The organism is Pelomonas sp. Root1217 (assembly GCF_001425705.1).
Taxonomy (GTDB): domain Bacteria; phylum Pseudomonadota; class Gammaproteobacteria; order Burkholderiales; family Burkholderiaceae_C; genus Pelomonas.
This window is the reverse complement of the sequence record NZ_LMDC01000027.1, coordinates 457,070-514,740: the sequence shown is the minus strand read 5'-3', so window position 1 is coordinate 514,740 and position 57,671 is coordinate 457,070. Positions and strand designations below refer to the sequence as shown.

38 protein-coding genes and 4 pseudogenes (1 of these 42 cut by a window edge) are annotated in these 57,671 nt (G+C 66.1%); 19 read left to right on the top strand and 23 right to left on the bottom strand.

Going from position 1 to position 57,671, the window contains the following annotated elements; all coding sequences use genetic code 11:
• A protein-coding gene (locus ASC95_RS19955; RefSeq protein ID WP_235537981.1) for a DUF4124 domain-containing protein crosses the window boundary here: on the top strand, positions 1-594 show its 3' portion. Its footprint begins 12 nt before the window's first position; 594 of the gene's 606 nt are visible here — the last part of the coding sequence; its start codon lies beyond the left edge, outside the window; its stop codon occupies positions 592-594.
• Between the two features lie 19 nt (positions 595-613).
• Here the strand turns inward: ASC95_RS19955 and ASC95_RS30115 are convergent, their stop codons facing one another.
• Complete coding sequence (locus tag ASC95_RS30115) at positions 614-853, bottom strand: DUF1272 domain-containing protein (RefSeq protein WP_082567949.1); 240 nt, start codon at positions 851-853, stop codon at positions 614-616.
• 254 nt (positions 854-1,107) lie between these two features.
• Between ASC95_RS30115 and ASC95_RS19950 the strand changes: the two genes are divergently transcribed.
• From ASC95_RS19950 to ASC95_RS19935, 4 genes and pseudogenes are all read left to right on the top strand, one after another.
• The gene (locus ASC95_RS19950) at positions 1,108-1,602 is read left to right on the top strand and encodes a RidA family protein (RefSeq protein WP_235537980.1); all 495 of its coding nucleotides are present in this window, start codon (positions 1,108-1,110) and stop codon (positions 1,600-1,602) included.
• 49 nt (positions 1,603-1,651) lie between these two features.
• Positions 1,652-2,506, top strand: a complete 855-nt coding sequence (locus ASC95_RS19945) for a PhzF family phenazine biosynthesis protein (protein WP_057299434.1) — start codon at positions 1,652-1,654, stop codon at positions 2,504-2,506.
• 217 nt (positions 2,507-2,723) lie between these two features.
• Positions 2,724-4,419, top strand: a pseudogene (locus ASC95_RS30110) (putative bifunctional diguanylate cyclase/phosphodiesterase); the annotation flags it as partial.
• A 1-nt stretch (position 4,420) separates the two neighbouring features.
• A partial coding sequence (locus tag ASC95_RS19935; protein ID WP_157256426.1) for an EAL domain-containing protein occupies positions 4,421-5,128 on the top strand: 708 nt, incomplete at its 5' end.
• A gap of 137 nt (positions 5,129-5,265) precedes the next feature.
• On the opposite strand, the gene ASC95_RS32570 is transcribed toward ASC95_RS19935, so the two are convergent.
• Complete coding sequence (locus tag ASC95_RS32570; protein WP_369820625.1) at positions 5,266-5,544, bottom strand: response regulator; 279 nt, start codon at positions 5,542-5,544, stop codon at positions 5,266-5,268.
• Between the two features lie 178 nt (positions 5,545-5,722).
• The gene (locus ASC95_RS19925) at positions 5,723-7,867 is read right to left on the bottom strand and encodes a hybrid sensor histidine kinase/response regulator (RefSeq protein WP_057299431.1); all 2,145 of its coding nucleotides are present in this window, start codon (positions 7,865-7,867) and stop codon (positions 5,723-5,725) included.
• Positions 7,868-8,201: 334 nt separating this feature from the next.
• Between ASC95_RS19925 and ASC95_RS19915 the strand changes: the two genes are divergently transcribed.
• The 6 genes from ASC95_RS19915 to ASC95_RS19890 all read left to right on the top strand — a co-directional run bounded on the left by ASC95_RS19915 (position 8,202) and on the right by ASC95_RS19890 (position 17,421).
• Positions 8,202-8,756, top strand: coding sequence for a YfiR family protein (locus tag ASC95_RS19915; RefSeq protein ID WP_057299429.1), 555 nt, complete (start codon positions 8,202-8,204; stop codon positions 8,754-8,756).
• Positions 8,753-10,615, top strand: coding sequence for an ATP-binding protein (locus ASC95_RS19910; protein WP_057299428.1), 1,863 nt, complete (start codon positions 8,753-8,755; stop codon positions 10,613-10,615). The genes ASC95_RS19915 and ASC95_RS19910 overlap by 4 nt, the downstream gene beginning before the upstream one ends.
• Positions 10,612-12,495 carry a TonB-dependent siderophore receptor gene (locus ASC95_RS19905; RefSeq protein ID WP_082567945.1) on the top strand — a complete coding sequence of 628 codons (1,884 nt, stop codon included), beginning with the start codon at positions 10,612-10,614 and terminating at the stop codon, positions 12,493-12,495. The genes ASC95_RS19910 and ASC95_RS19905 overlap by 4 nt, the downstream gene beginning before the upstream one ends.
• A gap of 498 nt (positions 12,496-12,993) precedes the next feature.
• Positions 12,994-13,647 (top strand): MEDS domain-containing protein, encoded by a 654-nt coding sequence (locus ASC95_RS19900; protein ID WP_082567944.1) that lies wholly within the window; start codon positions 12,994-12,996, stop codon positions 13,645-13,647.
• A complete protein-coding gene (locus ASC95_RS19895) occupies positions 13,644-16,976 on the top strand; it encodes a PAS domain S-box protein (protein ID WP_057299425.1) in 3,333 nt (1,110 codons plus the stop codon). The genes ASC95_RS19900 and ASC95_RS19895 overlap by 4 nt, the downstream gene beginning before the upstream one ends.
• 100 nt (positions 16,977-17,076) lie before the next feature.
• A complete protein-coding gene (locus ASC95_RS19890; protein WP_057299424.1) occupies positions 17,077-17,421 on the top strand; it encodes a PilZ domain-containing protein in 345 nt (114 codons plus the stop codon).
• Positions 17,422-18,011: 590 nt separating this feature from the next.
• On the opposite strand, the gene ASC95_RS19885 is transcribed toward ASC95_RS19890, so the two are convergent.
• From ASC95_RS19885 to ASC95_RS19840, 11 genes are all read right to left on the bottom strand, one after another.
• Positions 18,012-22,277 carry an OmpA family protein gene (locus ASC95_RS19885; protein WP_162250815.1) on the bottom strand — a complete coding sequence of 1,422 codons (4,266 nt, stop codon included), beginning with the start codon at positions 22,275-22,277 and terminating at the stop codon, positions 18,012-18,014.
• Positions 22,278-22,291: 14 nt separating this feature from the next.
• Complete coding sequence (locus tag ASC95_RS32565; RefSeq protein WP_369820627.1) at positions 22,292-25,195, bottom strand: SdrD B-like domain-containing protein; 2,904 nt, start codon at positions 25,193-25,195, stop codon at positions 22,292-22,294.
• Between the two features lie 207 nt (positions 25,196-25,402).
• Positions 25,403-26,575: SdrD B-like domain-containing protein (locus ASC95_RS32020; RefSeq protein WP_255355273.1), on the bottom strand; the 1,173-nt coding region annotated here is incomplete at its 3' end.
• Positions 26,576-26,686: 111 nt separating this feature from the next.
• Positions 26,687-31,305 (bottom strand): beta strand repeat-containing protein (locus ASC95_RS32560; protein ID WP_369820626.1); only part of this gene is annotated, 4,619 nt, incomplete at its 3' end.
• 488 nt (positions 31,306-31,793) lie between these two features.
• A complete protein-coding gene (gene aqpZ, locus ASC95_RS19870) occupies positions 31,794-32,498 on the bottom strand; it encodes an aquaporin Z (RefSeq protein WP_057299420.1) in 705 nt (234 codons plus the stop codon).
• 129 nt (positions 32,499-32,627) lie between these two features.
• Positions 32,628-33,167, bottom strand: a complete 540-nt coding sequence (locus ASC95_RS19865; protein WP_057299419.1) for a sensor histidine kinase KdpD — start codon at positions 33,165-33,167, stop codon at positions 32,628-32,630.
• 76 nt (positions 33,168-33,243) lie between these two features.
• On the bottom strand, positions 33,244-33,963 hold the full coding sequence (locus ASC95_RS19860) for a PEP-CTERM sorting domain-containing protein (RefSeq protein ID WP_057299418.1): 720 nt from the start codon (positions 33,961-33,963) through the stop codon (positions 33,244-33,246).
• Positions 33,964-34,364: 401 nt separating this feature from the next.
• Positions 34,365-35,108, bottom strand: coding sequence for a PEP-CTERM sorting domain-containing protein (locus ASC95_RS19855; RefSeq protein ID WP_057299417.1), 744 nt, complete (start codon positions 35,106-35,108; stop codon positions 34,365-34,367).
• 245 nt (positions 35,109-35,353) lie between these two features.
• Positions 35,354-37,231, bottom strand: coding sequence for a CHASE2 domain-containing protein (locus ASC95_RS19850; RefSeq protein ID WP_057299416.1), 1,878 nt, complete (start codon positions 37,229-37,231; stop codon positions 35,354-35,356).
• 38 nt (positions 37,232-37,269) lie between these two features.
• Positions 37,270-38,895, bottom strand: a complete 1,626-nt coding sequence (locus ASC95_RS19845; protein WP_057299415.1) for a FecR domain-containing protein — start codon at positions 38,893-38,895, stop codon at positions 37,270-37,272.
• Positions 38,892-39,593 (bottom strand): response regulator transcription factor, encoded by a 702-nt coding sequence (locus ASC95_RS19840; RefSeq protein WP_057299414.1) that lies wholly within the window; start codon positions 39,591-39,593, stop codon positions 38,892-38,894. The genes ASC95_RS19845 and ASC95_RS19840 overlap by 4 nt, the downstream gene beginning before the upstream one ends.
• 281 nt (positions 39,594-39,874) lie before the next feature.
• On the opposite strand from ASC95_RS19840, the gene ASC95_RS32555 reads away from it, so the two are divergent.
• The 3 genes and pseudogenes from ASC95_RS32555 to ASC95_RS19830 all read left to right on the top strand — a co-directional run.
• Positions 39,875-40,303 (top strand): PAS domain S-box protein, encoded by a 429-nt coding sequence (locus ASC95_RS32555; protein WP_057299413.1) that lies wholly within the window; start codon positions 39,875-39,877, stop codon positions 40,301-40,303.
• A pseudogene (locus ASC95_RS32015) lies at positions 40,291-40,487 on the top strand (EAL domain-containing protein); the annotation flags it as partial. The gene ASC95_RS32555 and the pseudogene ASC95_RS32015, both read left to right, overlap by 13 nt.
• 1 nt (position 40,488) lies before the next feature.
• A pseudogene (locus ASC95_RS19830) lies at positions 40,489-41,131 on the top strand (EAL domain-containing protein); the annotation flags it as partial.
• Positions 41,132-41,265: 134 nt separating this feature from the next.
• Here the strand turns inward: ASC95_RS19830 and ASC95_RS19825 are convergent.
• A complete protein-coding gene (locus tag ASC95_RS19825; RefSeq protein ID WP_082567940.1) occupies positions 41,266-43,497 on the bottom strand; it encodes an ATP-binding protein in 2,232 nt (743 codons plus the stop codon).
• Between the two features lie 442 nt (positions 43,498-43,939).
• Between ASC95_RS19825 and ASC95_RS19820 the strand changes: the two genes are divergently transcribed.
• The 3 genes from ASC95_RS19820 (at position 43,940) to ASC95_RS19810 (ending at position 46,898) form a co-directional block, all read left to right on the top strand.
• Positions 43,940-44,917, top strand: coding sequence for an NADPH:quinone reductase (locus tag ASC95_RS19820; protein WP_057299411.1), 978 nt, complete (start codon positions 43,940-43,942; stop codon positions 44,915-44,917).
• A 173-nt stretch (positions 44,918-45,090) separates the two neighbouring features.
• The gene (locus ASC95_RS19815; protein ID WP_057299410.1) at positions 45,091-46,206 is read left to right on the top strand and encodes an alpha/beta fold hydrolase; all 1,116 of its coding nucleotides are present in this window, start codon (positions 45,091-45,093) and stop codon (positions 46,204-46,206) included.
• 47 nt (positions 46,207-46,253) lie between these two features.
• Positions 46,254-46,898, top strand: coding sequence for a hypothetical protein (locus ASC95_RS19810; protein ID WP_057299409.1), 645 nt, complete (start codon positions 46,254-46,256; stop codon positions 46,896-46,898).
• Positions 46,899-47,348: 450 nt separating this feature from the next.
• Here ASC95_RS19810 and ASC95_RS19805 read toward each other — a convergent pair whose 3' ends face one another.
• From ASC95_RS19805 to ASC95_RS19780, 7 genes and pseudogenes are all read right to left on the bottom strand, one after another.
• Entirely contained in the window at positions 47,349-48,914 is a 1,566-nt protein-coding gene (locus tag ASC95_RS19805; RefSeq protein ID WP_057299408.1) for a methyl-accepting chemotaxis protein, read from the bottom strand.
• Between the two features lie 539 nt (positions 48,915-49,453).
• Positions 49,454-50,551 (bottom strand): ThuA domain-containing protein, encoded by a 1,098-nt coding sequence (locus tag ASC95_RS19800; protein ID WP_082567939.1) that lies wholly within the window; start codon positions 50,549-50,551, stop codon positions 49,454-49,456.
• Positions 50,552-50,929: 378 nt separating this feature from the next.
• Positions 50,930-51,007 (bottom strand): annotated as a pseudogene (locus ASC95_RS32010) (integrase); the annotation flags it as partial.
• A gap of 108 nt (positions 51,008-51,115) precedes the next feature.
• Complete coding sequence (locus tag ASC95_RS19795; protein WP_057299406.1) at positions 51,116-52,114, bottom strand: site-specific integrase; 999 nt, start codon at positions 52,112-52,114, stop codon at positions 51,116-51,118.
• Positions 52,111-53,052, bottom strand: a complete 942-nt coding sequence (locus ASC95_RS19790; protein WP_057299405.1) for a tyrosine-type recombinase/integrase — start codon at positions 53,050-53,052, stop codon at positions 52,111-52,113. Before ASC95_RS19790 ends, ASC95_RS19795 begins: the two co-directional genes overlap by 4 nt.
• On the bottom strand, positions 53,049-54,299 hold the full coding sequence (locus tag ASC95_RS19785) for a tyrosine-type recombinase/integrase (RefSeq protein WP_157256408.1): 1,251 nt from the start codon (positions 54,297-54,299) through the stop codon (positions 53,049-53,051). The genes ASC95_RS19790 and ASC95_RS19785 overlap by 4 nt, the downstream gene beginning before the upstream one ends.
• A 42-nt stretch (positions 54,300-54,341) precedes the next feature.
• Positions 54,342-54,977 (bottom strand): tyrosine-type recombinase/integrase, encoded by a 636-nt coding sequence (locus tag ASC95_RS19780; protein ID WP_082567938.1) that lies wholly within the window; start codon positions 54,975-54,977, stop codon positions 54,342-54,344.
• 230 nt (positions 54,978-55,207) lie between these two features.
• Between ASC95_RS19780 and ASC95_RS19775 the strand changes: the two genes are divergently transcribed.
• Entirely contained in the window at positions 55,208-55,438 is a 231-nt protein-coding gene (locus ASC95_RS19775; RefSeq protein WP_057299403.1) for a hypothetical protein, read from the top strand.
• A 298-nt stretch (positions 55,439-55,736) separates the two neighbouring features.
• Here the strand turns inward: ASC95_RS19775 and ASC95_RS19770 are convergent, their stop codons facing one another.
• Positions 55,737-55,919 (bottom strand): hypothetical protein, encoded by a 183-nt coding sequence (locus ASC95_RS19770; RefSeq protein ID WP_157256407.1) that lies wholly within the window; start codon positions 55,917-55,919, stop codon positions 55,737-55,739.
• Between the two features lie 358 nt (positions 55,920-56,277).
• On the opposite strand from ASC95_RS19770, the gene ASC95_RS19765 reads away from it, so the two are divergent.
• Entirely contained in the window at positions 56,278-57,579 is a 1,302-nt protein-coding gene (locus ASC95_RS19765; protein ID WP_157256406.1) for a hypothetical protein, read from the top strand.
• The last annotated feature ends 92 nt before the right edge of the window (positions 57,580-57,671 follow it).

The window sequence follows — 57,671 nt, the reverse complement described above, 5'->3', positions numbered from 1 at the left end:
GTTTGCCTGGGCCTGTGGCTGTCGCAGGGCAGCGCCTGGGGTCAACAGGTCTGGAAGTGCGATGAGGCCGGACAGGTGCGCTACGCCGATCGACCCTGTTCAGGGGCCAGCGAACCTTTGTCGGCGCGAAGTCTGCAGCCGAACGTGGCCGACGGATTGCGGCCCGGCGCAGCTCGCGCGGCGGTGGCGCCTGCCATCGAGCCGGCCTCGGCCCCCGTGGGTCGAGCTGCCAATGTCTGTCCCGGCGACAGCGAGATCCGCGCCATGGAAACTCGCGGCAACTCGACAACCTTCGGTGACGAGGAGCGTCAGTTCATGCAGGATGAAGTGCGCCGCGCCCGACAGTGCCGCACGGGCCGTGGACGCTATACGGAGGCCGACTGGGCGATTAGTCGTGAGGCGCAGGCCGCCCAGACCCGCCTCAGTGCCCGGGAGCGCCGCGAGGCCAGGTCGCGCGCCGAGGCGATGCATGCGGCGGCCGATGCCGACGAGGAGGACCGCATCGCCCGTCAACAAATGGCCGAGGACCGCCTGCGGCTCGCCCGTCAGAACCTGCGCCGGAACCAGCGAGCCGCTGAGGCACCATCCAAGTAGCGCCGAAGAGCTCTGCGGCTCAATCGCAACCCGACGGCTTGCTGACGCGCTCGGTGGAGGCCGGGTGGCGCCCCAGGGCGGCACCGACGCGTGTGGGCCGGGGCGCCAAGTCGCCACCGCAATTGGGACAGCGGAGCCCCAGCCGTTGTGTCGCACAGCCCGTGCAGAAGGTGCATTCGAAGCTGCAGATCACGGCGTCTTTGCTTTCAGCGGGGAGGTCGCGGTCACAGCACTCGCAATTGGGTCGAAGCTTGAGCATGGTGATGTCGGGATCAAGGGTTGTGGTGCAGCGTCCACGATGCTCGTCAAACCGAGCATCTAGACGACAACTGCATTCGATCAGGCGAGCCGCCGCAGTCGATGTCAAACACCGTCGGACTCGTTTCAGTTGCAATCCGCACCCCCTGGGCGCGCGCAGTGATCGATTCCATGATGGGCAACACAGGACCTCCAACCGACGTTGCGACGAGATGACACCTCACGGACAGAGACATCGAATTCGCCCGCGCTGCGGTGTCACTGAGGTTTCCCAACGGCGGCGAACTCAAGATCGGCGGCAACTATGTTCCCGTCGTCCGCCACGGCGAGGCGATCTACGTGAGCGGCGAGATTCCCCGGGTCGGCGACACGATCGCGGTGACCGGCCGCGCGGGGTCAGACGTCACGGTGGCTCAGGCGCAGTGGGCGGCGAAGATCTGCATCCTCAGGGCGCTCTCGCTGCTGAAGGCCTCGCTGGGATCTCTGAGCCAGGTCCAGTCCGTGATGCGGATGACCGTGATCATCCAATGCGCCCAGGACTTCACGCAGCACAGCGAGGTCGCCGACGGTGCCTCCGAGCTGCTGTACGCCGTGATGGGGCCGGTTGGCGTCCAAACACGGACCTCCCTCGGTGCTTACAGACTGCCCAAGAACGCCACCGTCGAGGTTGATCTCGTTGCGGCGTCGATCGTTCCGGTTGGCGCCCGCGATAGCCAGGCGCAGCCCGGAAACCGGCCAAACGACGCGTAATCGCACACGCTGACGCATCTCCCGAATCACTCAACGTCGCTGGTCCCCCATGAAGACAACGCGCTATTTCCATGTCGATGTTTTCGCCACCGCGCCCCTGACCGGGAACAGCCTGACCGTGTTCCTGGAAACTGAGCGATGGAGCGCCGACCGCATGCTCGAACTCACACGGGAGATGAAGCACTTCGAGTCCATCTTCCTGTCCGAGGTCACGCCAGTCGGCGCCCGCGCCCGCGTGTTCACCGTGGAGGAGGAGTTGCCCTTCGCCGGACATCCCGTGCTCGGCGCTGCCGCCGTGCTGCATCGCGTTCATGCACCAACACAGAACTCGGCATCTTGGACCTTGAGGCTGCCATCTGGCGATGTCCCTGTCCGCACGGAACAGCGTGATGGCCACTTCCTCGCGGAGATGAACCAGGGGCGGGCCGAAATCCGGGATGAACCGGATCCGGAGTTGCTGCGACCGATTCTTGCGGCGCTCGGCTTGTCATCACGAGATCTGACTCCAGCGCTTGGTGCGCGTGTGATCTCCACAGGGCTCGCGTACCTGGTGCTCCCAGTCACGCGCGAAGCCCTAGCTCGCGCGTCGGTTTTGGGCACCGAGCTCGAGGCTCTGCTAGCTGCCGTGGGCGCCAAGTTCGTCCTCGTGCTCGATGTCGACCGCCCTGAGATCCGAACATGGGACAACCTGGGCCGCGTGGAGGACGTGGCGACAGGCAGTGCCGCAGGTCCTGCCGCCGCCTTCCTATTCCACCGGCGCCTAGTCGACCCCCTGCTGCCGCTGGAGATCGCACAGGGGCGCTTCGCCAATCGACCCAGCAGACTCCACGTACGCCTGGACGGCACCGGCGCACTCCACGTCAGCGGCGAAGTCTGGCCGGTTGCACAAGGCTGGCTCGAATAGTGGGTCGGCCGGAGCCGTGTGATTTTCACGCCAAGCTGGCTTAGGTCCATGAGCACACCAAAGAAAATCTGAACCGCCTCTCCCCACAATCTGACCGACATGCGTCTGCGGATGCCGGTGCAGTTCATGGCCGAGCGGAGTAGAGTCAGCGGCAGTCGAGAGCCTGGTGGACTCTCTGGTCAGTTCAGTGTCTAGGTTCGGGAGCCGACACTTCGCCATGCGATACCTGCCCTCAAGCTACGCACCTTGGGTCGTTGCAGCTTCGTTGCTGATCGCTAGCTTTGCGTCCTACGTCGCACTCGATCTGGCCAAACGCGTTCGCACGCGCGACCGCGGCGTTGCGATGAGTTGGTGGCTCGGAGGCTCCCTGGCAATGGGCACCGGCATCTGGTGCATGCACTTCGTCGGCATGCTTGCCTTTTCTCTGCCAATCGCACTGGGCTACACCGCGGGGCTGACTGTGGCATCGTGGGTCGCCGGAGTGGCCGTTTCAGCCATGGCGCTGTACGTCGCAAGCCAAGGCGAGCTCACCTGGCCCCGCCTGGGCGGAGGTGCCGCCGCAATGGGGTTGGGCATCTGCGCGATGCACTACACCGGCATGGCCGCGCTCGACATGGTGCCCGGCATCATCTGGAATCCGCTGTTGGTAGCGGCATCGGCGCTGATCGCCGTTGGCGCATCGGCGGCAGCGTTGCTGATCTTCTTCTGGCTGCGCAAGCTGGAGGAGCGGCGTGGCATGATTTTTCAGCCCCTCGCGGCGCTCGTGATGGGCATCGCGATATGCGGCATGCACTACACGGGCATGGCCGCGGCGAACTTCCCGGCCGGCACGGTCTGCCTGAGCGCGGACGCGCTGGCGGGCCCCCAGTTGGGAATGATGGTGTCGCTGTCGTCCATCGCCCTGCTGGCGATGACCTTGTTCACGTCGACGCTCGACGCCCGCATGCGCAGCTCGCTGAAGGTCGCGAACGTGAAGCTGGAGACGGCCAACGAGGAGTTGCGGCGACGAGCGTTCCAGGACGCGCTCACCGGCCTGCCCAACCGCATGCTGTTCGAGGACCGTCTGGCGCATGCGCTTCAGCGTCATGCGCGCGCCGGGGAACAGATCTCGGAGCGCAATGCCGGCAAGGTGGCCGTGCTGTTCGTCGACCTTGACGGCTTCAAGCCGGTCAACGACTCGCTCGGCCATGCTGCCGGCGACGCGGTGCTCAAAGAGGTCGCCGCGCGTCTGAGGGTCGCGGCGCGCGACGCCGACACCGTGGCTCGCATTGGCGGCGACGAGTTCGTGCTGCTGATGGAGGACGTCAGCAGCCTGGCGGACTGCGTCAGCCTGGCCGGCCGCCTGATCGCGGCGCTGTCGGTCCCTCTTGAGGTCGGTGGCCGGCGGGTTGTCCTGTCCGGATCGGTCGGCATCGCCGCCTACCCCGACCACGGCGACGGGGACAAGCTGGTCATGCACGCCGACGCCGCGATGTACACCGCCAAACGCGCCGGCGGCGGCACCTATGCGCTGTACGAGACGCATATGGACGAAGGCGCGCAAGAGCAGCTCAACCTGCTGATCGACCTGCGCCTGGCCATCGAGCAAGGGCAACTGCAACTCCACTACCAACCCAAGATCGATGGCCTGCATGGGCAGATCCGCGGCGTCGAGGCCCTGATCCGCTGGAACCATCCCGAGCGCGGCCTGCTGAGTCCGGGCCTGTTCATCCCCATCGCCGAGCGCTTCGGCCTCATCAACAGCCTCGGCAACTGGGTCATCGACGAGGCCTGCCGGCAGATGCACGCCTGGGCGGAGATCGGCCTGCACATGCGCGTGGCGATCAACCTGTCCGTGCATCAGCTGCGTGAAGAGGATCTGGCGGCACGGATCGGGCTCGGCGATCTCATGCTCAAGCGTCTGCAGCATGCCGNCGGCGGGCTGGTCAGCTGGGCCTGTACCACTGGCAGAGCGGGTGCGCCATCAACAGCCTCGGCAACTGGGTCATCGACGAGGCCTGCCGGCAGATGCACGCCTGGGCGGAGATCGGCCTGCACATGCGCGTGGCGATCAACCTGTCCGTGCATCAGCTGCGTGAAGAGGATCTGGCGGCACGGATCGGGGCGGCTTTGTCCAGGAACCTGCTCGACCCTTCCCAACTGCTCTGCGAGATCACCGAATCCATCGCAATGGAAGACCTCAAGAGCACCCAGCGTGCCTTCTCCGAGTTGGCCCAGATCGGCGTATTTCTCTCCATCGACGATTTCGGCACTGGCTATTCCAGCCTCAGCTATTTGCGTCAGCTGCCCGCCCGCCAACTCAAAATTGATCGCAGCTTCGTCGCCGACATCGAGGCCAGTACCGACGCCAGGGCGATCGTCAGCGCAGTCATCCAGCTCGCCCATGAACTGGGGCTTCGCGTCGTCGCCGAAGGCGTGGAAACCCAGGGGCAGCGCGACATCCTGCTCGCACTGCACTGCGACGAACTGCAGGGATATTTCCTGGCCCGACCCATGGCTGCCGAGACGCTCCTGGCCTGGACCGAAGGACGCAAGCCTGCCGGCGCGGCCGACTTCTCCCCTTCGGTCTTGGGTGACCATTTGCTAACGGATGGTGGTGCAGTAGGTGCGCCCAGCGCGTAGAGCAAAGCTGAGACGCGGCTTCTGCGGCTCCCCATGACGACCGCTTCGTCTGGAGCGTCAGTTAGAAACTTGAAGTTGTCTACCGCATGCAGGCGATTCACTGACCATAGACGCTGCCCAGGACTCGGCGGGATTCCTCACTTGCCCAGTGCTTCTTCGATCTTGGTAGCCAGGTCTTCGAAGGTGAACGGCTTGGTGATCAATCGAACGCCGGGATCCAACCGCCCTTGGTGGACGATGGCGTTGCGTGCATAACCTGTGGTGAACAAGACCCTGATATCCGTGTATAGCTCCTTGGCCTTCGCCGCCAAATCTTCACCCGTCATGCCGCCAGGCAAGACGACGTCGGTGAACAGCAGATCGACACGCATGAGGCTGAGGACATCGAGCGCGGATCGACCATCGCCCGCCTCGATNCCGTCATGCCGCCAGGCAAGACGACGTCGGTGAACAGCAGATCGACACGCATGAGGCTGAGGACATCGAGCGCGGATCGACCATCGCCCGCCTCGATGGTCCTTGGAAGGTGAGGCTGACCTCCTACACGCGCGGCCTCGCGACTTCCGTCTCGTTAGCGCCGGCGATCCCCACGCGTTAAGAACTCGCAGGTCTTCCAGCGATGGCCTTCCTAATGACCGAAGCAAGCACCTCGGGAGCGCAAGGTTTCGGCACGACGTCCAATCCAAACTTCGCGGCATCGGCAGCGGACTCGGAGTAGCCGCTCATCAGAACCACGGGTAGGTCAGGAAAAGCAGCACGAACATGTCGCGCGAGTGCAAGGCCGTCCATATCACCTGGCATCACGATGTCGCTCAGAAGCAGGTCGTACCGCTCTTCACGCACCTCGAGAAACTGCTTAGCTTGGTCACCGCTCCCGGCGTGTCGAACCTGACATCCCATCATTTCAAGCACTGCGACGGTGGCGCCGGCCACGTCTGCGTTGTCCTCTGCCAGAAGCACGCGAAGCTCCAGGCGCTCCGACGCCGGGGCTGCGGCAACATCGGCAGCAGGCGCCGTTTGACTGCGAGCCGGCAGGTAGAGGTGCACTTGCGTCCCCATACCCACACGGCTCTCTATGCGGGCCGTGCCGCCCGCCCGCTGACAGAAGCCATATACCTGGCTGAGACCAAGCCCGGTGCCATGACCAGGCGGCTTCGTCGTAAAGAAGGGCTCGAACACGCGCGTCAGATGCTCAGCGTCGATGCCTTGTCCACCGTCGCTGACAGTGACTCTGACAATTGCTCCGGAGACGTCGGAGGGCACTTCGGCTGGCAACGCATTGCCGGCGTCGATGTTCAGCTTGCCGCCGCCCGGCATGGCGTCCTTAGCATTGATGGCGAGGTTCAGAAGGGCGAGCTCAAACTCTGCCGTGTCCACCTCGATGGTCGCCGTGTTCGGCGCGGTTTGTCCGGTCACCGCGATCGACGAGCCTACCGCGGGGCGGATGAGGTCAAGAACCTGTGGCAGCGTCTCTTGGAGGCGGATGCTTTCCGGCCTGAAAGGCTGCCGTCGCGAAAACGACAAGAGCTGGCGCGTCAATTTCGCGCCAGAGGCCACCGCCCGCTCCATCGCGGTCAATGCACGGCTGCCCTGAAGGTGTGGGTTCTGTCGTGCGACGAGGAAGAGGTTGTTGCTGACGATCATGAGCAGGTTGTTGAAATCGTGTGCGACGCCACCAGTAAGCCGTCCCATCGCTTCCAGCTTCTGTGCCTGTCTGAGGGTCTCCTCTACCTGCTGACGCTGCCGTACCTCAGCTCTGAGTTCCTCCGCAGCCTCCAGGGACCGTCTCGTCTTCGAGAGTGCGATTCCCGCGCTGAACACCAAGCCGACAGTCACGGGCACCATCAGCACCGTCAGAAGCGCCGATTGCTTCAACCAGGTAGCCTGGATCGCTTCGTTATCCATCCACGCCGCGACATACATCGGGAAACCATCCAATGAGCGTGATGCGAGCAGGCCATGCTGTCCGTCAGGAAGCTGAGCCCTGACCGCGCGCGCGACCGCATCAGCGCCTGGCTCGATGCGAACGCGCGACGCTGATGCTCCGGGTGCGTCAGCAGGTTTGGGCAGGACAGGCCAACGCGCGAGGACCGCGCCGTCGGCTCGCACCAAAGCGATCTTCAGATGCGGATCGTTTCCGCTCAGCTCGCGGTAGAACTCAGCGAAGTAGCTGGGCAGAAGACTGGCAGAGAGGGTGCCGCCAAAGCCTCCATCGGCTCTTGCTCTGCGCACACTCATGTCAAAGAAGGGCTCACCGGTGGTTCGGCTGGTCAGCAACTCGCTGATGTACGGTTGGGGACCATCGTCCCGGTGATGCGAGAAGCTCGGGCGGTCACTGAAGTCGATGTCACGCGGCGCAGGGAACCGCCGATCCGTCGCAAGCATCCGCCCCGTTGAGTCAATGACGAAGACGCCCTGCATCTGCGGCAGACCTTTGGTCATGCGCCGAAGATGCGCATGAAGAACTGCTTCTCGTTCGCGAAGTTTTTCGTTTGAGTCGTCCCCCAGCAGATCGGAGACGCGGCTGAGGATGGCTCCGTTGGTCTCGAAGACCTTCAGGGCATGTTCCTCGCTGACCCGCGCCGCCCGTTCGATGAGCGAGGCAGCGTTGGAGTTCGCCTGGCCGCGCAGGTAGTACACGCCGCCAAAGAAGACCAACAGTGGGAGGACCGCCGAGCCAATGACGACGGCCTTCAGCCACTTAAGGGTCTCAACGCGCGACTGGCTGAACTGAGGCACTTGGCTTCCCGTTTTCACATTGCATCAACACCGGCAGGCATAGCGAATATCTGGCGTCGCGGCCGATGGCAGCAGCTATTCCCGAGCGCTGATGTTGACCGCGACCCTGGCGCTCCCGCAGCGCGGACGGAAGTCTAGTCGCGGCGCGATGAGACCGCGGAGTCCCTAAAAATCCGGCCGTTCTTAACGTAGTCGAGGCTGACATCGTCCAGAATGCCGGACGCCGGACACGCGCGAAACAGCGTGCGGTTGGGGCGAAACTGTGCCGTCGCCAACCGCTGCTGACAGCAAGGAGAAGCGAGCGTTGCAAGCCTGTAGAACGTCTCCCACATGGTTGCATGCGGCCTTCGGCTGCCTGCGCCAGGGCTGTGCCGTTTTACTGCTGTGCTGTGTATGTCTTGGGGCACCGGCGCAGAACATCAAGGCCACGTCGGCAGACCTGAAAGCCGTCTACTTGCTGAAGCTTCCGAGCTTCGTGGAATGGCCCGCCTCGGCAGCTCAGGAGGCCACCTTCGTCATCGTGGTGGTTGAAGCTGACGATGTCCTGCATGCGCTCGAAGAACTGAGCAGGAGCGCAAAGATCATGGGGCGGCCAGTGAGGGTGTTGCGTGGTTCTAAAGACGAAGCGGTCGGCGCCGCCCAGCTCGTGTTCTTCGGAGCTGCGGTCAGGGGGCTGCCAGCTGCGGTTGGCCGAGTGCGCACGGACGGAACGCTCATCGTCTCCGAGCAACCATCGGGGCTTGCGGAGGGTGCCGCCCTCCGGTTCGTCGAGTCGGGCGGACGTATCCGCTTTGAGGCTGCTCCCGATAACGCCGCACGGCATGGCGTGAAGCTGAGCGCGCGTCTGCTCGCCGTAGCGGCGCGGGTAGAAGGGGCAAGTGCACCATGAGCCTCCCTTCACTTCAGTCCCGCCTCAACCGAACGGTATTTGCGACCACCTTGTGCGCGTTGCTGCTCAGCGCCGCGTCACTGCTTGCGTTCGAGGGGCTGACCGTTCGCAACGCCTTGGTGGAGGACCTGTCGACACAAGCGGAGCTTGTGGCCAGGTCCGTGGCGGCGGCACTTTCGTTCGATGATCCTCGTACTGCTCAGGAAAACGTTGAGTTGCTGCGGCAGCGCCCACGCGTCTTGGCGGCAGAAGTGCTGAGGGCCGACGGTCAGCGTTTTGCTGGGTTCGGCCCCGCTCCCGACGCGCAGTTGCTGCGCGGGGACGAGCCAAAGCACCGGTTCGCAGGCTCGCACCTGATCATGGTGTATCCGGTGATGCAGGACGGCACGAGCCTCGGCTGGGTCGTAGCTGAAGCCGAGCATGACTTGTGGGGCCGACTGCTGCACTATGCCGCAATCGAGGCCATCGTGACGGTCATTGCGCTGTCGGCAGCCTTCGTGGTGTTTCGTCGCCTGCAGAAGTCCATCACGGGTCCCCTTCTTCGTGTGGGCGAAGTCGCGGCGCAGGCGACATCCCAGCGCGATTGGTCGCTGCGGGTGACTGAGCAAGCGGACAACGCCGACGCTTTCGCGCTGCTCGCCGCCTTCAATCGCCTGCTGTCAGAGGTTCAGAGCAGCACCCAGGAACTGCGGCACGAAATGATCGAGCGGCAGCGCGCCGAGGACGCGCTTCGCGATGCGCACCGTGCCAAGGACGAGTTCTTGGCCACCCTTGGGCACGAGCTGCGCAACCCGCTGGCGCCGATGGTCAACGCCGTTGCACTCATGCAGACGCGAGCCAGCGACCCGCAGATCGCGAGCAAGTCCCTACAAATTCTGGAGCGACAGCTCAAGCACATGACGCGGTTGATTGACGACCTGCTGGACGTCTCGCGCATCACCACGGGCAAGCTGCAGCTCACCAAGGAGCCGCTTGACCTGGCGGTCCTGGCCCGCTCGGCGGCCGACGCTTTCGCGCCGATGGCGTCGCAACGGGGGCTGCACTTCGCCGTCCACCTGCCGGACAGGCCATGCATGGTGTCTGGCGACGCCGTTCGGCTGTCCCAGGTGATGAACAACCTGCTCAATAACGCCTTGCGATATACCCCGACAGGCGGCGAAGTGGTCCTTAGCCTCGATTGCGACGAGGCGCGGGTGCAGCTTGAAATAAAGGACACAGGCATCGGCGTTCCGCAAGCGCTGCAATCACGCGTCTTTGAGCTTTTCGCGCAAGGCGATCAAAGGCTCGAGCGAGGCAACACAGGGCTCGGCATCGGACTGACGCTTGCGCGGCAGCTGACGCGCCTGCATGGCGGCGACATCATCTTGCGCAGCGAGGGGGAAAGCCGTGGTGCCAGCTTCATCGTGGACCTTCCTCGTGGCGCGGATGCCTCGGCGACAGCGCCGCCGCCGCAGGCGCTCGCTCGTGGCGGCGCGGCGGGCTTTCGCGGTCTGGTACTCATTGCTGACGACAACGTCGACTACGCCTCCTCCCTGGCGGCACTGCTCGAATATGAAGGCTGCGCAACGCAGGTCGTCAACGACGGTATCGCGGCGCTGACGGCTCTGCGCAGCCGCGCACCGGCCCTGGCTGTGTTGGACATCGGCATGCCAGGACTGAACGGCTACGAGCTGGCCAGGGCGTTAAAGGCCGACCCTCTTACGTCAAGCATCCGTCTCGTCGCGGTGACAGGCTGGGGACAGCCTTCGGACCGTCAAGCTGCCTCGGACGCGGGGTTCGACGAGCACTTGGTCAAGCCCGCATCAAGCCTGGCCATCCTGGCCCTGCTCGACGCCACCACTGCCAGCACAACACAATGAAAACTCTGCTGACCCTGTCTTTGCTGACATGCTTGGCCCACGCGCCACAGGTTGCGTTCGCGGTGGCGCCATCATCGAGCGCTCAACTGATGGACTTGTCGTTGGAGCAGTTGGCCAACGTCGAGGTCACGCTTGTGACGGGTCGTCCAGCGACGCTGCAAAGCGCAGCGGCGTCGCTGTATGTCATCACGGGAGAAGACATTCGTCGCTCGACGGCAGCGAGTCTCCCGGAGGCCTTGCGGCTGGCGCCCAATCTCGAGGTCTCGCGGCTCAACGCGACCCAGTACGCCATCAGCGCGCGAGGCTTCAACAATGCCATCGGCAACAAGCTGCTCGTGATGGTGGACGGCCGCACGGTGTACTCACCGCTCTTCGCCGGAGTTTTTTGGGACGAACAGCTGGTGCCCCTGGAGGACGTGGAGCGCATCGAAGTCGTGAGCGGGCCGGGTGGGACCCTATGGGGCGCGAATGCAGTCAATGGCGTCATCAATGTGGTGACCCGTTCCAGCAGCCAAACGCAGGGCCTAGCGGCAAAAGTAGCTGGCGGATCCAAGGACATGAATCAGGCGTTCATCCGATGGGGCGGTCGGACCGGCGAGACTGCGACATACCGGCTTTACGCGACAACCCAGCGCGACGACAACACGCAGCGGCAGGACGGCATGGCGCGGCCGGACGCAACTTCCCGCCGGCAGGCCGGCTTCAGGTTCGACTGGGACGACAACGCCGTGCGGGCGACCGTGCAAGCCGACGCGTATCAAGGAGGGCATTCCGGCGTCAGCAACCTCGCGCCCGTGCTGGCCGGCGGAAATCTGCTGGGCAGGTGGCAACAGCGGCATGCTGATGGGTCGAACTGGCAACTGCAGGCCTACTTTGATCGAGCTTCGCGAAAGGACGCCGTGTTGTTCTACGAGGCCACCCGAACCGTCGATGTGCAGCTCAGCGCAGGGTCTGCCGTCGGCAGCGACCACCAGGTGCTTTGGGGGGCGGGCTACCGGCAGGCGTACAGCGATACCCGCAACAACCCGTTGGTTGTGTTCGCCCCCGCAGACCGCTCTCTGGCTTGGACCAACCTGTTCGTGCAAGACGAGTGGCGAGCCGCCACGGCACTTCGTGTGACTGCCGGCATCAAGGCCGAGCGCAACGTCTACACCGGCTGGGAATGGCTGCCCACTCTTCGGGCTGCCTACGACATCTCCTCGGAGCAGGTGCTCTGGGCGTCCCTGTCGCGTGCTGTGCGGGCGCCTTCGCGCCTTGACAGGGATTTCTACTTCCCGGGGAAGCCACCCTTCTCCATCAAGGGCGGGCCTGCGTTCGATTCGGAAATTGGCACCATCGCCGAGGTGGGCTATCGAGGCCAAACAACCTTCGGCAACCTCGCGGTCACCGTGTTTTCAGGCGAATATCGCAAGCTGCGCGGAGGAACGCCGGGAAGCAGCTTTATCGAGAACCGCATCGACGGCCATGTAAGTGGCGCGGAGGCGTGGCACACGGTCCAGCTGACCCAGAACTGGCGAGTGGCCTTGGGCTGGAGCTCGCTGCGGAAGTCATTTACTGCGCAACCCGGAACAGCGCCCAACTCACCGACGGACCTTGGCAACGATCCCCACTCACAGTGGTCAATCCGTTCCAACGCCGACTTGCCAGGAGGGTTCCAGCTGGACCTGCAATTACGTCGCGTGGCTCGGTTGCCCCAGCCCGCCGTTCCGGCCTACACAGCGTCCGACCTGCGCGTGGCAAGGCAGTTTGACACCGACTGGACCGCGTCCCTTCTGGTGCGCAATGCTTTCGATCCAGCTCACGTCGAGTTCAACGCACCGGCGAGCGCCAGTGAGATTCGACGGACCGCGTATCTGACGCTCGAGTACCGCGGCCGTTGAGCGGCCTTGGGGTCTGCCGGGATACGAGCCAATATCCCACCGCCGCTCAGAGACCGCGGCCGCGGCGTATATGTCGACCAATGCCACGACCGGGTAGCCGGCCAAAGCAGGTGCGAACCGGGCCGCCTCGAACGGTGGTCGACGTCGGAGCGACGCCGACCGACGGCCTCGGCGCGAGATTTGCTTGGTGGGGTATTGGCGAGGGATCGCGCTTTGTCCAGCCAAGATTTTCCGGATTCATCTCTTGAACCGGTAAATTCGACGCGCGCAAATACCGGCGAAGAGCTTGCTTCCGGTTCGCTTAGCTTCCCGCGAGCGGCTGACTCGATGCTTGATTCAGTCATCCTTAATCTGCCCATCGTCGGGCAGCCTTTGTCCGCGACGCCACGATGGGAAATGGCACGGATACCAACCTCCCCAAAACATTGGTTGCGGCTTCGACGCGAAGCGGCCTGACTGCGCCAACTGAACCCTTTTGAGACTGCCAAGGAGATAGACATGGACGAATTGACGCAACCTGTGCGACTCGCAGGATCGGTATTGGGCCGCTCTTGCCATGTCTGTGCCTTCTTCCATTCGAAGGAGGAGGAGTACAGGGTGTTGATGCCTTTCATCAAGGACGGCTTCGAGCGGGGCGACCGTGCCTTCCACGTGGTGGACACGAAGCACCGCCCCGACCACCTGCGTCGCCTGGAGCAGGAGGGAATCAACGTAGCCCAGGCCGAAGACGAGGGCCAACTCGAGGTCCGCCGCTGGGACGAGGCCTACATCAAGGACGACCACTTCGATCAGTATCGGATGATCGAGACGATCAAGGACGCATTGGACCCGGCCAAGAAGCAGCCCGGCAAGCTGACACGCCTGGTGGCCAACATGGAATGGGCGCTCGAAGACCTGCCCGGCGTGCACGACATCGTCGAGTACGAGACGCGGCTGAACCATGTGCTGCCGGAGTATCACGATCCGGTCGTTTGCACCTATGACCTGTCCCGTTTCGATGCGAGCGTCGTTATGGACATCATGCGCACGCATCCCATGGTCATCATCGGCGGAATCCTGCAGGAAAACCCGTTCTACGTTCCGCCTGAAGAGATGCTGAAGGAACTTGCGGAACGAGCATCCGAAAAAGCATCGGAAAAGGTCCCCGGGTGAGCGTCAAGTCTGCGCAAACCGCGCAGAACTTGCCCGCGGACCGATCTTCGGCGGTGCTTGAGGAGAACCGCCGCCTGCGGCGCGCGATGCGCGATCTGGTCGCGCTTTCCACGCTGCCCGCCATTTGGAGCGGGCAAAGCCGGGAGGCGATCGCTCGCAGCCTCGGCGATGTACTGCTGAACACGCTGTCGCTCGACTTGGTATACGTGCGGCTGGGCGATGTGGCACAGCCGGGTTTCGTCGAAGTGGTTCGCGGCAGGCAGTCCCGCGGCGGCGGAGACGAAAAGGAGGCCCAGGCGCTACTCATGGACGCGCTCGACGCCGGCCACGGCGAGGTGCCGCCAACGATCCGCGACCCCTTTGGCGCCGGGATGCTTCGCACGGCAATGACTCGCTTCGGTATCGGTGTGGACCACGGGGTGCTGATCGCCGGCTCCAGGAGTGAAGGGTTCCCGACCGATCAGGATCGGCTGATGCTGAGCGTCGGGGCGAATCAGACCGCGATCGTCATCCAACGCCGGCAGGCCGAAGACCGCGTCGATGAACAGCGGCAATGGCTGCAGGTAACGCTGGCGAGCATCGGTGATGGTGTCATTACCACCGACATCGACGGCCGCGTGACCTTCGTGAACGCCGTCGCCGAAGCCCTGACTGGCTGGAGCGCCGCGGACGCACGAGGCCGGCCGTTGGAAAGCGTGTTTAGTGTCATTGACGAAGATTCCCGCATACCCGTCGCGAATCCGGTAGATGCGATCCGCCGCGGCGGCGCCGTGATCTCCATGGCGTCTCGCACGGTACTCATCGCCAAGGATGGCACCGAGACGCCTGTCGACGACTCTGCATCCCCGATCAAAGATGCGGCCGGCACCATGATTGGCATCGTGATGGTGTTCCGTAACGCCGCCATGTCACGCCGGGCGGAGCAGCTGCGCAACGCGCGGCTGGAAGTGACTCATGGCCTGAGCCAGTCAGACAGCGTGCAGCAAGGAGCGGAGCGCGTCCTGCGGGCTGTCTGCGACAACCTCAAGTGGGACGCAGGCTGCTTCTGGCTGGCCGATACCACCATCGACCGTTTGCGTTGCCATGCTCATTGGGCGCGCCCCGACCGCTCAGCTGGGGCGTTCGTGTCGCAGGCATGCGGCTGGACATTCGAGAGAGGCGTCGGCCTGCCGGGACGCGTGTGGGGCAGCGGGAAACCGGACTGGGTTCCTGACCTTGCAGCAGATGGCAACTTTCCGCGGCTCTCACAGGCCGAGGATGGCGGGCTGCGAAGCGCGTTTGCCTGTCCGATCGTCATCGGAGGGAAGACCTTGGGTGTCTTGGAGTTCTTCTCACAGCGCACCCGCGTGCCGGATCCTGACGTGCTGGAAATGATGGGGGCCACTGCCGGCAACGTCGGCCAGTTCATTGAGAGGAAGGTCGCAGAGGAAGACCTGCGGCGCAGCGAGGAAGAACTCGCCGAGTTCTTTGAGAACGCCACCGTTGGGCTGCATTGGGTGGGGCCGGACGGAACGGTACTGCGGGTCAACCGCGCCGAGCTGGAAATGCTGGGCTACAGCCGCGAGGAGTATCTCGGTCATCACATTGCCGAGTTCCATGCGGACAAAGACCTCATCCGCGACATCCTGGCAAGACTTAATGCAGGCGAAAGGTTGGCTGAGCAGCCCGCAAGGTTGCGGTGCAAGGACGGAACGATCAAGCATGTCCTGATCGATTCCAGCGTGAGGTGGAAGGACGATCAATTCGTTCACACCCGCTGCTTCACAAGGGACATCACGGCACGCTGGCACGCCGAAGCCGCGCTGGCAGACGCCCGAGCGCGCCTGGATGCAGCCTTGGAGGCTGGTGCGATTGCCACTTGGACTTGGGACATCGCTAACAACCGGCTCTACGCAGACAGGAAACTGGCACAAATTTTCAACCTTCCGCACTCCGAAGCTGACGGAGCCCCGCTGAACCGGTACCTGCAGTCCATCCATCCCGACGATGTCACGCGGATCACCACGGCGCTAGAACACGCGATAGCGCACAACGAGCTCTACGAGGAAGACTATCGCGTTGTCCAGACAGACGGCTCTGTGCGCTGGGTGTCGGCCCGTGGCCACTCGGAGAACGATGCGTCAGGTCGGCCTGTCCGGATGCCTGGCGTCCTGGTCGACATCACTGAGCGCAAGCTGTTGGAAGAAGCCCTGCGTGAAGCAGATCGACGCAAGGACGAATTTCTGGCCACGCTGGCGCACGAGCTTCGCAACCCGCTCGCTCCGGTCCGCAATGGACTCGAGATCATGAAGATGCCTCGGATGGACGCGGGCACCTTCGCCCAGACCCGTGCAATGATGGAACGGCAGGTGCATCAACTCGTGCGCCTCGTCGACGACCTGCTGGACGTCTCGCGTGTGATGGGCGGCAAGATCGAACTTCGCAAGGAGTATGTCGAGCTTGCCAACGTGATCACTCGGGCCGTCGAGACGGTTCAGCCGCTCATAGCCGCTCAGGGCCATCGACTGGCCCTGTCGATTCCCCAGGATTCACTGCTACTGGAAGCGGACCCGGTGCGAATGGCACAGGTCGTAGGCAACCTGCTGACAAATGCCGCCAAGTACACCGAGTCGAACGGCCGCATATGGGTGGAGGCAGAAAGGGCAGGCGCGGAGGTGGTGCTGCGAGTACGGGACAACGGCATCGGCATTGCGCCGGAAATGCTCGCCAGGGTGTTCGATCTGTTCGTGCAGGCGGATCACGCTTCCAACAAAGCGCAAGGCGGGTTGGGTATCGGCTTGACTCTGGCGAAGAACTTGGTGCAAATGCACGGCGGGACGATCGCCGCGTCGAGCGGCGGGATCGGAGAAGGCGCGGTGTTCACGGTTCGGCTGCCACTGGCGAATTCGCAAGCTGTTGTACCGGACTCAGTGTTGGAATCAACGCCGGCGTACGAGACGACCTCGTCGGGCCATCGCATCCTCGTGGTCGACGACAACGAGGACGCCGCGATGAGCCTGACCATGTTCTTGGGCCTGCAGGGCCACACGGTAGAGATGGCCCATGACGGCATGTCGGCTATCGCGAAGGCACGCTCCTTTTTGCCGCATGCCATCTTCCTGGACATCGGCATGCCAGGAATGGATGGCTACGAGGTAGCTCGCCAACTTCGGCGGCAACCTGGTCTCGAACGTGTGGTGATCACTGCGTTGACCGGTTGGGGTCAACGCGAAGATCGCCAGCGTACCGCGGAGGCGGGCTTCGACCACCACTTGGTCAAGCCAGCGGAGGCGAAGGTCCTGGAGGCTTTGCTCGAGAAGTCCTTGTCGGGCTTTCGAGCGCCTTCCTGAGGCTGCTGTATGTTCAGGCTTGGTCACGCCGGGCTCCTGCAATCCTCAGCACCGCTGACTCAGGTTAGCCGTGATCGCGATACCAGCAGAATGCGAACTCATGAACACAGAGCGAGATGACCGGCGTAGCTCTAGCCGCCAAATCCTACGTACCAAGGCGCAACTATTGTTCGGCGAAGGGCTTCTCCTGGAAGCCCGCACCCTGAACTTCAGCATCAGTGGAATGGCGATCGTTACCGATGGGCCTATAGCGCCCGGTGCGACCTTTTCGCTTCGGTGCTTTCTGCCAGTCGCCGGATCTAAGGCCGAGCTGGTGACGCAGGCCCGGGTCGTGCACAGCATTTTCAGCAATACGGACGGCGGGTTTGCGAGTGGCGTCGTCTTCATCAAACCGTCGCTTGACGTGCTCAACTTGATCAGCCGAGCGCTTGGCGCTTACCGCTGATTGGCTACGGTCCCAGTCCTGCTGGTAGCCATGCCAAGGTCGCGAGGGTCATCAGTACCAGCGTGTAGGCCGTGCTGTCGCACCGCACGAGATTCCAGAAGTGTTTGTGCGACGTGAACGGCAGCATGCGCTGGCAAAGCTGCCGGCCGCTCGTCTGACTTGATGGCTTAGGCCGCACTCGCGGCGGCCCACGCTGAGAACACGGGCAGCTCAGCGCAATCGCCCTGCCGCACGCGATGCGATGGACAAGCGACGACTGAAGGCCATCGCCGACCACGGCTACTACGGCGGTCCCGCCCTCAAGGCTTGTGAGGATGAAGGTGTCGCAGCGCTGGTTCCCAAGCCCATCCCCACACTGACTTCGGCCGAGCGACTTGCAAAGGTCGGCTTGCCGCAGTTGGCGGGACTCTCGAAACTTGCGAAGCTTGTCCATTCGAGGTCAACATGAACGGTGTTGTGCACGACCATGGCCGCGGATTCGAGCTTGGCGAATTCCGCGAGCACTCCGATGACCTGATGGACGTCCTAGCCCGATAAAGTTGCGGCGCCGGTCGGCTGCTGGCTCGGCCTTTCCCCGCGACTTGCGTCGACTAGAACTTCCCGAGCAGGTTCACGAACACACCCCGGCTGCGGTAGCTCATGTCGGTGAGGTTGTCAGAGAAATCGGTGAAGTTGTAGCCCAGGCCTGCCTTGAAGTTCTCGTTGACGTGGTAGTAGCCGGCGGTCAGCAGGCCGCTCTTGCGCTCACCGAGTTCGCCGGCGCGCAGCGTGCGCAGCTCCACCAGCCAGTCGTACTGCCGCACCACCTTCCAGTCGACGCGCACGATTGCCAGCTGCGCGCTGCTCTTGAACCACGGCGCGCTGCTGTCGCGGCTGGGGCGGAGTTCGCCGCCGCGCCATGCCAGCTTGCCGCCAACGGTCCAGCGGTGGCTGAGGTCGTAGGTCACGTCCGCCGCAGCCACCTGGCTGCGCTGCTGGTAGTCGATGCCCAGCGTGCTCACCGACGTGGGGGTCACGTCGGTGGCCACGACCTGGCCCGGTGAGGACAGGTCGTACAGGTAGGTGTACTTGAGCAGCAGGTTGAGCTTGTCATTGCTGACCGGCCGGAACGCGTAGCCCAGCACCGCCTCGGTGTACTTCGCGGCCGCCAGGGCGCTGGTGGCGCTGTCGCTATCGGCCCAGTTGAGCTTGCCCATCCAACGCGCGTTCGGGCCGTCCTGCACGCTGACTGCGTTCTTCAGCAGCCAGCTTCGGCGCGCATCGGTGGCCGAGCGGTCACGCCGGTATTCCATGCCCCCCGAGTACTTCACCTTCGCGTTGACGAAGCCGATGGTGAAGCCCACGGCTTCGCGGTCCGTCTCGCCAGCGTTCTCGGCCTCGATGCGGCCGCTTTCGGCGCTGGCGCCAAAGGTCCAGCGCTCGTCGGGCGCGTATTGCACGCCGTAAGCATGGGTCAAGCCGCTCTGCGCGCCGGTCGTCTGCTTGTGCTCGGTGTAGACGTTAAGCCCGTCGGCGATGCGCGACTTGACGCCGCCCACTAGCGCACCCCCGCGCGCGTTCAGCGTCTCGTCGGTGCGCCCCGTGTCCAGGGCATAGGTCACGTAGACGTTCGAGCGGTCGTTGTACTGGTAATCCAAGCCGGCCTTGCCGGCGGCGCCACCGTCGCCGCCCGAGGCTTCGCCGCGCAGCGACAGCTTGTCGTTGACGCGGTAGCGCGCGCCCACGCCCAGGCGGTCGTTGTCCTGGCGGGTGCCGGTGTGCTCCAGCGTCTTCTGGCCGAAGCCGTAGACGCCCCAGCCCTGGCCGCTGTCGTAGTCGGCCTGCACAGCGGCGTCGGTCCGCTCGCCGTTCACCACGGGCGAGCCGGGCAGCAGCGGCGAGGTGTTGACGGCATCGGTGCCCTTGCGGTCCTTGCGCAGGCCGGTCGAGAGCGTCCAGCGGTCGTCGACGCGCCAGGCCACCTGGGCGTCACCGGCGTCGGTGTTGTAGCCGTTGCGTTCGTCCTTGTGGTCGGCCTTCAGGCGCAGCTCGGTGCGCTCGCCCACCGGCACCGTCGCGCTCGCGCCGGCCTGCCGGGTCTCGTTCGCGGCCACCTGGCCCGGCGCAGAGAAACCGGCCTCGCGCACCATCGCATAGGCGCCGACGTGGCCGCTCTTGGCGAGGTCGAGGTCGGCGAGGTCGGCCTGACCCTCGACGCGCCAGGCATTGGCGCCGCGCGGGTCGCCCGCCAGCGTGTTCTGCGCGAAGCCGAAGCCGCCGTCCAGCGACGTGGTGCTGCCGATGCCAGGACCGTCGCTGCGCGCGGCCTCGATCTTCAGCGTGGTGTTGTCGCTCTTGCGCAGCAGCACATCGACGCTGGCCAGGCGCTGGTCGCCGCCGGTCTGGCGCTGCTTGGCGGCGGTCAGGCCCAGGCGCAGGCCGTCGTTGACCCACCAGGCGGTGCGCCCGCCCACGGCCAGCGTGTCGAGGTCGCCGGCCAGCGGCGTGTATTCATAGTCCACCACCAGGTAGGCCGGCTGACCGCTCAGGCCGCCCGCGCGCACCAGCGTGCCGTTGTCAGCCAGGCTTGCCAGCGGCGAGGTGAGCAACACGCGCCCTTGCAGGTAGTCGACCTCGTAGTCGCTGCCCGGGATGAGCGCGCGGCGCTGCATCACCAGGCCGGAATCGCGGTCGCGGATCTCCAGCCACACCTTCTCCGCGCCACGGCTGATGTCCTGGTGGCGCAGGTAGTACAGCGACCCACCGGTACCGCGGAACTCCTCGCGCGCGGCGAGCGTGCCGGGCTCGGCGGCATACACCTCGGCGCGCACGCGGGCGTCGCCGAAGCTGGTGCTCTCGGCGCCCACGAATCGGCCCTGCAGGCCGTACAGCCCGCGGTTGACCTGGGCCAGACTGTTGTCGCTGCCGAGGTTGAGTTTGAAGTTGCCCCACAGCGCATGCGAGCGGCCGTCGTCCACGCGCAGATAGAAACGGCCCTGCGTGGGCGCGTCCTCAATGCTGGTGGAGTCGTCGCCGAAGGTGCCCCAGCTGTCCACCGGGTCGATGCGGCGGAACAGCGAGGTCGGGTCCTTGCGGTCGAGGTTGCGGAACAGCTCCTTGAGCGGCCGCTCCTCGGTGTCGAGGCTGCCGGTCAGCGTCCAGCGCTCGTCCAGCAGTCCCTTGCCGTAGAAGGCCAGGCGCCCCTCGCTCCAGGTGTCGTTGTTGTAGCGGCTACGTTCCTGCGTGACAAGGGCGGCGGGGCCGCTGGTGCGGTCGTGGCCCAGCGTCAGATCGGCCTGGCCGACGAAGAAGAAGTCACGCTTGGGCAGCTCGAAGTCGCGGCGGTAGATACGCTCCTTGCCGTCCGCGCTGCTGACGACGATCTCCCCGGTCTGCACGCGGCGCGGCACGAGCTGCTGCAAAACGAACTTGCCCTGCGCATCCACCGGCACATCCAGGCCCAACGCGCGCACGCGCTCGCCAGCGGAGACGCCCTCGCCGCTGGCTGTCACAGTGCCGCCGGTGATGGGAATGTTGACGACGGCCAGCCGCGTGCTGCCGTAGGCGGCCAGCAGGCGCTGCTCGGCGGTCGGCTCGCCACTGCCATCGCCGTTGCCGCCCGGCGCATGGCGGTCGGCCAGGGTCAGCGGGATGTCGTCGGTCTCGTCGAAGCGGCCCTCGCCGTCCAGCACCCGCACGCGCCAGTACAGCTTGCGGCGCGCCAGCGGCGTCTGCGCCCATTCGGCCGGCACGGTCCACTGCGCGCGCAGTTCGGCGTCCAGCGGCACCGTGGCCACGAGTTGCGGCCGCATCGCGTCATCGCTGCTGTACAGGCGCAGCTCGGCGCGCGCCTGGAACAACCGGTAGTTGCTGTAGCCGGCGAAGCGCACCATCTCGCCGGGCACGGCGGTCGCGGGCCAGGCGGTGGCGTTCAGGCGCCGCGGCTGCGCGAGGTTGTCGTACTGCAGGCGCAGCCGGTCGCGTTCCAGGCGCACGTCGATGCAGCGCTGGCGATCGGCGCTGGCGCTGTCCGTGCCCACCACGGCCTGGCCGTCGATGGTCAGGCGCAGCGGCGCGTCGTCGGCGGCATAGGGCGAGAGCATGCCGCAGGCGCTCGGGTCCAGCTGCGTCACGCGCACTTCCTTCTCGACCCGGTCCGGCGTGGTCTCCTGCCAATACACGCGCACCTCGACGCGCCTGTTGGCGGCCCAGTTGGCGCGGTCCTCGCGGGGCTCGGCCAGCGGCTCGTCGGGGCCACGCGAGCCAGCCTGGTAGGCGCTTTCGGGCAGGCCCAGGTGGCGGGTCAGGTAGCGGCCCACCTGGTGGGCGCGCGCCAGGCCCAGCGCGTGGTTGTCGGGGAAGCGCGGGCGGAGCTCGGGCTTGATGCGCTGCACGTCGGTGTGACCGACGATCTCGAAGCGCAGGCCCTGGCGGCCGCGTACCTGGGCCACGATGGCGTCCAGTCGCGCCTGGTCCTCGGGCTTGAGCAGATCCTCTCCGGAGTCGAAAAGTGGCCGGTGCGACTCCTCATGCGGCTGCACCTGGCCCGGCGTGATGCGGACGGTCTCCTCGCGCTGCTCCTTCAGCCCGCGCGGGTCGCCCAGGATCACGGTGAGCTTGGGCAGCTCGCGCTCGCTGGAGGCGGGCAGGTGGTCACGGCCGTCGATCTCGACGGCGCGCGGATCGGCCGCGCAGCGGTCGCTGAAGCGGCCGCGGGCGTCGGCGTGGCAGGTCGCGTCGGCCGCGGCTGCGGCTGCGTTGACTGGCAGGCCGATCACCAGGCAGGCAGTGGCCGCGGCGCCGGCAAGCGCCGCGCGTCGGAAGTGAGGACGGGTCATGCGGTAGGCGCGGATAGGGTTCGGAGGCAGGGTCGTCATGGCGTGCTCCTGCATCAGCGGTTCAGCAAGGCCGGCATGCGCTCGACCTCGATGTCCAGGTTGAACAAGGCCTTGCCCTGGGCCTGCCCTTGCGCCTTCCAGCGCTCGAGCAGCGCCGACCTCAAGGCCGCGATGCGGGCCTCGCCGAGGTCGGCGGCTTCATCCGGGGCCGGCTGATAGGCCAGGCGCAGGATGGAGGGGTGCTCCACCAGGGCCGTGACGGCCTGGTCCAGGCGCGACTGGTGGGCCGGCTGCAGCGCCACCTCGCCCGACACGAAGGCGGCGGCCTTGAGCTCCAGCCGCACCACGCGGTGCACCGTGGCGCCGAAGTTCAACTTCACGGCCTTGCCGCGCGTGGCGCGCTCGGAAGCCGGGTTCTCCGTGGTGATGCGGTAGCCCGAAGGCAGCGTGCGTTCGTCCACCTTCAGCACCAGGTTGCTGCCGGTCCCGTCCTTGGGTACGGCCGCGCAGGCGATGTGGTAGCGGCCGTCGGCATCGCTGTGGACCAGCAGGCCGTTGACGGTGGCGACGCGCACATTGGGAATGCCGGGCTCGCCTTCGTCCTGCACGCCGTTGGCGTTCTTGTCGTCGTAGACCTTGCCGATCACGTCGGTGCAGTCCAGCAGCGCATCGGGCACAACGCGCACTGCCGCGGTGGCGATGTTGGAGAGCGCGCGCCCGTCGACACCCTGGGTGGCCACCACGCTGTTGACGTACTGGCCCTCGCCCACGCCCACGCCGACCGCCAGCACCATAGAGATGCGCTTGGTCTCGCCCCGCAGGAAGGACTGGTTGGGCAGCGTCAGCTGGCGGCCGGCCAAGCCGGGCTTGACCGGCACCACGGAACCGTTCGGCAGCGTCTGCACAGTCAGCGACCCTTCCAGGTACTTGAAGCCGGGCGGCAGCGTGTCGACGAGCGCCACGTTGCCGACGGGGCCGCCGCTGGCGTTGCGCGCGGTGATCACGTAGGGCACCGGCTCGCCCTTCTTGACGGTGAGCTTGGAGCTAGTCTTGCGCAGCTCGATGGCAAAGCCCGAGCCCTCGCGGTCCAGCGGGATGTGGTTGTTGACGACCGGCCGTGCGCCGCCCGCCCCCATCTGCCAGCTCATGAAGTACGGCGCGGCGGGGCCGGCCGGCGGGCGGGACGCAGCGCTGACGATGCAGGCCTCGCTGCCACGCGTGGTGCCGGTGCTGCCGGGCGCCGTGCAGTTCACGGCGTCCAGCGGGTCGGCGGCCGCCGGGTAGGTGCTCGAGGCGACATACCCGGCCGGCGGGATCACCGCCAGCGTGTACAGGCCGGCCGGCGCGCCGGGCAGCAAGAAGAACTGGTAGTCGCCCTCGGGCCCGGTGGTCAGCGTGGCGCTGCCGCCGAGCAGCTGCGTTGCCGCATCGAAGCCCGCGGGGCCGCTGAACGTGACCACGGCGCCCGGCACCGGCTCGGCGCTCAAGCTGTCGAACACCACGCCACCCGGGTCGAGCGGCAGGTCCTGGTTGACGACGGACACGCCGGTTGTCACGGCTAGCGGGATCCAGCCGCGCGGCGCCATGCCGGACACGGTCGGGAAGGCTCCGCCCGATGCGTTGAGCACAGGATCGGTAGGCCAGGTGCCACCGACCAGGCGGCCCTGCGCGTCGCGGAAGCGCAGCTGGTAGGCACCGGCCACCACGTTGGCGAAGCGGTAGCTGCCGTCGGCACCTGTGTTGCGGGTGTCGAGCACCTGGGCGCCGGTGTTGTCGCAGCTGGTGCTGCCGTCGGCGCAGCTCACCAGCTCCACAGTCCAGCCGGCGACGGTGGGCTCGCCACTGTCGGCGACGCGATCATGGTCGCTGTCGCGCCAGACGCGGCCGCTCACGACGGACGGCGCGCTGCTTTGCTCGAAGAAGTCGTAGGCCGTGCCGTTGGCCGCCACCGTGGGCAGCTTGACGTTGAGCTGGCGCGCCGCCGGCACCGTGCCGCCCAGCGTGCCGGGCGTCTCGCCGGTGTGTGTGGACTGAGGCACGGGCGTCTGCACCAGCGTGTAGCCGGTGCCGTTGTCCAGCGGCAGGTCGGCGAAGCGGTAGCGGCCGTCGCGGCCGGTCACGGCCGTGCGGCTGACCGGCTGGCCGGCGGCATCGGTGCCAGTCAGCGTGATGGTCACGCCCGCCAGCGGCAGGTCGCCCGGATCGCGCTGGCCGTTGCCGTTGACGTCGTTGGAAACGCTGCCCGACAGGGACGCGCCCTGCTCGCCGAAGTCGTAGCCGTCGCCCGAGCCGCCTGTATAGACAAGCCCGGCGATGCGGTCGTTGGCCGCCAGCGTGCCGGTGGCGGTGCCGTTCAGGCGGCCGACGGTCTCGGCGCCGTCGGCATAGGTGACGGGCTGGGTCTCGGCGATGGTGTATCCGGTGGCGTCCGAGGGCAGCACGCCGTCGAACAGGTACTGGCCGTCGGCGCCGGTGGTGGCCGTCAGGTTGACCGGCAGGCCACCAGCGCTCGTGCCGCTGAGTGTGAGCTTGACGCCGGCAATCGGCGGCTCGCCTGCGTCGCGCCGGCCGTTGCCGTTGTTGTCGACGTAGACGTGGCCGATGATCTCGCCGCCGCGTTCGCCGAAGTCATAGTCCACGCCCCCTTCCTCGGAGGCGAGCACGATGGCGCCGAAGCGGTCGTTCGCGCCGCCCGGGTTGGCCGTGCCGCGGGCGTTGCCGCCCACGGTGCCCAGGTGCTCCGGGCCGTCGCCGGTGCCGGCTGGCTGTGTCTCGTCGAGCTGGTAGCTGCCGGGCAGCAGGCCGGTGGCGCTGAAGCTGCCGTCAGCCGCCGTGGTGAGCACGATGGACACGCTGCGGCCCAGGAAGTCGGTGCCGGTCAGCGTGACCGTCGCGCCGGGCAGCGCTGGCTCGCCGGAATCGCGCTGGCCATTGGCGGGCGCGATGTCGGCATACACGTGGCCAGCCAGCGAGGCCGGGCGCACCGAGGCGAAATTGTTGTTGCTGGAATTGGAGCCGGGGCTGCCGAGGCGGATGTTTTGCACCAGTGGTGCGTCCGAGCCATTGGGGCCGGTGCTGACACCGGTGCCGCTGGTGGGCACGCTGCCTGCAACGGAGCCGCTGCCGGTGACGGTGCCGGCGCGCGTGAGGCCGGGCAGGTAGCNGCCGGTGCTGACACCGGTGCCGCTGGTGGGCACGCTGCCTGCAACGGAGCCGCTGCCGGTGACGGTGCCGGCGCGCGTGAGGCCGGGCAGGTAGCCCGTCGGGCGCGCCTGGCTGACCGTGTAGGTGCCGGGCGCAACGTTGTTGAAGACGTAGTCGCCGTTGGCGTCCGTGGAGGTGACCACCGACACGGCGTTGCCGTTGTCGTCGGTGCCGGTCAGCGTGATGGCCACGCCGGCGATGCCAGGCTCGCTGGCCGGCGCGCCGGCACTGCCGTCGCCGTTGCGGTCGTAGTAGCTGCGGCCGCTGATCTCGCTGCCGGTGAGTTCGCCGAACAGGTAGTCGCCCAGCACGGCCGGCGTGCCGCTGACCGGGATGGCGACGCCCTGGATCACGTTGCCATTGGCCTGCGCGCTGCCGGGGTTGCCATTGACGTTGGCTTTGCCGGGCGCATAGGTGGCCGGCTGCGTTTCGGTGATGGTGTAGCCACCGGCTGCAGACGGCGGAACGTTGCGGAACTCGTAGTGACCCGCCTGGCCCGCGATGGGCGTGGCCGTGATATCCACCGGCGTGCCGGTGCTCGAGCCGCCGGTGAGGTGCAGCGTGACGCCGGTGATGCCGGCGTCGCCCGCGACAGGCGCGCCGTCGTTGTTGGCGTCTTCGAACACATGCACGGTCACGCGAGCCAGGCGTTCGCCGAAGTCGTAGTCCAAGCCCCCTTCCTCGGAGGCGAGCGCGATGGCGCCAAGGCGGTCGTTCACACCACCGGGATTGGCGGTGCCGCGGGCGCTGCCGCCTACGGTGCCCAGGTGCTCGGGGCCGTCGGCATAGCCGTCGGGCTGGGTCTCGTCGAGCTGATAGACGCCAGGCAGCAGGCCAGTGGCGCTGAAGCCGCCGTCGGTGGCGGTGGTCAGCAGGGTCGAGACGCTGCGGCCCAGGAAGTCAGTGCCGCTCAGCGTGACGGTCGCGCCCGCGATGCCGGACTCGCCGGAATCGCGTTGGCCGTTGGCGGGCGCGATGTCGGCATACACGTGGCCAGCCAGCGAGGCCGGGCGCACTGAGGCGAAGTTGTTGTTGCTCGAATTGGAGCCGGGGCTGCCGAGGCGGATGTTTTGCACCAGCGGTGCGTCGGACCCATTGGGGCCGGTGCTGACACCGGTGCCGCTGGTGGGCACGCTGCCTGCAACGGAGCCGCTGCCGGTGACGGTGCCGGCGCGCGTGAGGCCGGGCAGGTAGCACGAGTTCTACCCGAACGGCATCTCCACCTCCCTGCCCTTCGACATCCNTTGGGGCCGGTGCTGACACCGGTGCCGCTGGTGGGCACGCTGCCTGCAACGGAGCCGCTGCCGGTGACGGTGCCGGCGCGCGTGAGGCCGGGCAGGTAGCCCGCCGGGCGCGCCTGGCTGACCGTGTAGGTGCCGGGCGCAACGTTGTTGAAGACGTAGTCGCCGTTGGCGTCAGTGGAGGTGACCACCGACACGGCGTTGCCGTTGGCGTCGGTGCCGGTCAGTGTGATGGCCACGCCGGCGATGCCAGGCTCGCTGGCCGGCGCGCCGGCACTGCCGTCGCCGTTGCGGTCATAGTAGCTGCGGCCGCGGATCTGGCTGCCGGTGAGTTCGCCGAACAGGTAGTCGCCCAGGACGGCCGGCGTGTTGCTGCCCGCGATGGTGATGCCTTGGATGAAGTTTCCATTGCTCTGCGCGTTGCCGGGATGGCCGTTGGCGCCGGCCTTGCCGGGCGCATAGCTGGCTGGCTGGGTCTCGGTCAGGGTATAGCCCCCACCGGACGACGGCGGCACGTTGACGAATTCATACCGTCCCGGCTGGCCGGCGATGGGCGTCGCGGTGAGGTCGACCGTGGCGCCGGTAGACGAAGTGCCGGTCAGGCGCAGCGTCACGCCGGTGATGCCAGCGTCGCCCGCGGCGGGCACGCCGTCGTTGTCGGCGTCCTCGAAGACACGCACAGTCACGCGCGGGAGGCGCTCGCCGAAGTGGTAGCCGGTGGTGCTGGTGTTGGAGGCCAGCACGATGGCGCTGATGCGCTCGTTGGTGGCGGTGCTGCCGCCGGCGCTGCCGGCCGTCTCGCTGCCGTCGGCGAAGCCGTCGGGCTGCGTGGGCTCGATGACCGCGTAGCTGCCGGGCAGCAGGCCGGTGAAGCTGTAGCTGCCGTCAGAGGCGCTGGTCGTGGTGAGGCTCACCGCGGCACCGGTCATGTCTGTGCCGGTGAGTTGCAGCGTCACGCCGGCGATGCCTGGCTCACCGGGGGTGTAGGCGCCGCTGTAGTCGGCATCCTGATACACGCGGCCCGCGATGGACGCGGCGCGGACTTCACCGAACAGGTTGTTGGTGGACGCCCCAGCGGCGCCGAGCACGATGCCCTGGATGACGTTGGCGTTGGAGCCATTCGGCCCGCTGATAACTCCTGCGCCGCCGGTGGGAACGCTGCCGGGGCTGCTGCCGGCGCCAGTGACGCCGCCGGCCCGCGTGATGCCAGCCAGGAAGGCACTGGGCTGGGTCTCGGTGACCGTGTAGGTGCCCGGGGGCACGCTGAAGCTCCAGTTGCCGCTGGCGTCGCTGGTCGTGGTCCGGGTGACGGGACCGCCGCCACTGTCCGTGCCTGTGAGCGTGATCGTCACGCCGGCGATGGCGGGCTCGCCCGCATCAGGCTGGCCGTTGGCGTTGCTGTCTTCGTAGACCCGCCCGGATAGCAGGGAGGTCTGCACGGTGACACTGCCGCTGTTGAAGTTGTTGCCGGCGTTCGGGCTGGCACCGCCGTCGGTGTCGCCCGAGCCGGTGGTGACGATGCTGGCCGTGTTGGTCAGCACCGTGCCGTCCGCCAAGTTGCTGATGAGCTGCACCGGGATGCGCACCGTGGCCGTGCCGCCGGAGGGCATGCTGGTGATGGCGCAAATGGTGCTTGTGCCGCCGGAGTTACCGGTGCAACTCGGCCCGGCGGGCGTGAACGTGCCCGAGGTGACGGTGAACACCGGCGCGCCCGTGAGCTGCAGGCCCGCCGGCAGGGTGTCGGCGAAGCTGGTGGTCTCGGCGGCTTGGGGGCCGTTGTTGCGCAACGTGACCAGCCAGTCGAAGCCCATGCCCTGTGCGATGGCGGCCAGCGGGGTGGCCGTGCTGGTGGCGACGGCGGCCTTGCTGACGACCTGCACGTCGGCCTTGAGTCGGAAGGTGGTGGGCTCGGTGACGCTGTTGTTCGCCTGCGGGTCGAAGGCGTCCTGCGCCGCGTTGGCGAAGCGCACCGAGGCGGCGTTGGAGAAGGTGCCCTTGTCGGCGCCCTGCAGGCGCACGCGCACCTGCACCGAGTTCGTCTCGCCGGTGGCGCCGCCGCCGGTCCCGCCCAGGCTCGCGATGGTGCAGCTGATGCTGCCGCCGGCCACGCCCACGGTGACGCCCGAGGTGTTGCAGATGACGCCGGACGGCAGCGCGCCGACCAGCCCGACAAACGTGGGCGCGCCGGCCACGGCGGGCAGCGTGTCGATGAGCAGCACGTTCTCGGCGGTGGAAGCGCCGTTGTTCGTGACGGTGAGCGTGTACGTGACGTTGTCGCCAACGTTGACAGGGTCGACGTCGTCGGTCTTGTTGACGATCAGGTCATAGGACGGCGCATTGATGGCCGTGGGCTGCGTGGCCGTGTTGTTGGCGGCGCCGCCGGCGATCTCCGGCGTGGTAGCGGACACCGTGACCGAGTTTGTGATGGAGCCGCTGCCGCCCAGGGCAACAGCCAGCGCCGCGGTGGCGCGCACGCGCACCGTGACCGTCTGCTGCGAGCCGCGGGCGATGGACGTCCAGCCGCAGATGAGCGTGTTGTTGCCCGGACCGGTGGTGCTGCCGGCGGCGGGCGCGGTGCTGCAGCTGCCGCCGCCGCTGACAGTGGACGACAGGTAGACGAGGCCCGCGGGCAGCGTGTCGTCGACGCTCACGCCAAAGGCGCGGCTGGCACTGGTGGCCGACGGGTTGCTCGCCGTGATTGTGTAGGTGAGCAGCTGGCCGGCCGAGACGGGGTCGGGGTTGTCGGTCTTGGTCACTGCCACATCGGCGCGCGCCATGTAGTAGGCGCTGGCCGCCGTGTTGTTGTTGGCGTTGTTGTTCGTGAGGTTGGGATCGGCCTCACTTTGGGCCAGCGCAAAGGCGGTATTGGTCACCGTGAACTGGTCGTTGCCCGAGGCGCCGTCCCCGAAATGACGCACCGTGACCTGGTAGCGCGGGCAGTCCACGCCGGCCGTGCATACCGGCAGGCTGGTGATCGTGCAACTGCTCAGCGAGACGGCCGAGCCCGACGGCGCGAGGCTGCAACTGCCCAGCGTGGCGCCGCCGGCGACAGTGGCGAGCGAGTACTGGCCGGCGTTGGCGTTGAAGACGTTGTTGAAAGTGTCGGTCACCGCCACGTTGGTGGCGGGCTGCGGGCCGGCGTTGACGACCTCGATTTCCCACACGATGGGCGAACCGGCCTCCTGGCGGTTGCCCGGCGCATCGCCCACGCCCACCACGCGCTTGAGCACCGACAAGTCGGCCTGCGCGCCATTGAGCTGCGGGTTCACGCCCACGCTGGCACAGTCGTTGGCAGCCGCGTTATCGGGCGGTGCGTTGGTAGAGCCGACGCACATCTGGTTGGTCAGTGTGCCGCCGGCGGCTGTGGCCTGCGCGTTGATGGTGACGTTGCTGGTGGTCGCGTTGACTGCGAGTGCGACGTTGGTGCTGGTGCAGGTGATGGTCACCGCCCCGGCCTGCGGGAAGCTGGCGCCGCCGGAGGACAAGCAGCTGAAGCCGACAGGCGCCGTGATGCTGTTGACCTGCAGGTCGGCCGGCACCGTGTCGGTCAGCGTGATCGTGCCGCTGGACGGGATGGCGCTGGGGCCGAGGTTGGTGGCCGAGATCGTGTAGTTGAAGGCCTGGTTCACCGGCACGGCAGCCTGCGGCCAGCTCTTGGCCTTGTTAGCGCGCAGGTCCGAAGCCGGATCGATCACAGTGGTGTTCACCGAACCATTGGCCGCGTTCACGCCGGTGGCCGCAACGGTGGCTGTGTTGACGATGCCGGCGCCGCTTGTGAGCGCCTGCACGGGCGCACTGATCGTGCCCAGCGAGACGTTGCTGCCGGCGCTGCCGCCGCCGGCGCGCGTGCAGGTGAGCGTGCCGCCGGCCGTGGGGCAGGTGCTGGAGGCAGTGCAGGACCAGCCGCCGCTGGAGAAGCTGGCCGGCGCGACCGGGCAGAAGTTGGCGGGCAGGTTGTCCTGCAGCTGCGCACCGCTTGGGAAGTCACCGCTGTAGCGCACCGCGAACTGGAAGTTGAAGGTCTGGCCCACCTCCACCGGGTCGGCCACCGACTTGGTCTTGGTGACCGAGAGGCTGCTGCCGGCCGTGACCGCGGTATTGGCGCTGGCGACGTTGTTGCTGGTGTCGCCGTCGCCCACGCCACCGGTGCCCGTGATGTCGGCCGAGTGAGTAAGGGTGGAGCTGCCGCCCACGCCGATGACGCCGGTGGCAGTGATGCTGGTGCTGGCGCCGTTGGCCAGCGCACCCAGGTTGCAAGTCAGCGTGCTGCCCACCAACGAGCAGCCGCCGGGCGTGCCGGTGAGCGCAAAGCCCGGCGGCACGCTGTAGCTGAGCGTGGATGGCGGCGACGCATCGGGTCCGGCGTTGCTCACCGTGAACTGCACGTTCTGCGTGCTGCCGGCTGCGGCGCTGGCGTTCGTGCTGATCGCCAGCTGCAGGTCGGCACCCGTGTTGACGGTGGTGGTTTCGCTTTGCGAGTTGCCGCCCACGAGGGCCGCGTTGACTGTCAGCGTGCCGGCAACGGTCGTGCGCACCCGCAGCGGCACCTGCACCGTAGCCAGCGCCGGCACGTTGATGCCGGTGCAGGTGACGGTGCCGGGGCCGGTCTGGCCCAGCGCCATGCCGGCGCAGGACACGCCGCCCGGCAGCGTGCCTGTGCCGGCGTAGCGGCCGGCGGCGGGGATGTCAAAGTTCAGCGTGACGTTGTTGCGCGGCGCGCCCAGCGCGTCGCCGATGCCGACGGTGTAGGTCACCGTACCGCCGGCGGGCACCGGATCGGGACTGTCCGGCACGCCGGTGACGACCAGCTGGGCATGGGCACTTCCCGCCAACGCGAATCCCAGGGCCAGCGGCGCCAGGGCATGGCGGACGGCGGAACCCACGTGGCGGGCAAGACGAGGTAACAGGCGAGCGAACGTCATCGTGTTCTCCGAGGCAAGGCGATGCCCTGCCCCGCATGGGGCACAACAAAAAAGTGGAAGGGGAGATCCCTGGTCAGCCGGTGGTCCGGCCTTATGAGTACAGCCCGGCGCGGCGGCGGCGCTTCGGCGGCAGGCGGGACGTTAAGAGCGGCGCAGGGCAGCCTCGCCGGCCCCGGTCACTCAGCGCGTTAGGCGCGTGAATTTTCCTCATCCAGCGTGACGCGGTAAAGCAACGCGCCCAGCGCCCCGCCGACGACCGGCGCGACCCAGAACAGCCACAGCTGCTCGATGGCCCAGCCGCCGACGAACAACGCGACGCCGGTGCTGCGCGCCGGATTCACGGAGGTGTTGGTCACGGGGACGCTGATCAGGTGGATGAGCGTGAGCGCCAGGCCGATGGCCATGGGCGCCATCGCGGTGGCCGCGCGCTTGGCGGTGGTGCCCAGGATGATGAGGATGAACAGCGCGGTCAGCACCACCTCGGCCACCAGCGCCGCCAGCAGCGAGTAGCCGCCGGGCGAGTGTTCGCCATAGCCGTTGGAGGCGAAGCCGCTGGCCACCAGGTCGAAGCCCGGCTTGCCGGTGGCGATGAGCGCCAGCACGCCGCCGGCGGCCACGGCGCCCGTCACCTGGGCGATGACGTAAGGCAGCAGGCTTGCGGCCGGGAAGCGCCCGCCGACCCACAGGCCCACCGAGACAGCGGGGTTGAAGTGCCCGCCCGACACCGGGCCGACGGCATAGGCCATCGTCAGCACCGTCAGGCCGAAGGCGAGCGACACGCCCAGCAGGCCGATGCCGAGTTGCGGAAAGGCGGCGGCAAGCACGGCGCTGCCGCAGCCTCCCAGGACGAGCCAGAACGTGCCGATGAACTCGGCGGCCAATGCTTTCTTCATGCTTGTTCCTCGCGGGTGATCCGTTGTCGCGCAGGGTTTCTATGCGCAGCGGCCGCGATGATGGAGGGGGGACGCCGGCGCCGCCAGCCTCGCTGACGTTTGTTGACCTTCTCGGCCGGCTCAGCCGGCTCAGCCGGCGGCGTCGGCGGGCAGCTCGATGAAAAACGCGTTGCCCTGTGCCAGGCCGCGCCAGCCCGCCTGGTGCCGCGCGACGGTCTGTAAAAAAGCCAGGCCGAGACCCGTGCCCGGCGCGCCCGTCACGCCGCGGCGGAAGGCGGTGAAGAGGCCCGCGGCCAAGTCCGGCATCAGCGGTGCACCAGCATCCGCCACCTCGATGCGCCAGCCCGCGCCGGCCGCGACGAGCTCACACTGCACACGCCCGCCGGAAGAACTACCGTGCTTGGGCGCGTTGTCGATCAGGTTCACCAGCGCGCGGATCAGCATCGAACGGTCCCCCGACACCAGGCATTCCTGCGCCGGCGCCGCGCCGTCCAGCGCAACGGCCCGTGCCTGGGCGAGCGGCCAGCAGGCATCGACCGCCTCGACCAACACATCGCGCAGGTCCAGCGTCTCCAGCCGGTAGGCCTGGGCCGGCTGCGCACGTGCGAGCTGCACGAAGCCTTCGGACATCGCCAGCGCGCGGCGTGCGTGCGCCTCGATGACGGGCAACGTAGCGGCGGAGTTGGTGCCGTCCTGCAGCTCGACGCTTTGCCGTTGCCGTGGCCGGGTCCGTTGCAGTGCGAGGTTAGGCGCGGTTCGCCGAGCGACTCACAGCCTTGCGTCGTGAGTGCGCCAGCAACGCGAGCGCTCCGGCGGCCAGCAGGACGACGCTGGAGGGCTCGGGAACTGCCGCAGTGACTCCGACGCTGAAATCGTAGCTGCGCGCAAAAGTTCCAGCACCGTTGCCTCCGCTGATGTCGCTGCCGACGACGGGGAAGTTGACGTCTCCGGGTCCAGCAAAGCCCGAGTTGAAGAGCAAGTACGACGATCCACCGGCGGCGAAACCGATAGGCTCCTTGAAGCCAGCAATGTTCTTCTCGTACAGGCCGGCAAACACGGTCGTGGCCGAGCCGAGGGTGAAGGTATTGCTCCCTCCAAACGCCACCGAAGTGAACGCGCCGACCCCGCCGATCGGTGTAGAGACCGTGTCACCCACCGCGATGACGCTGTAGTGCGCGCCGTCGAATGTCGCGAGGAATGGAGCCACCGTCCCGCCGACCGCATTGCCACCGAATGCGGAGAATTGGTAGTTGAACGTTGAGGCCGAGTAGCTGCCCGCGCTGAGCGCCTGGGAGGTCGTCAAGTCGACGACGATCAAGCTCGCTGCCTCGTCGTTGGCGGCGATGCTGACATCACCCGGGCCAAGGATCGTGTCTGCTTTAGTTTGCCCGGCATGGAGCAGGGAAAGGGTCAGTGCGACGGTCGCGGTAATGCTCTTCGTGAATGTCATCGAATTGGCTTCCATATTTCAGTTGAGGGACTGGATTGAGGGCTTGGGTCAGGCGCCGGGAAACGCCGGCTGAGTGGAACACAGCCCTCGGCTTGTCACGTTTGCCTTTCGCAACGCGAACGCGATTCACAGATTTGCCATCAACAGGGCGCACCGCTGGCAACGGCGCTCACGCGGGCAGTTTGCCACCCAGCAGCGGTCCTACCACTCGTGAAAGGCTTGCCGACCAGTACATGCCGCCGAAGAGATGGTGCTGGAAGCGCTCGTCGCCATAGGTGGCGGGCAGGTGCGCTTCACTTCGCTTGCTTTGACCAGTTCGCGGGAGGACTTGCACCTCCAGGATGTGCGCCCATGCTCGGCGCACTCAAGAAGAAGGGCTGCCGAAGCAGCCCCTTGTTTTCTCGGTCCGAAGCGTCTCAACGCTGGCGGCGACGGCGCGCCGCAAACGCCACGGCGCCGAGTCCGGCGGCCATCAGGGCGTAGGTGCTCGGCTCGGGCACCACCGGCACGCCGGTGATGTCGCGGTACATGCCGATGGTGTGGTTGTCGGACTCGTAGCCGCCGAACGACGGTTCCTCGCGGAACACGATGCGGTCAAAGGTGCCGTTGGTGTTGTAGAAGTTGACGAAAGCGTACGGCTGCGTCGAGTTCATGCCGGCGAACTGGCCGTTGGGGTTGCCGAAATAGGTGGCATTGCCACCGATCGAGGACAGCACCGCTGCCGCACCCAAGGAGCCCACCAATGTCGTTCCGCTGTAGAACTCGACGACGTTGCCCGTGTCGAGTGCCGACAGCCAGTAGCCGAAATAGTTGACCGGCGTGTCGAGCGCGATCGAGTAGCCGGCCGACGAGAACGTGACGGCATGGTTGCCGATGCCGTTGGCGCTGCCGTACTGGTTCGCCGGGTCGACACGGAGCGAATTGCTATAGGTTCCGGTGATCGTGCTGCCGCCGAAGTTGGAGACGAAACCGCCGGTGCCCGTGGAGCGGGTGTCGAACGTCTCGACTCCGGTGCCACCCGAGAACGTTGTCGTGGTGTTCTTGACGCCTGGCAGCTCGTAGGTCTGGACGAACGTGTCAGCGTGTGCGCCCTGGCTGGCCATCAAGGCGAACAGGCCGGCAACGGCCATTGCGGAACGGGTGCGAATGAAGATCGTCATGTGGATAGTTGCTTGTACCTCGGCGCCCGCCGAGCTTGTTGTTGGATGTCCGATTGTTCCTGCGGCGGGTGCGCAGCCGACCCCCTCGAGCCGGGGACGCTAGCGTGACTGACTGCACACATCCGGCCGCTGCCCACAGCGGGAGCGCGGGTGATCCGGTGCCGCGCAGGGTTTGATGCGCAGCGGCCGCGATGATGGGGGGCCGCCGCCGGCGCGGCCAGTCGCGCTGACGTTTGTTGACCTTCTCAGCCGGCTGCGCTGCCGGGCAGCTCGATGAAGAACACGTTGCCCTGCGCCAAGCCGCGCCAGCCCGCCTGACCGCCGTGATGCCGGGCGACGGCCTGCACGAAGGCCAGGCCGAGGCCCGCGCCGGGCGCGCTCGTCGCGCCGCGCCGGAAAGCGGTGAAGAGGCCGGCGGCCAGCTCCGGCTGCAGCGGTGCGCCCGCGTCCGCCACCTCGATGCGCCAGCCCGCCCCGGCAGTGACCAGCTCGCACTGCACGCGCCCGCCGGGGGAACTGCCATGCTTGAGCGCGTTGTCGATCAGGTTCACCAGCGCACGGATCAACATGGAACGGTCACCCGACACGAGGCACTCATGCGCTGGCGCCGGGCTGTCCAGCGCCACCGCCCGGGCCTGAGCCAATGGCCAGCAGGCATCGACCGCCTCCACCAACGCATCGCGCAGGTCAAGCGCCTCCAGCCGGTAGCCCTGCGCCGATTCCGCGCGTGCGAGCTGCACGAAGCCTTCGGCCATCTCCAGCGCGCGGCGCGAATGCGCCTCGATGACGGGCAGCGCTGCGGCGGCGTTGGCGCCGCCTTGCAGTTCGATGAGCGCCAGCGTGGCCGACAGCGGCGCGCGCAGGTCGTGCGACAGGAAGTGCAGCGCCTGCTGGCGCTGGCGTTGCAGCGAGCGCACCTGCTCGGCAGCGGCCGACAGCGCCGCCATGCGGCGGTCGAGCAGGTCGCCCGCAGCGGCAGGCCGGTCGTCGGCCTCGCCCGGCGGCAGCTCCCGGCGCGTGCGCTCGAACTCGCGGGCCAGGTAGGCCAACGCCGCGTCCAGCCGCTGCCAACTCCACAACGGGTACAGCAGCAGCAGCCCGAGCAGGGCCGCGCCGGGCTGCCACTGCACGCCGGCCAGCTGCAGCGCCCAGGCCAGGCCGACGGTGCCGGGCAGTAGCGCCAGCAACGCGCACACCGCCAGCCGCGGTGGCGCCAGGCGCAGGGCCGCAGCGGCGAGGCCGAGCACCAGCACCGTCAGCAGCGCCGCCTCCCAGGGCGCGGCGGCGCGCAGGCTGCGGCCTTCGCGCAAGGCGGCGATGGTCTGCGCCGACATCTCCACGCCGGGCATCAGCGCGTCCTGGCTGGCCATGGGCGTGGGATAGGCGTCCGACAGGCCCGGCGCGGTGGCGCCGACCAGCACGATGGCGCCCCGCAGCGACGCGGCCGGCACGCGGCCTTCGAGCACGTCAAGGTAGGACACGCGCCGCACGTGACCCGGCGGGCCGGCGTAGGGAATGGTGTAGGGCTGCGCACGGCGCCACCAGCCCGCCGTGGCGCCCGCGCCAGGCGCCGGGCTGGCCGCCAGCGCCGGCGGCGCCTGGCCAGCCACCTTGAGCACGGCCACTGCGAAGTGCTCCCACAGCACATCGCCGAAGCCCTCGCGCAGGAAGAGCCGGCGGGCCACGCCGTCGGCATCCAGCTCGACATGGATGTGTCCCAGGCCCGCAGCCGCGCCGGCCAGCGCAGGCACAGGCAACGACACCACCGCCGTACCCGACGGCAGCGGCGCCATGCGCAGCGGCAACACCACCTTGCCGTTGCGCTGCATTGCCGCGGCGAGCTGCGCATCGCCGGCAGCATCGGGCTCCGAGAGCAGCAGGTCCAGGCCGACGACGCGCGGCTCGGCGGCGGTGAGCGCGTCCAGCAGGCGCGCATGCACGGCACGCGGCCAGGGCCAGCGGCCCAGCGCCGCCAGGCTCGCGTCGTCGATACCGATGACGACGATGTCCCGCGCCACAGGGCGGGTGTCCCAGGCAAGCAGGCGGTCCGACAACAGCGCATCGATGCGGCCCAGGCCGTTGAACGCGCCGAGCGCCATGAACGCCGCGAGGAAGAGCAGCAAGCCCCCCCGCGCGCGCCACCGCCCGTGCAGGCCGGGCATCAGCGGGCCGTCTGCACGCGCTCGCCGCCCGCCTGCTGCACGGGGCTGCCGTCGCTGCTGCAGACGCTGGCATCGGTGTGGACGAGGCGGGGCGGCGAGAACGGCGAGCGCCGGCCATGAGCATCGATGGCCTGCAGGCGCAACGCATAGGGCGCGCAGCGCGGCGGTGCCGCCAGCGTCACGCTGCCGGCCTGCACCTCCTGGTCCTGCACCAGCGCGGCAAAGCCGGTGTCGGTGGCCACCTGCACGCGGTAGCGGTAGCCATCGAGCGGCTGCCAGTGCACCTGGCCGCCGTCGACCGTGATCGCGTCGGCCTGCGGCGCGGGCGGCAGCGGCACGACGACGAACCGCCCCGGGTCGCTGAACGGCCCGCGCTCCAGGCGCCCATCGCCTTCGGGCGCCAGCGAGGCCACGCGCCAGTACACCTCGCCGACCGGCAGCGCCGGCAGCTCGAATTGGCAGCGCCCGCTGCCGCGCTGCTCCTGCAGCAGCGGCTCGAAACGCGGGTTGCCCGCCAGCTGCAGCAGGTAGCCCTGCGCCTGCTGCACCTCGGTGCAGGTGATGGCCACGCCCTGCGGCCCGACGGTGGCGCCCGGCAGCGGCGCGCGCGCAAGCGGAGGCACCGGCGTGGTCTTGACCCACAGCAGCCCGGCGCCTTCAGCGCCCAGCAACCCGTCGCCGTCCATGGCCCGGGCGCGCAGGCGGTAGCGCCCATCGAGCAGGCCGTCCAGGACCAGCGGCAGCGGCGCCTCGGCCGACCACAGCACGCGTGTGAAGGCCGCGTCGTCCGCCACCTCCACGCGGTAGCGCTCGGCGCCGGGCACCGTGGGCAGCGGCAGCAGCCCGGGATTCGCCTCGACGCGCAGCGGCTCGGCCGGGAGGCCCGGCGCGGGCAGCAGCGCCTTGCGCAGCGGCGGGCCGCCAGGCCGTACCACGGCGCCCTGCCCCGCCTGCACTGCGACAGGCAGGCCGCCCTCACGCGCCAGCGCCTGCACCTCGACGGCCCCTTCGATCACATCGGCCACGGTGCGCTCGGCCTGCGCGCCCACCGCCACACCGAACCGTGTGCCGCGCACGCCCGCCGTGGCCAGCGGCGTCTTCACCTGGAAGCGCGAACCGGGCGACTGCGGCGCCACGGTGGCATCGACGCGGCCCTGGTTGAGCTCGATCAGCGTATTGCGGCGCTGGGCGGCCGGCAGGTCGCGCAGACGCAGCACCTTCGTGCGGCTGTTGGCCTGCAGCTGCAGCAGCGACCCGTCATGCAGGCGCAGGCTGACGAAACCCTGCGCGCCCACGTCCAATGCGACTCCCTCGCCCACCAGCTCGCCGATGCGCAGCGGCGCGCCGTCGGCGTTCACCGGGCCGCGGACGTACTCGACCCGCGCGGGCGCGACGGCGCCCTTCATCAGCCCGGCAGGCAGCAGCAGGCGCTGGCGAGGCTGGAGCCGGAACGGCCGCGTCAGCCGGTTGAGCCTGGCCACCTCGGGCCACTGACGTGAATCCTCGAGCAGGCGCCCGGCGATGACGTAGAGCGACTCGCCCGGCTGCACCTCGTAGGGCACCGTCTCCTGCGCGTGCGCGGAACCTGCTGCTAGCGCGGCAGCGGCCAAGATGCGCCAGCTCATGCTGCCTGCTCTCCGGCCTGGGCCAGGGCTTCCAGCCGGTAGCCATGCCCGTAGACCGCCGCGAGCCGGTAGCCGCGTTCCGGCCGCAGGCCGAGCTTGCTGCGCACGGCGGACACATGGGTGTCGAGCGTGCGCGTCGGCACCTCGGCCTCATGGCCCCACACGGTCTGCATCAGATAGGCGCGCGACAGCAACTGGCCCACCCGCAGGAACAGGCAGTGCGCCAGCTCGAACTCGCGCTGCTTGAGCTCGATGGGCCGGCCCTGATACAGCACCGTGCGCGAGGATGACTGCAGCAGAAACTCGCCATGCTGCAGGCCGGCGTCCTTCTCCGGGTAGGCCCGGCGGAGCAAGGCCATCACACGGGCCTTCAACTCGGCGCTGCGCACCGGTTTGGGCACATAGTCGTCCGCGCCGGCGCTGAGGGCCTGCACGACGTCCCGCTCCTCGTCGCGATGGGTGACGAAGATGACCGGCGCATTGATGCGATGCCGCCCGCGCAGCGTGCGCAGCACGTCCAGGCCCGAGGTGTCCGGCAACTCCCAGTCGATCAGGAACAGATCGAAGGTGGCGTGCCGCGCCGCTTGCACCAGGGCGTCGCCGCTGCTGAAGCGGTGGCAGGTGTAGCCCAACGCACCCACCACATGGGAAAGCAGGTCAAGCTGGTGGACATCGTCGTCAAGAACGGCGATCTGCATGGGTTCTCATCGGGGGCAAAGCGGCGCATTGTCAACGACGGCGCAATTCGCTGAGTCCATGCCAACGTGCGCTTTTTCACTGTCACAGCTAGCAAAGCACCGTAGGCTCGGACGCAGGCCTCACCACCTATGTCAACAAGGGCTGTGAAGACATCGCGGGCTTTACCGCCGGCGACATGCTGGGCCGTTCCCGCAGCATGCTGCAGGGAGCCGCGACCAGCCACCGGACGGCGCAGGCCTTGCGCGACGCCATGGCCGCTGCATAGCCCTTCCACGCCGAGTTGTTGAACTACCGCAAGGACGGCACGCTGTTTTGGAACGAGCTGTCGATCACCCCGGTGTTCGATGCCGACGACCAACTGACCCAGTTCGTCGCCGTGATGCGCGATGTGACGGAGTGCCGACAGGCCGAGGCCCAGGGTCTACTGGCGGCTCAGGTGTTCGAGCAGAGCAGCGAAGGCTTCATCATCACAGACGCGCAGGGCCGCATCATCAAAGTCAACAAGGCCTTCAGCGTGATCACTGGCTTCAGTGAGTCGGAGGTGCTTGGGCGGAACCGCGCATGCTCAGCTCGGGCCGCCACGACGCGGTTTTTACGACGCCATGTGGCCCGACATCCGTCGCATCGGCCACTGGCAGTGGCGAGATACGGAACCGCCGCCAGGAGGACAGTGTCTAGCCGCAGTGGCTGTGCTGCGTCGAGGCCCTGATCCGCTGGAATCATCCCGAGCGCGGCCTGCTGAGTCCGGGCCTGTTCATCCCCATCGCCGAGCGCTTCGGCCTCATCAACAGCCTGGGCAACTGGGTCATCGACGAGGCCTGCCGGCAGATGCACGCCTGGGCGGAGATCGGCCTGCACATGCGCGTGGCGATCAACCTGTCCGTGCATCAGCTNAACTGGGTCATCGACGAGGCCTGCCGGCAGATGCACGCCTGGGCGGAGATCGGCCTGCACATGCGCGTGGCGATCAACCTGTCCGTGCATCAGCTGCGCGAAGAGGACCTGGCGGCTCGGATCGGGGCGGCTTTGTCCAGGAACCTGCTCGACCCTTCCCAACTGCTCTGCGAGATCACTGAATCCATCGCAATGGAAGACCTCAAGGGCACCCAGCGTGCCTTCTCCGAGTTGGCCCAGATCGGCGTGCTTCTCTCCATCGACGATTTCGGCACTGGCTATCCCAGCCTCAGCTATTTGCGTCAACTGCCCGCCCGCCAACTCAAAATTGATCGCAGCTTTGTCGCCGACATCGAGGTCAGCAACGACGCCCGGGCGATCGTCAGCGCCGTCGTCCAGCTGGCCCATGAGCTCGGGCTGCGCGTCGTCGCCGAAGGCGTGGAGACCAAGGGGCAGCGCGACATCCTGCTGGCGCTGCACTGCGACGAGCGGCAGGGCTATTTCCTGGCCCGGCCCATGAGCCGAGACGCTGGAGGCCTGGACCGAAGGACGCAAGCCTGCCGGCGCGGCCGACTTCTCGCCTTCGGTCTTGGGTGACCATCTGCTTATGGATGGTGGTGCAGTAAGTGCGCCCAGCGCGTAGAGCAAAGCTGAGACGCGGCTTCTGCGGCCCCGCATGACGACCGTTCCGTCTAGAGCATCAGTCAGAGCTTGAAGTTGTCTACCGAATCTAGGCGATTCACTCACCAGCCGCGGCGCTGAATTCGCCGGGATATCTCACTCGCTCAGTGCTTCCTGGATCTTGGTAGCCAGGTCATCGAAGGTGAACGGCTTGGTGATCAACCGAACGCCGGGATCCAACCGCCCTTGGTGGACGATGGCGTTGCGTGCATAACCCGTGGTGAACAAGACCCTGATATCCGTGTATAGCTCCTTGGCCTTCGCCGCCAAATCTTCACCCGTCATGCCGCCAGGCAAGACGACGTCGGTGAACAGCAGATCGACACGCATGAGGCTGAGGACATCGAGCGCGGATCGACCATCGCCCGCCTCGATGACCAGGTAGCCAAGTTCGCGCAGGGTATTGACCGTATAGGCCCGCACGTCCGGGTCATCTTCGACGACAAGGATGGTTTCACCATCCGCTTCTGGAACGAATTTGTCGGCGGGCTGCTCGTCTGTCGCTGTCGCTGCATAGAAACGCGGCAGATAGATCTTCACCGTCGTGCCTCTGCCCACCTCAGAGTACAGCTTGACGTGGCCGTTGGACTGCTTGACGAAGCCGTACACCTGGCTGAGGCCGAGACCGGTTCCCTTGCCTTCGGGCTTGGTCGTGAAGAACGGTTCGAACGCGCGAGCGAGCGTGTCGGTATCCATCCCGCAGCCCGAGTCCGAGACACAGACCACCACGTATTGGCCAGGTTTCACTTCGACGTGGCGGCTTGCATAGGCGTCATCAAGATGCGCATTTGCCGTCTCGATCGTCAGCTTGCCGCCATTGGGCATGGCATCTCTGGCGTTGACGGCCAGGTTGACCAGCGCACTCTCGAGTTCGTTCGGGTCGACTTCAACGTTCCAAAGGCCGCCTGCTAGTACTGTCTCCAGCTCCACCGTTTCGCCCAGGGAACGCCGAAGCAGTTCGGAAATGCCCTGAACGACAACGTTGATATCCAAGGCCTTGGGATCAAGGGGTTGGCGTCGCGCGAAAGCGAGGAGCCTCTGCGTCAACTTCGCTGCACGCTTGGCTCCCGACATCGCCGAAGCCGCCGCGCGACGATGTCGGGCCATCGCTTCCGGCAGGGTGCGATTGAGCATCTCGAGGTTGCCGACGATCACTTGAAGCAAGTTGTTGAAATCATGGGCAATGCCGCCGGTGAGCTGGCCGATGGCTTCCATCTTCTGTGCCTGCCGCAGCGCTTCGCCTTGCTGAACCAACTCCTCGGTCCTGCAGCGAACTTGTTCTTCCAAATGCGCGTTCAGGTCTCGCAACGCTGTTTCTGCTCGCCGGCGCTCGGCCACCTCGCGCTGCGTTTCTTCATTGAGTCGCACGTTGTCGATGGCTACGGCGGTTTCTCCGGCGAGGCCACTCATGCTTCGTTCGGATTCCTCGGTGAACATTCCTGGCCGGGAATGCCCGAAGAAGAGGCCACCGATCACCGCGCCTGATCGAGAGATGACCGGCACCGCCAAGTAACTTTTGACCGGCAAATGGCCGGCCGGCATGCCGTGGAATGGTTCGTTGTGGCCATACCTCGGGTCGAGTGTGATGTCATCGGAGCGCACGATGCCGGAGCCCTCGAAGGTCGGCGCAAAGATGGCCGTATTGCGCGGCATCGCGAACTTGGAGAACGCCTCTGCAGGCACGCCGGAGAGGCTGTAGAGCATGTAGCTTTCGCCAGCGTCGTTGACCTGGTTGTAGAAGAAGGCGCCAAACTCTGCGCCCGTCAGTTCGACACCGGCGTCCGTGACCGTTTGGACGAGCGTCTGCAGGTTCGTTTCGCGCGCGAGACTGGCCCCCGTCCGGTTTAGCAGCTCGAGGGCCCGTTTCTGGTCCGCCAGCTGCAGTTCGTCTCGTCGCCGCTCTGTCCGATCCCTCAGGATCTTGACGAAGCCCGCGTCGGGGTCACCTTCATACAGCCAGCTGGTTTCGCCAATGGCCCAGATCAGCTGGCCATCCTTGCGCAGGCGCCAACCTTCGGCACCCGCAGATCCGCTACGTCGAGCCTCGGCGACCTCTGTGTCCCACGCCGACCTGCCGCCTTCTTCCGACGGGAATACACGCGCCAGCGACTGGCCCAGCATCTCTGGCTCCGTCCAACCAAGCATCGCTCGAGCACCTTCGCTCCAGCCTGTGACGAAGCCAGCCGAGTCCACCGTGATGATTGCGGTCTGAACCGCTCTGTTCAGAATGCGGCGGTATCGATCAATGACCGCGTCCTTCCACTCTGCCGTCGAGGTTTCGCGCGACAGACTGAATGTCAGCGGGATGTGGTCAAGGGGCTTGGACATCGATCAAAAGCGGGACTGTTGCTTCGCAACGGTCGGTGTTGAAGTTCGTTTCAGCGGCGAAGCATCGTTTACGCGAGTCACCCGTTGTGTAGGACGACACGTGATCTGTACTTTGGCGAGTGTCTGCGTTCTGGTGGCACGGCTGAACGGGTCTAACCGTGCGGCGCCGGCCATGTCGGACATGGAGCTCCTGTTCGTACCGGATGCGCTTCGGGCGTCCCATGCGCACACCGAGAGCGGGTCGAAGCGCCGCAAGCAATGTCGAATGCCGACGTCAGGCACGTCCGTGGCCCTGAGCGCGTTTCAACTGAAACCTCAGCGCCGCAGCGCGAAATGACTCCGACGCCAGCGGACGCGACATTGGGCTCTCGCCGAGAGCCATGGAGAAACTGTCCATTTCGATGACGGCTCCCGCTGTGAGTGCAAGGAATGGATTCAAAACATGAAAGCCGCCATCTACACCGCCAAGGGCAATGCAGCCGAGGTGCTGCAAGTTACCGACCTTCCCACACCTTCGCCTGCCGCTGGTGAAGTGCTTGTGCGGGTCAGCCACTCCGGCGTCAATCCTTCCGACGTCAAAGGCCGCGCGGGCGCCGGCATCTCAGCCATGGAGCATGGCCTGGTCATCCCGCACAGCGACGGTGCCGGCCGTGTCCAGGCCGTCGGCGAGGGCGTCTCGCAGGGCTTGATCGGGCAACAGGTATGGCTGCACAACGCTCAATGGCTGCGTGCGCATGGAACTGCGAGCGAATACATCGCGCTGCCCGCCAGTCTCGCCGCACCTCTGCCAGACGGGGTTCCAACTGAAGTCGGAGCGTCCATCGGTATCCCGCTGATGACAGCGGTGCACGCGATCGATGCGCTGGGACCATTGCTCAACAAGACGGTCCTCGTCTTCGGTGCCACGGGTGCGGTCGGCGCGTATGCGACGCAGCTCGCTGCGCGGTCTGGCGCGCGAGTGATTGCCGTGGTCAGTAGCGAAGAGAAGGCCGCCCGCGCCCTGTCTCTGGGGGCCGAGTGGACCTTGAACTACAAGAGCGACAACCTGGCCGCGGGCGTGCGCGAGATCACGCGCGGCAGGGGTGTCGACGCCATCATCGAGGTCGACGCCGCCACCAACGCACGTCATTGGGGGGAACTGCTGCGCTTTGGCGGTCAGGTCGTGGTCTACGGGTCGAGCGGCGCCAACATCGGCGTCGCCTTTCGCCCTTTGATCGCCAACTTTGCTCGCCTCTATTTCTTCATCGTTTACCTGCTCCCCGATGGTGTTCGCAAGGAGACGCTGCGAAGCATCGAAGCCTTGCTGACCCGCTGCGACCTCCTGCATCCACCCACAACCGTGTTCGCGCTGAACGACATTGCGCGTGCTCACGAGATGGTCGAAGCCGGGGCACCCACCAAAGTGCTGATTGCCCTTTGAGCGCTGCCGTCCGCGTGGCCGACTCGGCCTGAAATCTTCCAAACGCGAAACGAGGGAAGCCCGCACGGCGCAACCGTTTCATTCAAAACCCGTCCACCGTCGGGCGAAATCCACTCGGCGCCAATGGCCTTCACAGTCGACGCTCGCTGAGCACGCCGGAGGAATCTTCCAACATGTCCACCGATCACCTTTCATCCGATTCCACGCCATCACACGAGCAGCAACTGCATGCACTGCGCAAGCGCGCCCGCGGCCGTGAACTGATCGACGACTACGCCCGTCAGCGCATCGTGGCGTTGCCTCGGTCGGACAGCGCCATCGCCTACTTCGAGATGGGTGACCCGAACGGCACGCCGCTGCTGTGCCTGCACGGGCTCTCGGTGTCGGGCTTCTTCTTCGCGCAGTACCACGCCTACTTCGTGAGGCGCGGCATCCGTGCGATCGCCCCCTGCCTGCTGGGCGGCGTCTACCTGGCCGACGGGGCCAAGACCATCGACCAGTTGAGCGCCGAACTCGTCGAACTGCTGGATGTCCTGGACATCCACAAGTTCGACACGGTGGGCTTCAGCTGGGGCACGCTGCCCCAGCTGGCCCTGATCGCGCGGGTGCCGCAGCGCATCCGCCGCGCCGGCCTGCTGGGCGCGATGCTGCCGCAGAAGTTCATCGGCAAGGCGGAGATCGCGCAGCTGAAGTCCGATGTGCGCCAGTCGCTGAAGATGGTGGCCCACGCGCCGCGGCTGCATCGTCATCTGATGTGGCTGCTATGCAAACTGCCGGTGTCGGTACTGATGGAGCAATTCAGGGACGAGCAACTTTCCGCCGCCGAAGCCGCGGCGCTGGAGGACGGCTCCGTTTTCAGCCAGCAACTTGCGCATTGCATGCAGGAATGCCAGCGCACCGGTTCGCGCTTCTTCACCGACGGCTGGCGCATGTTCCTTGACGAGCCCGGCTATGCGCTGGACGACCTCGCAGCACTCCCGCCTGGCGCAGACCTGCGCCTGTACGTCGCCGAACGGGACAACGTGCACCTTCCGGTGTTCTCGCGCATGATCGCCAGCGCCTGTCCCGACGCCGATGTCGCCCGGCTCAAGCTCGACGACGCGCTCACGCCCATCGACGGCGTCAATGGTCCGCATGCCGTGTTTCGGCCGGTGTATTCGCGCCGCGGCAGCAGCATCTGGGTCGCACCCAACGCGGGGCGGATGGCCTGCATGCTCTATTTGACACAAGCGTTGGACAACCTGATCCCGGAGCGGGCGCCCGAGCGTCGGGCTTTCAGCTGGGCGTGACCCGCGCCTGAAATTCCGGCGTCGACAAGGTATCAACCATTGGCACCATGACTTTCCTTTACTCGGGGCTCCGCCGGCACAACGTGTCAAGTCAGCGCGAGGCGGCGCGTATGAAAGACAGCTTGTTCGAAACCGATTCAGGCTGGCATGCTCGGGAGCTTGTCGCCGCTGACGTTCCGGCCCTACAGGCGCTGTTCGAGGCGAGGCAAGACTATTTCCGACTTGTAAGCGGCCAGGATGTTGCTGTCGACGAAGCAGCCAGAGAATTCGCCGACCTCCCCCCGGCTGAGATGCCCTATAGGCGGATGTGCATCATTGGGTTCTTCGATGCTGCCGAGTCGATATGGGGCATGGCCTCGATCGTTACCGATTTCATCGCGAGGGGCGTCGGTCACATCGGGCTGTTTCTGATGCGTGATGGTGGAGGCGCGTTTAGCTACGCGGCGCTGGAGAAGTGGATGCATGAGGTTGAAGGCCAGCAATGGCTGCGCCTCGGTGTCGTGATAGGTAATGAGCGTGCGGAGCGGTTCTGGGAGCGCTGCGGCTACTTACAGTTGCGCGAGCGGGGTCCTGTTGAGTACGGCGTGCAGACAAACATGCTCCGCGTAATGATGAAGCCTTTGGCTGGCGGCACTTGGTCGGAATATTTGGCGCTCGTCGAACGCGACAGGCCCGAGGCGTCGCCGATCTAAGAGGCGGAGTGGTCACTCGACCCTCGACGGGCCCAATGGCCGGTAACGGCGCGAGCAGTCGTTGCCCAGCCAGAACCTAGTGACGGCAACCAGCCTCCTGCTGCCACGCGATCAATTTCGGCTTTGGGCACCAAGCTGCCGGCGGCCTGCCGGTCCGCGTCTAGGCGGGCAGGTCTGTCCAGAAGCCGTATCAGCAACCGCCGTGGCCGCCGCGGACCTGTGGAACACCCTCGCTACCAAGCCAACTTCTGCTCAGCGCTCTCGGTGCAGTTGTCATCAGGCTCGTTGGACTCGCGACGCGAAAGCGGTGACTCTTGTCAACTCCGCGACGCCGTGTGTTCGGGTCATCGCGGCCTGGGTTTGACGGATCGCACCCCCAGCTGCCTGCTGACACGATGCTGGCTGCGACTTGCCCGACCGCTCGCATCTGCTGAGGCAACACTGTCAGGCTCAGCGTCCCAGCCGATCACGGCTCAACTTGAACACTGCCACCGCCTGCACCAGCTGCTGGGCCTGGCCATTCAGGCTTTCGGCGGCGGCCGCGCTCTCTTCGACCAGGGCAGCGTTCTGCTGCGTCGCCCGGTCCATCTGTGTCACCGCCTCGCCGACCTGGGCGACTCCCAAGCTCTGCTCCGCGCTGGCGGCGCTGATCGCGCCCATGATGTCGGTCACACGTTTGATCGAGGCAACGACCTCGGCCATCGTGATACCGGCCTGATCGACCAGAGCTGTGCCCTGTTCGACGCGGGTCACGCTGGCGGCAATCAGGCTCTTGATCTCCTTGGCCGCGTTGGCCGAGCGTCCGGCAAGGCTGCGTACCTCGCTGGCCACGACGGCGAAACCGCGTCCCTGCTCACCGGCCCGCGCCGCCTCGACGGCCGCGTTCAGGGCCAAGATATTGGTCTGAAAAGCGATGCCGTCGATGACGCCGATGATGTCGACGATCTTGCGGCTCGACTCGTTGATGCCTTTCATCGTCGTGACCACTTGACCGACCACATCTCCTCCCTTGATCGCCACCGTGCTGGCGCCCTGGGCGAGCTGGTTGGCCTGCTTGGCGCTGTCGGCGTTCTGCTTTACCGTGGCGCTGAGTTCCTCCATCGAGGCGGCGGTTTCCTCCAGCGCCGAGGCCTGCTGTTCGGTGCGCTGGCTCAGGTCCATATTCCCGCTGGCGATCTCGCGCGAGGCCACGGCAATCGTCTCGGTGCCGGCGCGCACCCGCGTGACGGTGCTGGACAGCTGGTCGGTCATCGCCTGCAAGGCGCCCAGCAGCTCGCCGATCTCGTCCCGATTCCCTTGCTCGATGGTCATCGTCAGATCGCCGTCGGCCACCGTCTTGGCGATGCCCAGCGCGAATTTCAGCGGACCGGTGATGCTGCGCGAGATGATGAAGGCGAGCATCGCGCCAAGCGCGACGACCAGCAATCCCAGGCCCAGAAGCAGCTGGTTGCTGCGGGAGTTTGCCAGCTCGATGGCAAGCGCCGCATCATCGATGGCCTTGCGCTGGAAGGCGACGAAATCCTGCACCCGCTGGTCGTAGATCTTGGCCGATGGCAGGAAAGTCTCGGTGTACAGCTTGGCTGCCTCGGCCTCGGCGCCCGCCTTCTTGGCATTCATCACCGCATCCTTGGCCGCCTGGTACTTGATCCGGAACTCAATCGCCTCTTTGTAGATTGCCTTTTCCTCTTCGCTGGCCATCAACGGCTCTAGCGTCTTCAGAATTTCTCCGCCCTTCTTGGAGCTGGCCGCGATGACGTCGGCAAAGGCGCTGGAGATCGTGCTGTCGCTACTTTTGGCAATGATGGAAGTGCGCGCGATAGCTGAATAGATCAGCACATACCAGTCAGAGGCGATGCGCTCCTTCACCAGCGGGCTGGCCATCATGCGCTTGGTTGCCTCGGCATTGGCACGGGCGTTGTACAGAGCGAACGCGGTTGAAAGCACCGACAGCGCGAGGACGATGGCAAAGCCGATGGCCAGACGGGTGCCGATGCGTACGCTGGGCAAAAATGTCATATTGATCTCCGATATTCTTGAAGCGACACGCTCGGTACTCCGCCCCGCTTCTGTAATTTCGGATTCCCCTGGGCCCGCTTGAGGCAATTGTTGGCAGCAAGCCTTATGGCGGAAACGCCGGATGGCGCTGTTCCGCTACCCGAGGGTCAACAAGCTGGCAGATGCGGGTGGGCGCGCTTTATCGTACGCGCCCCAACGTTCAATCGGGGCTCCGTATGAAAGGTTGCGAAAGTCGGTTTAGGGTCGGCTGTGATCGATCGCAGACCACAGATGCAGCCGCTCAGTGAGAGGCTGCTGCCATGTCAGTGTTGTGCTCGGGCTGTTGCGCCCGACGCCAAAATGACCCGGAGCGCCGACCTTCGGTTGACCCTTCCAAACAACGTCTTTTGCCGAGCAACGGCGTCGAGCGACGTTGCAATCGCCGGGTCGGTCGATGGTCGGCAGAACTCCCGCAAAGGGGTCAAGCTGTGGCTGGCGCACACAGACCCAGGTGCAGAAAACTGTGGACTTCAACACAGCGTCGTCGGCTGCGACGACGCTTAGCCTTTCTGGCAATCGCTCAGGTCTTTGCCAGCAGCCCACTCGATGGCCTGCTCCAGGAACCTCACGTGGGAGGGCTCCGAGTAGGTCTCCGGCCGATGGCCGATGGCCGAGTAGAACGACCGGCCCTTGCCAATGCACCGCGTCCAGGCAATGGGGTGGTCGTCCCCCATGACCAGATGGTCCGGGGGCGAGTAGGACTTCTCGTCCAGCGTCGCAAGGATCCGGGCGCCATTGCGGCGCGGGTTACTCTTGAACGAGTACCACTCGTCGTTCATCGTCCAGCCGTCGCCAAGCCCGGCCACGATGGCATTGGAAGGGCCCGCGATGTTGATCCTCGCGTCCCTGAACTGCGGGTTTCCCGGATGGCCACCGAAGCGGGCGCCGATGAGTTCATCGACGTACCAGGGCCAGAACGTTTCCGGGTCACCGCCCGAACCGTGGACGCCGACGAAGCCGCCGCCGTTCTCGATGTACTGCTTGAACGCAGCCCGTTGGGACAGCGTCAACACGTCGCCGCTGACGTTGTTCCAGATAACGACATTGAACTGCTTCAGCGCGGCGGGCGTCAGCGCCCCGCCCTTGTCCGAGACCACCAAGGCCCAGCCGCGGCGCCGCGCCATTTCCTTGAAAGCGACCAGGGCTGCCGTCACAGAAGGCCCGTCGCGAAAGCCGGTCATCTTCTCGAACACCAGCACCGCGGGCCTGTTCGCTTTGTCCCCGAGGTCGAATTGAGGCACGTCGTTGTCGTAGCGCGCACAGCGGGCACGTCGATCCACGTCCGTGACCGGCAAGGCCCGTAGTTCAGCGTCCAGCCGCCCCAGGGCATCAAAGCCGGTGGGCGCGATGGAGCGCAGTGTGACGATGGCTCCAAATGAGGGCACCGAGGTGCTGATCAGGCCCGGCCACACGGTGCGCACACCCGGCCAGTTCTTCTGGACCACGGCGATTGCGTCGGGGTTGAGATAGACATCCAGCACAGGGCTGTCGACCGAGAAGGGCGCGTCGTTCAGGGGACAGTCGACCACCGGGTCGGCATGGGCCCCCCAGCAAAGGCACGCCATTGCGAAGGCCGGGACAAACATCAGGTGGGGCATGTGCGGTCACCAGGTTGTTGGGGCGCTCGTTTGGCGCAGAGGCCCAGATGCGATGCAGGTCAGTCCAATACACCCGCAGATTGCCAAATGATGCACTGCCTACACCGCCTCGGGCCTGATCGGCTATCCGAAGCCCTGAGCCGACTCATTGTCGGGCGGGCTCAGCAACCTGGCCTCGGCGAACGACCGCAGTCGCTGGCGAGGCAGCCTTTGTCGTCGATCTCGAACTACGGGTTTGGGCACCAAGCTGCTCAAGGCACGTCGACATCGAATGACCGGAACTGGTGGCGGGTTCAGCGGCACCTGTTTCCAGGGTAACCCGCCAATTGGGGTGCGGCCGACCCCGCCGACTGGAAGTGGTGACAGCAGTTGGCTCGCTCAGATTTCCGTCTGCTCGGAGATCTCCAGTGCATCATCAACCTCGATGCCGAGGTACCGCACCGTTGACTCCAGCCTATGGACTTCAGGACATAGATTGGACTATCTCCCGCTGCAGACTATGTCCCGCTGCCCAGCAAGCCTCCAATGAGCAGGCATGCGCGGTGCTGGACATAGGCCGAACGTCTACAGCCCCTTCAAGAACGCCAGCAGCTTGTCGTCCGGTCGGTAACGGCCAGGCTTGCCGTTGGGAGGCGTGGTCTTGTCGAGGATCTTCTGCTTCAGCTCCAGATCGGCATCCAGATAGACCTGGGTCGTCTCGATGGACTCATGACCCAACCACAACGCGATCGCGATTGGCTCCGTACCCTCCTGCAACAGGTCCATCGCGGTTGTATGCCGCAGCACGTGCGGGCTGACGCGCTTGTGCTTCAGCGATGGGCAAACGTCGCTGGCCACAGCCGCATGCTTGGCCAGCAGGTATTGCACGCCGTGCGAGCTCAGCTGGCCGCCCCTCGCATTGGGGAACAGCGGCTGGCTTGCCACCAGAGGCGGCTGTCGAACCCACGCAGTGAGGACGGCACGCGTGTTCTTGCTCAGCGGCGTACATCGCTCCTTGCGTCCCTTGCCGATCACACGCACATGCGCGCCGGCGCCCACATGCAAGTCCTCGCGCCGAAGGCTGGTCAACTCCGACAGACGCAGCCCCGTCTGAACGGCCAGCAAGATCAGCGCGTGGTCGCGGCGCCCGGACCATGTGTGTTGATCCGGCGCGGCGAGCAGCGCATCAACCTCCAGCCGACTCAGGAACGGCACGAGTGCGCGCGTGAAGCGCTTGGCCGGTATGGCCAGCACTCTCTGGATCTGCGCCGCGGTCGCCGGCGCCTCGAAGGCGGCGTAGCGGAAGAACGAGTGAACCGCGGTCAGACGCAAGTTGCGCGTTCGCGCCGTGACACCGCGAGCCTTCTCTAGATCATCCAGGAAAGCCGTGATCAAGGGCGCGTCGATGTCCTCCAACGCCAGAGTTGATGGCGCCTTGTGCAGGCGCTTCTGGACGAATTGCAGCAACAGCCGCCACGTGTCTCGGTAGGAGGCGATCGTGTGCACGCTGGCCTGACGCTGCTGCATCAGGCGCTGGGTGAAGAAGGCCTGAAGCAGCGGGGCCAAGTTCGGCCGGCCCGTCATGATGGATCTCCCCAGCGCCGCTCCAGCCGCGCCATCGCCTGCGCCATCAACTCGGGCCAGGCACTCAGGTACCAATAGGTGCCGGCAACGTAGACGTGCCCGAGGTAGGTCGAGAGCACCGACAGCTTGCGTCCGGGATCGTCGCCAGACTGGTACCAGCGCACGAGCGTCAGAACTGCAAAGCGATGTCTGAAGTCATGCAGCCTGGGGCCGTTGCGCGCGCCATGGGCGCGCAGGCCCGTTTGCCGCGACAACGTGTAGAAGGCCCGGTGAACGCGGCCGATGTCCAGGCGCGTGCCGCAGTTGGAGATGAACACGAACCGCGAGGCAGTCCCGCCCAGGAACTCTTCTCGACGTCGGAGGTAGTCCGCCAGCGCGGTCACGGTCGAGGCGTGGATTGGCACGAGTCGCCATCGACCCAACTTCGCTGCGCGGATGGTCAGCACGCCCTGTTCGAGGTCGACATCGTCGACCTTCAAGTCCAGCGCCTCCGAGATGCGCAGACCGGTGACGCTGAGCAAACCCAGCAGGCAATGGAACACCCAGGGGCGTAGCGGCGTCGACGGCCACGTCGTCGGCAGTTGCAGCGCCGCATCCAACAAGCGCTGCACCTCCTGCTCCGTATAGATGTGGGGCCTTGCGCGGGTCGAGCGGTGGGGTAGCAGTTCCGATGGCGGAACCTCCGTTCGGCCGTCGGTAGCGCTGCGGTATCGAGCGAAGCCGCGCACGAAGCCCAGGCGCCGGGCCCACTCAGCGGGTTGAACTGTCTGTGCCTGCTGCGCCCACTCCAGTGCCAGTCGCGCGGTGATGTACGGCGCCTGGCGCTCTTGCATGAAGGCGACGAACCGCGGCAGCAGAAGACCGGCGTCGCGCATCTTGAAGCCCAGACCGCGACGCAGCTCGAGATACTCACTCAAGGCCTGATCGAGCGTGTTCATTGCGCAGCTCCCGGCCAAGCCACAGCCAAGGTACGCAATGCTTCGATGTCGACCCTGGCGTAGATGGAGGTGGACTGCGGGCTGCGGTGGCGCAGCACCTCGCCGATCTCTGGCAACGAGGCGCCGCCTTGCAGCATGCGCACGGCCAGGGCGTGACGGAACTGGTGCGAGCCGCTGTGCGGCGCATCGACCTCGGCTCGCCGCAGCGCGTAGCGCACGATCGAGCCGATGCCGTCAGCGCCTTGCAGGAATCCGCATACCGGCGCCATGGATCGCAGGAACAGGTGTCGGTCCCTGCAGGCGGGTCGTCCACGCTCGAGGTAGGAGGCGATGGCCTCGCCCACGTCGACGGGCATCGGCAGGATGCACTCGCGTCGACCCTTGCCGCGAACGAGCAGCTGGCCGCGATCCCAGTCGCAATCCTCCAACCGCAATGCGATGACCTCGCGGGCCCGCAGACCCAGGCGCGCCAATAGCAACAGGACAGCGCGATCACGAAGGCCGGTCGCGGTGGTGGCATCACAGCCGTCAATGGCCCGTTGGGCATGTTCCGCAGAGATCGCCTTGGGCACAGCCGGCGTGCATGCCCAGCTGGCCACCGCCGGCACGGCAGCGACGAGCTCAGGCGCGACATTCCCGCAATACTGGGCGTACCGAAGGAACGAGCGCAGGCCGTTGACGACGCACTTCATTGCCGGCGGCGTCAGGCGCTTGGATTGCCGTTGCACGAATCCGACGACGTCGGCGGCGCCAACAGTGCTCAGATCAACTGCGCCGCGACCGAAGCGCTCCACAAGGAATTGCTCAGCGACCTTCCTGTAGCGCTCAATCGAGGAGCTCGCCAGGCCTTGCTGGTGCTGCAGGTGGTGCCCGAAGTCGGCGGCAAGATCGTCGCTCGGTGTCGTTGCCACGCGAGCCGTAGAGCACACGCCCAGCTCGCGCAAGTCGCGAAGCAGGTGAACCAACTCGCGCCGCTCCTGCTGCCGAGTGGCGACGCACACAGGCCGGCGCAGTCGCCGCCGACGGTCCTGGTACTGGGCGAGGTGAACCTCGCTGAGATCCTCAAGATCAGTTCGCAGAGCGGCCAACCAGCGATCAAACGCCGCCGCATGCCGAGACTTTACGTAGACGACGGCGGCAACGTACTGCTTGTCGATCAGCGACCTGACCCAGGGCCCGAGATGCGCCGCCAAGGGTCCGGCGGCGCGACTGGCGAGCGCCATGGCGCTCTCATAGGTTCGATCCAAGATGCTCTCCTTGCGGGCAACGGCGCCCGGCAAGGAGCATTGCTATGTCCAGCGACCGGGGTCGCCGGCAGCACCTACGCTTGTGGTTCCGCAAACACCGGACATAGTCCGGCGCGGGAGATAGTCCAATTTTGTGTGCCCAAGCAGCAGCTGCACGGCGCGCAGATTCCTGGTTCGCCGATAGATCAGCGTCGCCTTGGTCCTTCGCATCGAATGCGTCCCGTAGTCGGCAGGGTCAAGGCCGAGTTCCTCCACCCAGCCTTCCAGGATTCGGGCGTATTGTGGCGTCCCAAGATGCGGCGAGGAGTGCATGCGACTTGGGAACAGGAACCCGTCAGATCTCAGTCCCGCTTGCTTGATCCAACTCTGCACGGCTTCGCGGGTCACCGGCGTGATCTCGAATTGAACGGGTCGCTGAGTCTTTTGCTGCATCACTACCGCGCGGCTGGCCACAGCGTCGCCGTGGCAGACATCTCGCACCTTAAGCGAGACGAGGTCGCATCCCCGAAGCTTGCTGTCGATGCCGAGGTTGAACAGCGCGAGCTCACGCACGCGGTTCTCCATCTGTAGCCGGACTCGGAGTGCCCAGATGTCCTTGACCTTGAACGGCGCCTTCTGCCCCACGATCTTGCCCTTGTTCCACGGCTCGCGCGGCAGGGTGTTGGCTGCTGATCGCATGATGGTCTCCCATCGAGTTGAGGGGCCACGAAGCATGCGCCTTGGCCGTGCTCGTAAATCGTCGTGCAGGCCATCAGCTGCGGCCGTCGCTACCGTTGATCGTCAGCTATGCGGCGCAGGTGACGCCGGCGTCATGTTTACGCGAAGGCTGTGAGTCAAAACGCCCAATGTCCGCTACTCCTGTTTACCGGCAAGATGGATGGTGTCGCGCAATAGCGAGGAATGCTCAGGTGGATTGGGTTCTCATCGTCTTCGTTCTATTCAAGAGTCTGGTATTCGCCACAGGCATGTATTTCGCCATCAAGTGGCACTACGACCGAGAGAAGAAGTTGGCGGACCGGCGTGCGCTATTGGGCATGGGCGCCAAGTTCGTCGCCGTGTTCGTGCTGCTGCTCCTTGTCTTGCTGCTCTTGACCTTCGGACTGGCCAGGACGCTCGGCATGGACCTGAGCCTCCCATAAGGGCCGAGGAACGCGCGCGATTGCAGCGGGCAATTTACGGCCGTGCGCATGCCCGCCGGGCCGCCTGCGCTAAGTGACTGGTTCCAGCCCAAGCGGTCGTTCGAGCCCTGCGCCACGAACGACTCACACGTGCCCAAAGCCGAAATTCCAGATCCACGGCTATGGACAGCACCGCAGCGGGTGCTGCCAGTCGTGGCCTGGTCACGAATGCACGGTCACAGCTGCACTTTGCTGCCGTCCAATGGCACTGACGAGCGACGGCTCCTGGCCGAGACGTCAAAGGCGGCTAGCTGTCACGCTAGATGGCGACGTCTGTGTAGTGATATTGCCGATGGCAGGACTCGGCGTTGGCGGGCATCGGGCAAGTCCCGACGTTGCGCCGGACAAAGTCCTCCATCACTTCGATGCTCTCCTCGTTCTCGTAGGGCGCGCATTCCGGCCGCTTGCCCTTCTCCCCATAGGTGAACTCTTCCTCGTCCACGCTCTTGACGCAGTCGGCCCATACGGACGCAGTGCGCAGTGTAGTCCCGAGAATCTTGCGAGATTCTTTTCCAGCAGGAGTGCCCTGCAAGAGCTCATCCGCAATGGCACCAACGGCTTGCTGACCGGCCGCCCCGAAGGCATGAGCCCTGGTTCAACGACAGAAATGCCGCGCACGCGAGCGCAAAGGCTGTGACCCTCATGGCTTCCCTCCCCTGTTGAGTCCAAAGCTTCCCCTGAACGCGCAAAAGCCGCCTCCACATTTGTGGGGAGAGACTGCCTACACACGCGCGTGAACAAGCCCGACGATGGCAGACCCGTCATCTGCCGCTTCGTCAACACACGCATAGGTGCCTCGCATGAGCGACCCAGAACTCGCGAAAGCACCAACACCACCGGGAGACACCAAGTCTGAGAGCGCTCCAGCTCGCAAGGAAAAGCTGTGGGTGCTCGAGCGCGCGGACGACCTCTTCGGCGAGGTCGCCAATGCACTTTGGCTTGTAGTCGCGACAAGCTGGCGCGTTCCGATCGCACTATGCCGCGCGACGGGCCTTGAACGTATCAAGGAGCTGGTCAACAGCCGACTGATCCTGCCGCCACGCGTGGGCATGCTTGTGGCAGCCCTCGCGTCCGCACTCATGATGGTGATGCTGGTAGCCGGTGGCATGAACAGCGCCACCAGCATGGCCGGCAAGCTCGCCTCCGCATCACCAGAGGCGTGGTTGGCGGTGGCAGCCCCAGCTCTCCTCTCCCTCTGGCTGACGATGAGCGCGGGAGGGTTGCTCCTGCGCCTCCTGATCGGCGCCGATTGGCAACGCGCGCAAACGGGCTTGACCCAGGCCGTGGTTTCCGTGGCGCTGGCCTGCAATGTCGGAATGCTAGGGTTGGGGATCGGCGAGTCCTGGCTGAAGACCTTGCGAGAGGGGCTGCCTGACACGCTGCTCCTGACCGCAGCAGCGCTTGCAGCGCTCTTCCTGGCCTACGTCGGCTGGAACTGTTCCCGGCAAGTCACTGCGGGCCTGCCAAGATGGCGCAGGGCTATGGCGCAGATGCTCTTTCCGGCCCTTTTCCTGGGTGCCGCGGTGATATCGCTCATCGGCACCTACTGGTTCGTCAAGGGCAGAGAGGCGCTGGACAAGGCCATGAACGAGCCGCCGCCTCCTGGCTACGTCCATGCATCGTCCTCGCAGTGCGTCTTCACAGCCGAACACCTGTTGTGCACCGCACTCCTGAGCTCGACGACAGACCTTAGCCTGACAGCTGCCAGCGAATTGAAGCTTGCCTGGAATGACCCAAGTCGCAGCGGATCATTCACCCCGTTCGGGGCTCCTACCGAAAGCCTCCTCAAGTCGCTGACAGCGCCTGTCGTTGACCTCGGGAAATTCTGGACGCTCCGCGCAAAGGAGCCCCAACCGCTGAGCATCTTGCTCGACAGGAAGACGATCTGCGGCCTCCGAGACGCGGTTTTGGCATCGCGACAGCGGCTAGATCCGATAGACATCAGCCGCGCCAACATCGTCATCGAGATTGAAGTGCACTGGCTTGCCGGATACGGGCTGGTTGTGCGTGACGACGCCGGGCTGACTCTTCCTGATGTACGACTTGAATATGGTTCCTCCTACTTCGAACGTGAACTTGAAAAGTTTTGCGTAAAGGCTTGATGTGCCGAAGATGGTTGACCATCGTGTGCGCAAGTAAGCCTGACACCTGTCCACTCAGCGGTCCTAGCCCGGATGGCCAAACCCAACAATGC

What these genes read in the sequence shown, in the direction of transcription:
- ASC95_RS30115 (WP_082567949.1), bottom strand. Translation starts at nt 853, where the DNA reads ATGCTCAAGCTTCGACCCAATTGCGAGTGCTGTGACCGCGACCTCCCC.
- ASC95_RS19945 (WP_057299434.1), top strand. Translation starts at nt 1,652, where the DNA reads ATGAAGACAACGCGCTATTTCCATGTCGATGTTTTCGCCACCGCGCCC.
- ASC95_RS19910 (WP_057299428.1), top strand. Translation starts at nt 8,753, where the DNA reads ATGAGCCTCCCTTCACTTCAGTCCCGCCTCAACCGAACGGTATTTGCG.
- ASC95_RS19905 (WP_082567945.1), top strand. Translation starts at nt 10,612, where the DNA reads ATGAAAACTCTGCTGACCCTGTCTTTGCTGACATGCTTGGCCCACGCG.
- ASC95_RS19900 (WP_082567944.1), top strand. Translation starts at nt 12,994, where the DNA reads ATGGACGAATTGACGCAACCTGTGCGACTCGCAGGATCGGTATTGGGC.
- ASC95_RS19890 (WP_057299424.1), top strand. Translation starts at nt 17,077, where the DNA reads ATGAACACAGAGCGAGATGACCGGCGTAGCTCTAGCCGCCAAATCCTA.
- ASC95_RS19885 (WP_162250815.1), bottom strand. Translation starts at nt 22,277, where the DNA reads ATGACGACCCTGCCTCCGAACCCTATCCGCGCCTACCGCATGACCCGT.
- aqpZ (WP_057299420.1), bottom strand. Translation starts at nt 32,498, where the DNA reads ATGAAGAAAGCATTGGCCGCCGAGTTCATCGGCACGTTCTGGCTCGTC.
- ASC95_RS19860 (WP_057299418.1), bottom strand. Translation starts at nt 33,963, where the DNA reads ATGGAAGCCAATTCGATGACATTCACGAAGAGCATTACCGCGACCGTC.
- ASC95_RS19855 (WP_057299417.1), bottom strand. Translation starts at nt 35,108, where the DNA reads ATGACGATCTTCATTCGCACCCGTTCCGCAATGGCCGTTGCCGGCCTG.
- ASC95_RS19845 (WP_057299415.1), bottom strand. Translation starts at nt 38,895, where the DNA reads ATGAGCTGGCGCATCTTGGCCGCTGCCGCGCTAGCAGCAGGTTCCGCG.
- ASC95_RS19840 (WP_057299414.1), bottom strand. Translation starts at nt 39,593, where the DNA reads ATGCAGATCGCCGTTCTTGACGACGATGTCCACCAGCTTGACCTGCTT.
- ASC95_RS19825 (WP_082567940.1), bottom strand. Translation starts at nt 43,497, where the DNA reads ATGTCCAAGCCCCTTGACCACATCCCGCTGACATTCAGTCTGTCGCGC.
- ASC95_RS19820 (WP_057299411.1), top strand. Translation starts at nt 43,940, where the DNA reads ATGAAAGCCGCCATCTACACCGCCAAGGGCAATGCAGCCGAGGTGCTG.
- ASC95_RS19815 (WP_057299410.1), top strand. Translation starts at nt 45,091, where the DNA reads ATGTCCACCGATCACCTTTCATCCGATTCCACGCCATCACACGAGCAG.
- ASC95_RS19810 (WP_057299409.1), top strand. Translation starts at nt 46,254, where the DNA reads ATGACTTTCCTTTACTCGGGGCTCCGCCGGCACAACGTGTCAAGTCAG.
- ASC95_RS19805 (WP_057299408.1), bottom strand. Translation starts at nt 48,914, where the DNA reads ATGACATTTTTGCCCAGCGTACGCATCGGCACCCGTCTGGCCATCGGC.
- ASC95_RS19800 (WP_082567939.1), bottom strand. Translation starts at nt 50,551, where the DNA reads ATGCCCCACCTGATGTTTGTCCCGGCCTTCGCAATGGCGTGCCTTTGC.
- ASC95_RS19795 (WP_057299406.1), bottom strand. Translation starts at nt 52,114, where the DNA reads ATGACGGGCCGGCCGAACTTGGCCCCGCTGCTTCAGGCCTTCTTCACC.
- ASC95_RS19790 (WP_057299405.1), bottom strand. Translation starts at nt 53,052, where the DNA reads ATGAACACGCTCGATCAGGCCTTGAGTGAGTATCTCGAGCTGCGTCGC.
- ASC95_RS19780 (WP_082567938.1), bottom strand. Translation starts at nt 54,977, where the DNA reads ATGCGATCAGCAGCCAACACCCTGCCGCGCGAGCCGTGGAACAAGGGC.
- ASC95_RS19765 (WP_157256406.1), top strand. Translation starts at nt 56,278, where the DNA reads ATGAGCGACCCAGAACTCGCGAAAGCACCAACACCACCGGGAGACACC.